The sequence below is a fragment of the Paractinoplanes brasiliensis genome, assembly GCF_004362215.1.
GTDB lineage: Bacteria > Actinomycetota > Actinomycetes > Mycobacteriales > Micromonosporaceae > Actinoplanes > Actinoplanes brasiliensis.
This window is the reverse complement of the sequence record NZ_SNWR01000002.1, coordinates 1,540,813-1,598,483: the sequence shown is the minus strand read 5'-3', so window position 1 is coordinate 1,598,483 and position 57,671 is coordinate 1,540,813. Positions and strand designations below refer to the sequence as shown.

Genomic DNA, 57,671 nt, shown 5'->3' with positions numbered 1-57,671 from the left:
GGCGACGACCTGCTCGTGCTGCAACACATCCAGGGCAAACCGATGCGGCTCACGCTCGGCCAGGTGCTCGACGTGAACCCGAACGGCACTCGCCTGCGCCACACCGCCAACACGGACGGCGGCTCATCGGGCTCACCCTGTTTCACACTCGCCATGGAACTGGCCGCCATCCACCAGGCAGGCGACCCCGGCCGATCGAAATGGCACGTGCCCGACCACAACCGAGCCGTCCCCGCCGCGGCGGTGTTCAGCAGGTGGCGATCGTCATGATCCGCGCGATCTCGGTCAGGGCAAGTTCGTCCGTCCGGCGTACGCGCGTGACCGTGTCCGCCGCGGACGCTGCCGGGTGCTGCCGGGTGCCGTGGGCGCGGCGGGTGGGGGGTGCCGCTGGGTGCGGCGGGTGCGGGTGTCCCCGGGTGCCGTGGGCGCGGCGGGTGGGGGTGCCGCCGCGTGTCCTTTCAGGAAGCGCGAGGCAGGTCGTACAGCTGAATGACGCGGTTGTCCATGCGCCGGGTGGTCAGCCGGGCTCGGCCCGGCGGCGAGCCGTTTCCGGACGGTTCGGGCCACCTGGACAGAAGCAGGGTGGGCGACGACATCTCGTCCAGCACCGACAGAACTGGATCGTGAATGATGGGGTTGGTGTCGGCCGGGCTACGGGTGATCGCCAGGTGCATTCCGATGTCATGACCGTGAGACACGAGCTCGCGCAGCGCCGCGAGCGGCCCAGTGTCACCCGTGACGAGTTCGTAGTCGTCGACCAGGACGAACATCTCCGGGCCGGCCCACCAGGAACGGCGGCGCAACTGCTCGGCGGTCACGTCGCGTCCCGGCAGGCGCTCCCGCATTTCCTGAGCGATGTGCGCGACCAGTTCGGCGGTCGCCTCGGCGGTCTCGGCAAAGCCGTAGAGATAGTCGGACGGCACAGCGCCGAGCAGGGAACGCCGGTAGTCGACGACGGCGATCCGAACATCGTCCGGTGCGAGCTGCCGGGTGATCGTCGTGGCCAGGGCACGCAGGAACGTGGACTTGCCACTGCCGTCGTCACCGCTCACCGTCACATGCGGGTCCGACCGGAAGTCCAGGCTCACCGGCTCCAGGGTGTCCTCGGCGACCCCGATCGGCAGCCGCAAGCCGGTGTCCGGTTCGCAGGCCTCGTACGGGATGTGGCGCGGCAGGGAGGGAACCTGCGGCGCCCGCTTCCCGCGCCAGTTCTTGGCGATCGACTCGATCAGCCGGGCCTCGTCCATGGTGGTCAGCTCCGGCCGTGCGGTCACCAGGTGACGCCCCCGGCTTGTCGTTCCCCCGGTCGTGATGCCGTGACCAGGACGAGGCATGACGGTGCTCGCCGCGTGACGGTCGATCGTGGACTGCGCCGGATCGTCCAACCGCAGTTCCAGCTTGACCTCGAACGTGTCCGCCAGGCCCGGCGAGATCACCGCCCAGCTTGTCGCGGTGACCATTACATGGATTCCGTGCGCGGAGCCGCGCCTCGCGAACTTCTTGACGGTCAGCTCGAGATCCGGGAAGTCGCTGCGAACGGTGTCCCAGCCGTCGACGAGGAGGTACACATCCGAGGGGTCCCCGGCTGCCGCCCCGAGCGAGCCGGACATCTGCTCGCGACGGCGGAGCAGGCTGTCGACCAGATCGATCACCCGCCGCACCGTTGCCGGCTCGGCCGATCCGGTCACGGCGCCGACGTGGGGCAGGACGCGCAGGGGTGACAGCAAGTCCCCGTCGAGACCGAGGCAATAGACCTGGGCTTCCTCCGGTGTCCGGGTCAGGGCGAGCCCGCAGACGAGCGCCCGCAGGGTGGTGGACTTGCCGGACCAGGCCTCACCCACTATCACGACGTTGTGCCCGGATCCTGAGCCCAGCCGCAGCCACAGCACGTCCTGTTGTTGCTCGAACGGCATGTCCACCAGCGCTATCGGCACGCCCCGGAACTCGTCCTGATCGGCGTCGGCGAACCGGAGACCGCGTACGGGATCGGCCACGACCGGGCCGCCCAGCTCGTCGAGCGCCGGCGACCCGTCGAGTGGAGGCAACCAGATCCGGCGCGCGGGCCAGCCGTAACCCCGGAGGCTGTCCACAACGGATTCGAGCATGCTGGGCCTGTCCCCGGAGACGTAAGCGGCCTTGAATCGCACCAGGGTGTCACCGGAGTACTTCAGGTAGCCGTGTCCGGGCGCCAAGGGCAGCTCGTACGCGTCGGGCACGCCGAGAACGACCCGTGACTCCGCCGCCGAGAACATTCGCAGGCCCAGCCGGTACGACAGGTGCGTCTCCAGGCCGCGCAGGCGGCCCTCCGCGACCCCCTGGCCGGCCAGCAGCAGGTGCACGCCCAGCGAACGGCCCAGCCGCAAGACCTGGAGGAGAAGATCGATGAAGCTCGGCACCGCCGCGAGCAACGCGCTGAACTCGTCCACGATGATCAGCAGCGTCGGGACCGGTTCGGCATCGGCGGGGCGGGCCTGCTCGTACTCGCGGACGGTGGCGAGGTCGCCGGACCGGCGCAGCAGATCCTGCCGGCGGACCAGCTCCCCGCTGATCGCGTCGGAGAGCCGTTCGATCATCCCCGGCTCGTCCCGCAGATCGGTGATGACGGCGGCCGTGTGCGGCAGGCTCTCGAACGGCGCGAACCCGGAACCCCCGTACGGGTCGACAAGCAGGAAGTTGACCTGGTCGGGCGGGTGCGTGACGGCCAGGGCGGTCACCAGCGTGCGCAGCAGTTCCGACTTGCCGCTGCCGGTGGCCCCGACGAGGAGGCCGTGCGGCCCCATCCCCTCCTGAGCCGGTCCCTTGAGGTCGAACAGCACCGGCTCGCCGTCGGCGGAGACCCCGATCGGCACGCGCAGGAAGTCCCGGCCCGACCTCCACCGGCTGACCAGGCGCAGGTCGTCACGCTCCGACGGGTCCAGGCCGAGCAGGTCGAGCAGCGTCGGCCCGCCGTCCACCACTTCGGCGGGGGCCGGCTCGGACGGGAAGAGGGCCCGCAGCGTCGCGACGATCTCCGCGGCCAGGGCGTTGCTGTGTGCCAGAAGGACGAGCGTTGGCAGGACCTCGTCCAGGTCGGCGCCGGGCAGCAGGGCCAGCTCGCCGAGCGCGCTCACTGTCTCGGGCCGGGTCGGCTGGGGGTGCAGGACCTGGCTACGCAGCAGCGCGAACTCCGAGGCGAGGGTTTCCGGCTGGGCGAGGCGTTCGCGCATGGCGACGAACCACTCCTGGCCGAGCGTTTCCTGCCCGGTCCGGCTCTGTTGCGCCCCGGCCAGCCAGTCGGCGGCGCGGGCCGGGTCGATCATGCTGAGGGCGGTCAGCCGCTGCGCGTATTCGAGTTCGCGCGGCTGCCACGGGTCGGCCGTGTTCGTGTACTGCTCCAGCAGCAGCGCCACCTTTTTCAGGCGGTCCAGCCCGTACGCGGCGTCGAGCCCGGCCAGCAACCGGCGGCGCAGCTGCGGGTCGACCTCGTACAGGCCGTCGCCCGTCTCGTGGAACAGTGGCGAGTGGAGCAGCGAAGCCTCCACCTCGTGGCTCAGCACGAGCGGCGGGTCGAGGAAGAAGTTGATCCGCAGCAGGTGCAGGAAGCCGGGGTCGAGCACGGCGGGAACGGCTGCGTGACAGGCCAGTTCCAGTGCGCCGCGGGGCAGCAGCGTCCGTGCCTGATAGAGCAGGCTGGTGGTCCAGGCGCTCACAGCGGCCGCTCCGTGGGATGGGGCCGGCCGCGCAGGGCGTCGACGGCCCGGTGCAGGCCCTCGGCGGTCAGCGGGGACATCGGCACGTGCCGGGCGACCTGTTCGGCGGTGGTGGAACCCCAGCGGGCCGCGGGCACCGGGTTGATCCAGGCGACCGGGCACGGCACCGCGCGCAACGCCTTGAGCATGGCCACCGTGCCGACCAGGCGGCCGGTCTGCAGGGTTCCGCGGGCGGCGCCGGCGTCGCTGATCACGGCGGCGGTGGCGCCGGGCGTGATGCCGGCGAGCACGGCCGGGAACGGGCGGGGCTGGGTCAGGTCGGGGTCGGCGTAGAGGCGGCCGGTGCCCATCGGCGCGATCAGGTCGAGCACGGGGTCGAGGCGCGGGTCGAACGGGTCGGTCAGGCCGCCGAGCACGGTCGTGTCGACCCGGTTGCTGGGCAGGTTGTGGAAGTACCACAGGTCGATCGATTCGAGGCGGCCGGCGTTGCGGATCTCGCGGACCAGGTGTTCCACGTACGGCTCGTACGGCGTCATCGAGCCGTGCCGGTCGACGAGCAGCAGCAGGCGGGCGGTGTTGCGCCGCGGCGGGACCAGCACCGGCCCCTCGAAGACCCCGGTACGCGCGTGCCGGTCGAGGGTGGCGTCCAGGTCGACCTCCGACGGCGTGCCGTAGCGGACCGGGCGGCGCAGCCGGCGCCACGTCTGCGCGATCTCGCGGGCGGTCAGCGGGAACTGGGCCGCCACGGCCAGCGACGCGTCGGTCTGCCCGGTGCTGGGGGGAAGCAGCGCCATGCCGGTCAGCGGCTGCACGCGCGGCACCTCGGGCGGCTGCGGAGCGGGTGGCGCCGGCGAATCGGGTGCGGGGTCTTCGCGCGGTGAGGGGACTCGGTGAGGCGTCTCCACAGAAGGCACGGACCCCGGCTCGGCGGGCGTGCCGGTGGCGTCCCATCGGGGGAGTTCGACGCCGGCCAGGACCGCGCGGACCGTCTCCTGCTCGCTGAGCGACTTGGCCCACAGGCTGATGCAGAGCTGCTCGAAATCGGCCGCCGACCCGACGCCGAACCCGGCCGCCACGGCCGACCGCAGCGTGCGGCAGTCGTCCACGCCGAGCGGCAGCCCTCGCCGCCGGAGCCGGGCGACCAGCTCGGCCACGAAGCCGGGCAGCTCGGCGCCGGTCATTGCCGCAGCAGCCGCTCGGCGGCCCGCACCTGATCGGAGCGCTGTTTGAGCAGCGCGTCCACGTAGGGCAGGGCGGCCACCTGGCCGGGCGGGGTGTGTACCGCCTGCAGGAAACCGGCCCAGTCGAGCAGCTCGCTCAGGCCGGGCCGCTTGACCAGGTCCATCTCGCGCAGACGGCCGACCACCGTGAGCACGGCGTCGCGCAGCTCGGGCTGGTCGACGCCGTGCAGGCCCAGGATCGTCTCCAGGTCGGCACGGTCGGACGGGAACTCGATGTAGTGGAAGACGCACCGCCGCAGGAAGGCGCCGGGCAGCGTCTTCTCCTCGTTGTTGGTGACCACGATGACGGGCCGCAGGTCGGGTCGGTCGCGGGGGACGGCGTACCCCCAGCCGGGCACCTCGTCGACGGTGAACGCCAGATCGTCCAGCTCACGCAGCAAATCGTTGGGGAAGTCCAGGTCGGCCTTGTCGATCTCGTCGATCAGCAGCACCGAGCGGCGGCCGTGGTGGGCGCGGGCGATGACCCGGCCCAGCGGCCCGAGCCGGATGTACTCGCGGACGTCGTCCTTGCGCGGCTCCAGGCGCAACTGGGCGTCGTGCAGGCGCCGGACCGCATCGTACGTGTAGAGCAGGTCTCTGCCCTTGCTCGTCGACTTGATGTGCGCCTGTTCGAGCGGAAGTCCCAGCGCGTACGCGACGGCGTGCGCGAGCCGGGTCTTGCCGACTCCCGGATCACCCTGCAGCAGCAGCGGGCGGCCGAGGCTGACCGCCAGGTTGATCGCGGCCTGCAGGGGCTCGGTGAAGCGGTACGGCTCCCGCTCGACCTCGCGCATCACGGGCTGCTCGGCTTCGACGGCCGCGCCGGGGTCCTCGATCGGCCGCGACGGCGGAAGTTCGAGGGCCGGGTCGAACCACAGCGAGGTGTCAACGCGGTGACGGGTCTGCACGGCTTCCCACTTCCTCCAGCTGCCGCCGGAACTGCGACGGCGATTGACGGACCTGGCGGATCGAGCTGTCCATCGCCTCGAACAGCATGCGCATGTCGAGGCCGGCGTCTGTCCGGCACTCGGCGGTGATCAGCGTGGTCCACGACTCGGCCAGCCGCGGGGGCCACTGCCGCTGCGACACGAGCTGCTGGGCCCACAGGATCAGGTCGGTCTCGTCGGCGGCCGCCGGTGGCAGCACCACGACCCCGTCCGGGTGCACCGGACCGACGAACAGCGTGACGAACCAGTACTCGTGGGCGCCGAAGTGCTGACCGATGCCCTCCCAGAACGCGGTGACGGCCTGCTCGGTCGCGCCCTCGGTGAGGATCGGGCAGACGACGTTGACCATGGCGAGGTCGGGCAGGTAGCGGCGGACCTGTTTGAGCCGCAGGTCGACCCCGCCGCGTTCGGGCCGCAGGTGCAGCCAGTCCTTGCGCTCGGTCTCGTACAGGTAGTACCGCAGCCACTCGCAGAGCTTGTTGACGACCAGCTGGTCGGCGCCGTGCAGGCCGAACCCCAGGACCCGGCGGGTGGCCTTGGTCCTGGCGTGGATGATCCCGCGCTTGAGCGGGTCGAGGTCGAAGAACGCGCTGTCGAGCATCTGATGGTCGGCGGGCGGCTCCGGTGCGGCCCAGCAGTCGGCGGCCCAGCTGCGCAGCGCGTCATTGCCGTCCCGATCGGCCAGCACCGCTGTGACCAGCGACTCGAGCCAGCCGCCGCCGGTGGCCGCCTCGAGCAGCCGGAACACGATCATCGGCAGCGGCGCGTTGACGTCGGCATGGTGCGACAGGCGCTTGTCGAGTTTGTACAGCAGCACCCGTTCGAGCGCGTCGCGGGAGCGGTAGGCGTCGACGATCGCCTCTTCCAGGCTCTGCAGCTGTGGACCGGTGAGCACCCGGGTCGAGCGGCCGCTGATCTTCTCCACCTCCGTGTGGCTGCCGGGCTCAGACGGGTCGCCCGCCAGTAGAGCACCGGGCAGACTGCCGCGGCAAGGTGGGCCGGGACGCCCGCGGCAACGGGCGCCCTGGAGATCTCAGAAGTCGTCGTCGAACGACACCGAGCCGGAGACGCCGACCTGGTACGCCGACACGCGCCGCTCGAAGAAGTTCGACAACTCCTGCACGTCCTGCAGCTCCATGAAGGCGAACGGGTTCCGGCTGCCGTACAGTGGCTCGATGCCCAGCGCGGCCAGCCGCCGGTCGGCCACGTGCTGCAGGTACTCGCGCATGTCGGCCAGGGACATGCCGGAGACACCCTGGGTGAGCAGGTCTTCGGCGAACTGCACCTCGCACTCGACCGCCTCGGCCAGCATGTCGCGCACCTGCTGCCGCATCTCGTCGTCGAACAGGTCGGGCTCCTCGGCCCGTACGGTGTCGACCACGTCGAACGCGAACGCCATGTGCATGCTCTCGTCGCGGAACACCCAGTTGGTGCCGGACGCCAGCCCGTGCAGCAGCCCCCGCGAGCGCAGGAAGTACACGTACGCGAAAGCGCCGTAGAAGAACAGGCCCTCGATGCACGCCGCGAAGCAGATCACGTTGAGCAGGAACGCGCGTCGATCGGCCTTCGACGAAAGCGACCGCAGTTCGTAGATCGAGTCGATCCACTTGAAGCAGAACTCGGCCTTGCGGGCGATCGACGGGATGTTCTCGACGGCCGCGAACGCCGCCGCGCGTTCGTCGAGGTCGGGCACGTACGTGTCGAGCAGGTTCAGATAGAACTGGACGTGCACGGCCTCCTCGAACAGCTGCCGCGACAGGTACAGCCTGCCCTCGGGCGAGTTGACGTGTTGATAGAGGTTGAGCACCAGATTGTTGGCCACGATCGTGTCACCGGTGGCGAAGAACGCGACCAGCCGCGACACCAGGTGCTGCTCGGCCGGCGACAGCTTGGACAGGTCGGCCAGGTCGGAGTGCAGGTCGACCTCCTCGACGGTCCAGGTGTTCTTGATGGCGTCCTTGAACCGGTCGAAGAACTGGGGGTACCGCATCGGCCGCAGCGTCAGGTCCATGCCGGGGTCGAGCAGCATTTGCCGTACGGGGGTGGTGGTCACTGACAGGCCTCACAGGACTCGGGGTTTTCCAGGGAGCAGGCGACGGCCTCGTCGGCGGCGACCGCGGGCACGACGGAGACGGTGGCCTGCTGGATGCGGGTGGCCGGGCGCGACCGAAGGTAGTACGACGTCTTCAGCCCGGCCTTCCACGCGTACAGGTACATCGACGAGAGCTTGCCGATGGTGGGCGCGCTCAGGAACAGGTTGAGCGACTGCGACTGGTCGATGTAGGGGGCCCGCGCCGCGGCCAGGTCGATCAGCGCGCGTTGCGGCAACTCCCACGCCGTGCGGAACAGCTCGCGCACCTCGTCGGGCAGTTCGGCGATCTGCTGCACGGACCCCTCGGCCCGCTTGATCTGCTCGCGGATCGCGGCCGTCCACAGACCGCGAGCCTTCAGTTCCCGTACGAGATAGGTGTTGATCTGCAGGAACTCGCCTGACATGGTTTCACGCTTGAACAGGTTGGACACCTGCGGCTCGATGCACTCGTAACAGCCGGCGATCGAGGCGATGGTGGCCGTGGGAGCGATCGCGACGAGCAGCGAGTTGCGCAGACCGGTCGCCGCGACACGGATCTTGAGCGCCGCCCACCGGTCGGACTGCTCGGGCGTGGCGCCCCACAACTCCGGGTGCAGCTGCCCCTGAGCCGCGCGTGTCTCGGCGTACGCGGGGTGGGGTCCGAAACGCTCGGCGAGACCGGCCGACGTCTCCAGCGCGGTCAGGAAGATCTCCTCCTGTACGCGGGTGGAGAGCTCACGCGCGGCGGGGGAGTCGAACGGCAGCCGCAGCGTGAAGAACGCGTCCTGCAGGCCCATCAGCCCCAGCCCGACCGGCCGCCAGCGCGGGTTCGACCTCTCGGCCTGCTCGGACGGGTAGTAGTTGATGTCGATGACCCGGTCGAGGAAGTGCACGGCCGTACGCACGGTCTCGCGCAACCGTGGCCAGTCGACGCCGTCGGCGGTGGTGTGCGCGCCCAGGTTGATCGAGCCGAGATTGCACACGGCGGTCTCGTCGTCGCTGTTCACCTCGAGGATCTCGGTGCACAGGTTGGACAGGTGAATGGTGTTGCCGGGCGCGCCGGTCTGGTTGGAGAGCGCGTTCGACCGGTCCTTGAACGTCATCCATCCGTTGCCGGTCTGGGCGAGCGTGCGCATCATCCGCCCGTACAGGTCCCGGGCCTTGACGGTTTTGACGGCCTTCTTCTCGGCGGCGCGATACGCGAGATCGAACTCCGTGCCGAACAGGTCGGGCAGCTCCGGCGCGTCGGACGGGTCGATCAGCGACCAGTCGCCGTCGGCCTCGACCCGGCGCATGAACTCGTCGGGGATCCAGTTGGCCAGGTTCAGGTTGTGGGTGCGGCGCGACTCCTCGCCGGTGTTGTCGCGCAGCTCCAGGAACTCCTCGACGTCCGGGTGCCACGGCTCGAGATACACGCAGGCCGCGCCCTTGCGACGACCGCCCTGGTTGACCGCGGCCACCCCCGCGTCGAGCGTCTTGAGGAACGGGACGATGCCGTTCGAGCGGCCGTTCGTGCCCCGGATCAACGCGCCCCGGCCCCGCACCCGCGACCAGGCGATGCCGATGCCGCCGGAGAACTTGGACAGCTTCGCGACCTGGTGATACCGCTCGTAGATGGAGTCCAGCTCGTCGCGCGGCGAGTCGACCAGGAAGCACGACGACATCTGCGTGTGCCGGGTGCCCGAGTTGAACAGCGTCGGCGAGCTGGGCAGATACGCCAGCGACGACATCAGCCGGTAGAACCCGATCGCCTCGGCCGGGGTGCGCGACAGGCCGCATGCCACGCGCAGCAGGAAGTACTGCGGCGTCTCGACCACGTCCCGCGACTGCGGGTGCCGCAGCAGGTAACGGTCGGCCACCGTACGCAGCCCGAAGTACTCGAAGCGCAGGTCCCCGCCGACGTCCACGGCGTCGTCGAGCTTGCGCGCGTGAGCCGCCACGAACTGCGCGGTCGTGTCCCCGATCAGGCCCAGCTGGTGCGCGTACCGGATGGACTGGCTGAAGCTCGCCACCTGCTGCAGGCGAACCTCCTTGTCCACGTACGCGGCCAGCAGCCGGGCGGCCAGCTTCGAGTACTGCGGCTCCTCACCGATCAGCTCGGCCGCCGTCTGGATCGACAGCTTGTCCAGTTCCTCGGTGGTGGCGCCGTCGTAGAGCCCGCTGATCGTCTTGGTCGCGACCCGCAGCGGGTCGACCTCGCCCAGGTCGGCGGCCCAGCGCTCGACCGCCTTGACGATCTTGTTGACGTCGACCGTTTCCAGGTCGCCGTTGCGTTTACGCACCTGCATGGGTGCCATGTCCCCCTCTTCCCAGCCCTCGTGGGGTCTCGGGACACGCAGGGGGACGCCGCCCAGGCGTAACAAGGCCCGGGCGTACGGCGTCAGCCGTCCCACGCGGCCTTCGACCACCGCACACCGAGGCCCGGCGTACGGTGCGCTGGCAGGTCTTCGGACTCGTGGGCGTCGAACACGCTCCTACTGGCCGTCGCTTCCCAGGCTCGTGGCGAGCCCAGTGCTTGTGTGACGGCGGTCGTTCCCACTCACCGCTGCGGGGCAGTCCCGGATTTTCACCGGCTTCCCTCTTGCCTCGACCGCCGCCTCACGCGGCGCTCGAACCAGCTGCGGGAGACACCATATATGGGCGGGGGTGTCGACACGCAACACCAGATGGTGTGCCAGGCGTGTCGCGCCCTCATGATCGTCTGTAAAGTCCGGGCATGACATGGCAGACCGCGCTCGGCGGCTTCGGCGCGGGTCTGCTGATCGCGCTGGTCACCACCCCGGTCGGCGTGTCCGGGGCGGTCTTCCTGCTGCCGGTGCAGCTCAGCGTGCTGCACGTGCCCAACCCGGCCGTCACCCCGACCAACCTGCTGTTCAACGTGGTTTCCGGGCCGGGCGCGCTGCTGCGGTACGGCCGCAACGGGCAGTTCGCTGGTCCGCTGGCCCGGCTGCTCCTGGCCGGCACCCTGCCCGGCGTGGTGATCGGCGCCTGCGTACGGGTGTTCCTGGTGCCGGGTCCCGGGGCCTTCCGCATCGTCGCCGGGGCGGTGCTGCTGCCGCTGGGACTGTGGCTGTGCGTACGAGCTCTGCGGCCCGGCCGCCCCGACCGTCCACCGCTGCGGTCCCGGACAATCGTCGGTCTCGGGGTGGCGGCCGGAACGGTCGGTGGGGTCTACGGCATCGGCGGCGGGTCGCTGCTCGGCCCGATCCTGGCCGGCCGGGGCACGCCGATGAGCCGCATCGCCCCCGCCGCCCTCGCCGCGACTTTTGTGACATCCATCGCGGGCGCCGCCACGTACGGGATTCTCGCCGTGACCACGACCGGGGACATCGCGCCGCAGTGGACACTCGGGCTGCTCAGCGGGGTGGGCGGCCTCATCGGCGGTTTCCTGGGCGCACGGCTGCAGCCGCGGCTGCCCGAGACCGCGCTGCGGCTGCTGCTCGGCGTGCTCGCGACCGGGATCGCCGTCTTCTACCTGACGTCGTAGGCGCAGCCTCCACCTGACGTCGTCATCCCGGCCTCCCCGTGTCGTAGGCCTACCCGATTCTCTGGCCGTAGACGTGGCCGACCTTGAGCACCAGCAACACGCGCCGGTCGTCGACCATGACCTGGCGGTACTCCTGCCAGTCGGGGTGCTCGCCGGCGGCCCGGCGGTAGTAGTCGACCAGGGCCTCGACCTCGGGGCCGTCCGGGTCGTCGCTCGGGCCGATCAGTTCGACCGTTCCCTCGGCGGTGGCCCACGACCGCCCGTCCGAACTGGTCACCTCGATGGCGGCACGGGGGTCACGGCGTACGTTGGTGGTCTTGGCCCGGCCCTCGACGACCGACACGTAGACGCGTTCGGCCTCACGGTCGTAGAACGGCGTGACGGGGGAGAGCTGGGGCATACCGGACGACTTGAGCGTGGCCAGCACACCGAGGCGGCTCTCGGCGAGCAGCGCCCGCGGATCGAATTCAGTCACCGGCCCATTCTGCCCCGCGCATCGCCAATTCTTGCCCATGCCTCTTGCCTGGCCGCGTCTCTGCTTGGCCGCGTCTCTGCTTGCCCGCGCCTCTGCTTGGCCGCGTCTCTGCTTGCCCGCGCCTCTGCAGGTCGTGGCTTTCGCTGGCCGCGCCTCTGCAGGTCGTGGCTTTCGCTGGCCGCGCCCCTGCTGGTCGTGGCTTTCGCTGGCCGCGCCCCTTCTTGTCCGCGCCGTTTCACGGCCTACGCCGCGTCCTGGCCGGGCCCCTCCTACTCGTGCCGCTTCCGATCGCGCGCGTGGCCGGTCATCGGGGACGTTGGCGCGGAAGCCGCACGTGCCGCTTTCTCTGGCCGCCTTTTGTCCCGCGTGTGGTTGGTGATCGGGGAGGTTGGCGTGGTCGCGGCGCGTGTCGTTTTTCTGGCCGTCTCTTGTCGTGGGTGTGGTTGGTGATCGGGGAGGTTGGCGTGGTTGCGGCATGTGTCGTTTTTCTGGCCCCCTTTTATCCCGCGCGTGGCCGGTCATTCCGGACGAGGACGCAGTCGCCGCACGTGCCGCCGCCGGGGACTCGGTAGTAGAGGCAGCAGTTGCGGCGCCTCAGGAACCATCGCGGCTGCCGGTCCACTGTCGCCATGCCGGCCAGCGGAGGCACGGCCAGCAGCTCCGACGCGAGAGCGGCGGCCCGCTCGTCGGCGATCATGCCGGCCGCGCCTCCCAGCGCCGAGGCCACATTGCCCCACAACACGTGCTGCGACAGCACGAACCGGCGCCGGAAGACCGTGACCAGCGGCGCGACGAGCCCCTGGATCGCGACCCGGTTGAGTTCTCGCGCCGAGCCATCGAGAGCTTCCATTTCCCCGTACGCGATGGGCAGTGGCCCGCTCCCGGCGGCGCGCCACCGCAGCCGGTCGGGCGCGGCCGCTGGGATCACACCGGTCAGCGCAGCGGTCGCGAGCAGCGGAGACACCAGCCGTGACGCGAACCCGAGGAACACCACGGAAGCCGCCACCCGCTCCTCGATCTGATCCGGACCCATTCCTGCCGAGCGCGCGATCACCCGCCGCCCGGCCGCGACCCGCTCGGCGGCAACCTCCGGTTGGAGCAGGTCGCTGAACGGCCGCCAATCGGGCTCGCCCGCGACCCGTTCGGGCAACCAGGCAAAGTAGGGCCCGAGCCGAGCCGCCGCCGCGAGCACTGTCCCGGCGTCGTCCACGAAACCCGGCATGCCGTCCACTCTACGGACGACCCCCGACAAAAACGGCCCCGGACCGCCGCGCGTGTGGGAGCAGCGCAGCGGCTCAGATCGCCCCGCCCGTCAGAGGAGTGCGATGGCCTCGGCCGGCCGCGTCCGACAAAGGGCGGGACGGCCTCGGGCGGTGGTGCCCGTCAGGACGGTGGGGCGGTCTGGGGCGGTGGTGCTTGTCAAGGGGGGTGGGGCGGTTTCGGGCGGTGGTGCCCGTTAAGAGAGTGGGACGGTTTCAGGCGGGCGGCGCCCGTCAAGAGGGTGGTGGGGCGGTGTGAGGCGGCCGCGCCCGTCAACAGGTGCGACGGCTCCCACGGCCGCGCAGGCGAGTGGGCTGTCGACCGGGTGCGGGCCAAGGCCCGGTGACCACTAGATTGGGGTCATGGCTGCTCAACCGGATCGCCGAGGGCTGGCTGCTCGCATGACCGAGGCGGCGCGGGCCTGGCTGGAACTGCTGAGCGCCGAGCAGCGAGCGATCGCCCTCGGGGCGCAGCCGTCGGACGACGCGACGGACGAGGAGCGGCGGCGCTGGTTCTACACGCCGACCGATCACGGTGGGCTGACGTTCCACCAGCAGCGTCCGGCTCAGCAGCAGGCGGCCATGCGGCTCGTGTCGACCGGGCTGTCCCGCGCGGGTTACGTCACGGTCGCGACGACGATCGGACTGGAGAACGTCCTCGACCATGCCGAGGGCTTCCCGGCCTCCTCCGGCAGGGAACGCCGCCGCGACCCGGGCCTCTACTACCTGCGTGTCTTCGGCGAGCCGGCCGGCGGCGGCACGTGGGGGTGGCGGTTCGGCGGGCACCACGTGTCGCTGAACAATCTGGTCGTCGACGGTGAGGTGGTCGCCACCACGCCGTGTTTCCTGGGCGCCGACCCGGCCTCGTCCGAGTTGCTCGGCGGGGCGGTCAACCGGCCGCTGGCCCGTGTCGAGGACCTGGCCCGTGAGCTCGTCGAATCGCTCGACAGCGAGCAGCGGCGCCGCGCGATCCTGTCCGTCGAGGCCCCCGCAGACGTGCTGACCGGCAACCGTTCCACGATCGGTGAGGACGACGACGCCGTACGGCGGAAAGGGGTTGCCGGTTCCGACCTGTCGGCCGGGCAACGTGACCTGCTGCGGGCGCTGCTGTCGACGTATTTCGACCGGGTTCCCGCGGCCGTCTCACCCTTTCCCGCGTACGAGGGAAACGCGCTGGACGCTGTGCATTTCGCCTGGGCTGGCGCGACCGGTCCCGGCGAGCCGCACTATTACCGGGTGCAGGGCCCGCGCCTGCTGATCGAGTGGGACAACACTCAACGCGGCGCCAACCACGCCCATTCGGTCTGGCGTGACCCGGGCAACGACTTCGGCCTCGACGTGCTCCGCGCCCACCGCCGCGCCCACCACCTCAGCGCCGCCGGCTGATCAGTTCCTCGAGCGGCTTACGGGGCCGGCTCGGCCGCCAGGTGAACCGGCGTCAACACCCCGGCCACCGCCACGTCGCCCGGCAACCCGGCCGCCGCCAGGGCAGCCAGGTCCTCGGGCAGGGCGGGGCTGTAGAAGCCGCTCACTTACGTCGGGGCTCCGGTGGAGCGGCTGGGGATTGATCCCGAGGTGGTGCCGGTCCGTATGGGGTAGGAGGCGTCGCCTTATAGTGCGCCGGACGATGGGGAGGTCTACTGGTGCGGAAGTCCGCTCTGCTGGCGGTCATGGTGTTCGCTGTGCTCGGCTGGCCCGCCCCGCCGGCCTACGCGCACGCCGTGCTCAGCGCCGCTGTGCCGCAGCAGGGCTCGGTGGTGGCGGTGGCGCCCGAGCAGGTGGTGCTGCGGTTCAGCGAGGCCGTGCAGATCGTGCCCGGCCGGTCCCAGGTGATCGGCCCGGACGGCAAGCGGATCAGCGAGGGCGACCCCGAGATCACCCCCGCGGGCCTGGTCATCAAGCTGCGGCCGGCCGAACGCCCGCTCGGCACCTACCTGGTCAGCTATCGCATCATCTCGGCCGACAGCCACCCGGTCTCGGGCGCGTACACCTATTCGGTCGGCGCCCCCTCCGAGAACGCCCCGACTGCCCCGGTCGAAGAGGTCGACCCGGCGGTGCAGACGGCCACGGCGGTCACCAAATGGTTCGGGTACGCCGGGCTCTCGCTCGCGCTGGGCCCGGTGCTGGTGCTGGCCCTGTGGTGGCCGCGGCGGCTCTCCCGCGCCGGGCCGGTGCGGCTGGCCCGGGCCGGTCTGGCGCTGGTCGGTCTGGCCACGCTCGCGGCCCTCTGGCTGCAGGCGCCCGCGTCCTCCGGCGCCGGCCTGTTCGACGTGTCCGCCCGCGAGCTCGGACAGGTCCTGACTAGCGACTTCGGCATCACACTGACGGTTCGCGCGGCCCTGCTGGCCGTCGCCGCCGCGCTGGTCGCCCGGGTGCGGCGCGGGGGCGGGTGGCGGTCGATCGTCGGCCCCGCCGTTTTGACCCTGGCCGTCCTGGTGACCTGGCCGCTGACCGGGCACCCGGCCGCCGGGCCGCAGGCGTGGCTGCTGGTCGTGGCCGACACGGCCCACCTCGCGGCGATGAGCGTCTGGCTCGGCGGGCTGGTCGCGCTCGCCGTGTTCCTGCTGCGCCGGGCAGACACCCGGGAGCTGCGCCTGATCCTGCCCGCCTGGTCGCGGTGGGCCGAACTCGCCGTGTACTGGCTGGTCGCGGCCGGCGTGATCCAGGCCTTGATCCAGATCGGCACGCTCGACGCGCTGTTCTCCTCCAACTACGGCCGGCTCGTGCTGGCCAAGGCCGCCCTGCTGGCGGTCGTGCTGGCCGTCGCGTTCGTGTCCCGGCGGCTCGTGCGGCGGGGGATCGCCGCGGCCACCCCGGTCCGGCTGCGGCGCCTGGTCGGCATCGAGCTCGGCATCACCGTGCTGGTGCTCGCGGCCAGCGCCGTGCTGGTGCAGACCACCACCGGCCGTACGGTGGATGTCGAGGCTGTTGCCGCGGAACGGTCGCGCGGTTTCGTCGAGACACTCAACAGCCCCCTGTACGCGGTGCAGTTCGAGATCTTCCCGGCCACCGTGGGCGAGTACAACACGCTGCACGCGTTCGCCTACACGCCCGAGGGCAAGCCGCTGAAGGTCCTCGAGTGGAAGGTGTCGGTGTCGATGCCGTCGCAGGGCATCGAGGCGATCCCGGCGCCCGTCGCCACCGTGATCGACAACCAGGGCCTGGGTTCCGTCACCTTTCCGATCCCCGGCGACTGGCAGCTCTCGATGACGTTGCGCGTGTCCGAGATCGATCAGGCCACGGTCACCACGACAGTGCCCGTGCGGTAACCCACCTGCTTCACGGGCCGACCGGCGAAGTCATCGGACCGTCACATTCCGGCAGGGCTGCCGCGACATCCGTCGGCGATCGTGGAGGGCCGACGGATGGGGTGACGACATGACCGCTGGCCTGCACGCGGCCACAGTCCGGCTGACCTGCGACGACTGCGCGATCACGGAGGTGGTCGAGCGCGACGGCGCGGCGGCCGGCACGGAATGGACCGTTTCCCCGTACGGGCGGGGTCGTCACCTCTGCCCGGAGTGCAGCCCGCCCGGCGAGCCCCCGGCCGACCTCTCGATCGCGATCACCTCACCCGCCGCCGTGGTGCGTGTGACCGGCCGTGTCGACCTGCGCGTCGTCCCGGCCCTGCGCAGCACGCTCGAGAACGCCGTGGAGCTGCACCCGTACGTCATCGTCGACCTCACCGCGGCCCGTGACCTCGGCACCGTCGGTGTCGGTGTGCTCCGGCGGGCCCGCACGGCCGCCCGGCGCCGTCGCGGTGACCTGCTGATCGCGGCCGCGCCGGGCCAGAAGCGCTGGAATCGTGAGTTCCGGACGTTCGCGACCGTGCCGCAGGCGATCACGGCCGTGGTGGGGCGGCCCTGATGCCGGCGCGGTGCACGCCCCGGCAACCGGTGTGGCTGGGCTGGCGCCTGTTCACCGGCCTCCCCGGGCTGGGCTTCTGCCCCGACGCCCGGGTGCGGCGGCCCCGTGGCCGCAAAACAGTGCGGCGGCGTTGAACCCGATCACGGTGAACGGCGCGTCTTACCTGGTGTGAAACGAAGCCTGGACGCGGTTGACGAGGGAGAACTCGTCCGCCGCGTCGCCCGCGGAGACCGTCGGGCGTTCGACGAGTTGTACCGGCGTACGGCGCCGTGGCTGGAGGTCCGGCTGCGCCGCCGTTGCGCCGACCCGGACGTGATCGCCGACGTGCTGCAGGAGACCTACCTGGCGGTGTGGCGGGCGGCCGGGAGCTTCACCGGCGACGAGGTCAAAGGCAGCGCGGTCGGCTGGCTGTGGACCATCGCCGCCCACCGGCTCGTCGACGCCTTCCGCCGCCGTGCCCGCCACGAACAGATGCCCAGCGTGACCACGGCTGAGACCGTCGCGCCGGCCGCCGAGGACGAGGTGATGGCCGGCCGGGTCGGGCAGGAGCTCGAGCGGGCGCTGTCCGAGCTGCCGCCCGAGGCCCGTGAGGTGCTACGGGCCACGGTGCTCGACGGCTTCTCGATCCGGGAGACGTCGCTGCTGCTCGGCGTCCCCGAGAACACCGTCAAGTCCCGGGTCCGCCGCGCCCGGATCGCCCTGCGGGAGGCCCTGTCGTGACCAGCCATCCCACTCTGCTCGAGATCTCCCGGTACGCCGAGGCCGACGCGACACTGGACGAGGCGTCCGTGTGGTCGATCGAGGTGCACCTGGAAACCTGTGCCGACTGCCGGGCCCGCCTGGCCGGCAGCACCACCGACCGGTCCCGCGACATGATCGCCCGGGTCGGCGCCGCGCTCGGCGAAGAGATCGCGACCGGCCCGGCGCCCGCGGGACGGCCGGTGCGCACTCCGCGGCGCTGGTTCGTGACGGCGCTGCTGCCCTGGGTCACGATGACGGTCGCGGTCATCGGAGCCGCGGCGGTGCTGACCCGGTTCCTGCCCCAGCTGCCGTCGGTCGTGCTGCTGCTGGCCCCGCTCGCGCCGCTGCCCGGGGTCGCGGCCGCGTGGAGCCGCCGCGCGGACCCGGCCTGGGAGCTGATCTCGAGCACGCCGGTCACCGGGCTCACCATGCTGTTACGACGTACGGCGGCGGTGTTGATCCTGGTCATCCCCGCGCTGGCGATCGCCGGCCGCTCCCAGGGCCTGGCGCTGGTGTTGCTGCCGTGTCTCGCCTTCACCGCGGCGACGCTGCTGCTGGGCTCCGCCGTGGGCGTGCAGCGCGCCGCGATCGGGCTGATGGCCGCGTGGACGCTCGCCGTGGTCGCGCCCAGCCTCGTGCGGGCCGACCTGCCGGTGCTGCTCGAACCGTCCAGCGCCCCGGCGTGGGCCCTGCTCACGGTCGTCCTGACCGCCCTGACCTTCCTGCGCGCCCCCAGCTTCCGGCGCCTGACCACCTTCTGAGGAGAACATCACGATGCGTGCGGTGACCACGGCCGAGACGGCCGCCACCACCCATCCCTGGGCGATCCATGCCGAGGGCCTGAAGGTCCGCGCCGGCCGCCACCTGGCCGTCGACGGCCTCGACCTGCGGCTCGGCGCCGGCGTGCACGGGCTGCTGGGACCGAACGGAGCCGGCAAGACGACGCTGATGCGGGCCCTGGCCACGGTCGTGAAGCCGGCCGGTGGTTCGCTGACCCTGCTCGGCCGGTCCGCCGACGGGCGTGCCGACCTGCGCCCGGTGCGGCGCGTACTGGGCTACCTGCCGCAGCACTTCGGGTTCTACCCGCGCTTCACCGTGCGCGAGTTCGTGGCGTACATGGCCTGGTTGAAGGAGATGCCGAAAGCGGGCATCGCGTCGGCCACCCAGCGCGCGATCGACCGGGTCGGGCTCGGCGCCAAGGCCGACGCCAAGCTCAAGACGCTCTCCGGCGGCATGCTGCGCCGGGCCGGCATCGCGCAGGCCATCGTCAACGACCCGCAGATGCTGCTGCTCGACGAGCCCACGGTCGGTCTCGACCCCGAGCAGCGCCTCGACTTCCGTGAGCTGCTGCGCGACCTCGGGACCGACGCGTGCGTGCTGGTCTCGACCCACCTGGTCGAGGACGTGGCCGCCGCCTGCACCGAGGTGGTGCTCGTCAACGAGGGCCGCCTGGTCTGGCAGGGCACTCCGGCCACGCTGGTCGCCCAGGGGGACGCGGGCCATGCGGGCGACAGCGCCGCCGAACGCGGCTACTCGGCGATCCTGCGCCGGCACCGGGCGGAGGCCGCCCGATGAACATCCTCGGAGTCGAACTCAGGCGCTCGGCCGCCCTCGGCGCCGCGCTGCTGGCCCTGACGGTCGGCGTGATCGCGCTCTACGCCGCCCCGGCCCGCTGGTCGCACGGCTGGCTGGCGCTGGCCATGACCACCCGCGAGTACACGATCCTGCTGTGGCCGCTCGCGCTGGCAGCCGGGGCGTGGCAGGGCCGCCGCGAGCATCGGGCCAACGTGGGGGAGCTGTTCGCCACCACGCCCCGCCCACGCCGTCAGCGCATGGTCCCGGTACTCGGCGCGATGGCCGTCGCCACCGGATTGGCGTACGTGCTGGTGGTCGCCGCCGGAGGCGCCTCGCTGCTGACCCGGTCCCACTACTTCTCGCCCGACTTCCTGGTCATCTCGGCCGTCGGGGTGCTGTCGCTGGTCGCCGCGGGCTGGCTCGGGCTGGGCCTCGGACGCCTGCTGCCCGCCCTGGTCACCGCGCCGGCGCTCGGCGTGGCCGGGGTGCTGCTGGTCTTCTTCTCCGCCGTCGCCAACCCGGACTGGCTGGCCGCGGTGCTGTCACCGATGTACGGCACCGGCCAGTTCACCCCCGACCAGACCATCGACGGCGGGGTCAGCGGCGCCGTGGCCATCTGGATGCTCGCGCTGGCCGCCACCGGCGCGGTGCTGCTGACGGCCACGAACTGGCGCTCGCGCGTGGCCGCGGCGCTGCCCGCAGTGCTCGGCCTCGGACTCGCCACGGCGGTCGTCCCGCGCGACCACGACCGTCTCACCTCGCCGATCGACCCGGTGGCCCGGGAACTGGTCTGCACCGACGACGCCCCGAAGGTCTGCGTCACCCGGGTCAACGCCGGCGTGCTCGACGAGCTGGCGCCGCTCGCCCGCGAAGGACTGGCCGTGCTGGCCGAGCTGCCCTCCCCGCCGACCGCGGTGCAGGAGGGTGTGACCGGGCTGCCCGCTCCCGGCCCCGGCGTGGTCAGGATTCCCGTACGCATCGACAAGAACGGCGGCCTGGCCCATCCCTCGGTCGTCGTGTACGAGGTCGTGAGCCGCCTCGGTGTCGAAGGCGACGCCCGCTGCCCCGGCGACCCCATGGTGCTTCGAGCCGCCGCGTACTGGCTGCTCGGCCGCGAACCGTTGTCCGACGTCGGCGTGGTGCCCGAGGTGATCTTCGAGGACGAGCCGCTCAACGCCCAGGCCGTACGGCTGTGGCAGGGTCTGGCCAAGTTGCCCCGCGAGGAGGCTTCCGCCCGTGTGGCCGCCGTGCAGAGGGCCGCGCTGAACTGCCAGGACACGACCGGCCTGCTCTCCCGGCCCGCCCGATGACGTACACGCTGCTCTATCTGCGGGCCCGCCGCGTGCCCCTGGCTCTGTCGGTGGCCGTGGGCGCCGCAGCCGCCATGTGGACCCTGTGGCTGCTGCTCTCGGACCAGCGGGACGCCGGCCTGACCGCGGTGGTCCTCACCGTCGTGCTGATGGTCGCGGTGCTGTCGGCAACCCTGTCGGCCCCCGACGAGAGCCTGGAACGCACGGCGTCGTTCCGCTGGCCGTGGCGCCGCGTCGCCCACCTGCTCGCCGTCCTCGCCGTGGTGCTGCTGGTCCTGCTGGCCACCCTGCACACCGGCGCGCGTTTCGGCCCGGCCGGCGTGGTCACCCGCGACGCGGCCGGTCTGCTGGGCCTGACCGCCCTCACCGCTACGGTGCTGGGCGCTGCCCGTTGCTGGTTCGTGGCCCTGGGCTGGACGGTGGTCGCGGCCGTCTTCCCTCAGTCCGGCACGTGGGGGACGCTGGCCACCTGGCAGGCCGCGCCGCCCGGCAGCCGGCCGGCGGCTCTGCTGGCCGCCGCCTTCGCGGTGACGGGCCTCCTCACGTACGCGGTCGCGGGCCCGGCCCGGCGTCTCGCCGACTGACCGGCTGTCCGGCGTTGATCAAGGGTGCCGTAACGTCGGAACAGGGGTTGGCAGCGTTGTGCCCCGACCCGTTGAATGTGGCTGGGACGACGAAGGGCGGGGCATGGCCGGGAACCTGACGTTGGGGGCTGACTTCCCCGCCGCGACCGCCGGGCAGTGGCGCCGCCTGGCCCTGGCCGCGCTGCGCAAATCGGGCGCGGCCACCGACGAGACCACCCCCGAGCAGGTTGAGGAGCTGCTGGCCACGGCGACCTACGGCGGTCCCTCGATAGCGGCGTTGCACACCACAGGCCCGGACTCCGGGGTGCCGGGCGTGCCGCCGTTCGTCCGGGGCACAAGGGCGGCGGCGGGCGCGTGGGACATCAGGCAGCGCTACGCCGACGCGGCGCCCAAGGAGGCCCGCGAGGCGGTTCTGACCGACCTGGAGAACGGCGCGACCTCGTTGTGGCTGGTGCTCGGCGACGGCACGCTGCCCCCGGACTCGCTGCCCGAAGCCCTCGACGGTGTGCACCTCGACCTGGCGGCCGTGGTGCTCGACGCGGGCGGCGACACCGGGCGCGCCGCCCGCGCCTGGTTCGAGCTGCTGGCCGCCCGGGGCGCCGACCCGAGCCGTGTCACCGGCAACCTGGGCGCCGACCCGTTGGGCCTGGGAGCCCGTACGGGGGAGGCGGCCGATCTGCGAGAGGCGGCCGAGCTGGCCGTTCGCTGCGCGGCGGAGACGCCCGGCGTGCGGGCCGTCACCGTCGACGCCACGGTCTACCACGACGCCGGCGGCTCCGAGGTGGAGGAACTGGCGGCGGCCACGGCGACGGGGGTGGCCTACCTGCGGGCGCTGACCGGCGCCGGGATGTCCGTGCCCGCCGCGCTCGGGCAGCTCGAGTTCCGGTACGCGGCCACGGCCGACCAGTTCGCCACGATCGCCAAGCTGCGCGCGGCCCGGCGCATCTGGGCCCGGGTGGCCGAGTTGTCCGGGGCCGCCCGGGCCGGGGGTCAGCGGCAGCACGCGGTCACGTCGGCGGCGATGATGACCGCCCGCGACCCGTGGGTGAACCTGTTGCGCACGACGATCGCCGCCTTCGCGGCCGGGGTGGGCGGGGCTCAGGCGGTGACCGTGCTGCCGTTCGACCACCAGCTCGGCCGCCCCGAGCTGATGGCCCGCCGGCTGGCCCGCAACACGCAGACACTGCTGGTCGAGGAGTCGCATGTGGCCCGGGTGGCCGACCCGGCCGGCGGTTCGTGGTACGTCGAGAAGTACACCGAGCAGCTGGCCGTCGCCGCCTGGGAGTGGTTCACCCGGATCGAGAAGGAGGGCGGGGCGGCCGCCGCGCTCGGCAGCGGGCTGATCGCCGACCGGCTGGCCGAGGTGTGGGCCGCCCGCGAGAGCAACCTGGCCCACCGGCGCGACCCGATCACCGGGGTCAGCGAGTTCCCCGACCTGGCCGAGCGGCGGCTCGAACGACGCCCCGCGGCCGAGCCGCCGGGTGGGGGACTGCCGCGGCGACGGTACGCCGAGGCGTACGAGCGGTTGCGGGACCGCGCCGACGCGCACCTGGCCGCCACCGGTGAGCGGCCCACGGTCCGCCTGGCGCTGTTCGGGCCGGCCGCCGCGCACGGGGCCCGGCTCACGTTCACGACCAACCTGTTCGCGGCGGGCGGCATCGCGGTCACGACCGAGGGTTCCTCCCCCGTGGTGGTGTTGTGCGGGCCCGACAAGGAGTACGCCGAGCACGCCGAGGCCGAGGCGGCGCGCCTGCGGGAGGCGGGCGCGACCAGGATCGTGCTGGCCGGGAAGGGCGAGTACGCGGGCGTGGACACGTACGTGCATGTGGGTGCCGACGCCGTGGCGGTGCTGACGACGACGCTGGACGACCTGGGGGTGGCGCGGTGATTCCCGACTTCTCGACGGCGCAGTTGACGACGCCGGGGGCCGAGCCCGGGGCGCGGGAGGCCTGGCGGAACGCCGTACGGGAGGAAACCGGGAGCACGCCCGAGGAGCTGACCTGGCACACCCCGGAGGGCATCGCCGTGCCGCCGCTCTACACCGCGGCCGACCTCGACGGGCTCGACTTCCTCGGCACCTACCCCGGCATCGCGCCCTACCTGCGTGGCCCCTATCCGACCATGTACGTCAACCAGCCGTGGACGATCCGGCAGTACGCGGGGTTCTCGACAGCCGAGGAGTCGAACGCCTTCTACCGCCGGAACCTGGCCGCCGGGCAGAAGGGCCTGTCGGTGGCGTTCGACCTGCCCACCCACCGCGGCTACGACTCCGACCACCCGCGCGTGACCGGTGACGTCGGCATGGCGGGTGTGGCCATCGACTCCATCTACGACATGCGGCAGCTGTTCGAGGGCATCCCGCTCGACCGGATGAGCGTTTCGATGACCATGAACGGCGCCGTGCTGCCGGTGCTGGCGCTCTACATCGTCGCGGCCGAGGAGCAGGGGGTCGCGCCCGAGAAGCTGTCCGGCACGATCCAGAACGACATCCTCAAGGAGTTCATGGTCCGCAACACCTACATCTATCCGCCGGCGCCGTCGATGCGGATCATCTCCGACATCTTCTCGTTCACGTCGCAGCGGATGCCGCGCTTCAACTCGATCAGCATCTCCGGCTACCACATCCAGGAGGCCGGGGCCACGGCCGACCTCGAGCTGGCCTACACGCTGGCCGACGGCGTGGAGTACCTGCGGGCCGGGCGGGCGGCGGGGCTGGACATCGACGCGTTCGCGCCGCGGTTGTCGTTCTTCTGGGCCGTCGGCATGAACTTCTTCATGGAGGTCGCCAAGCTGCGCGCCGGGCGGCTGCTCTGGGCCCAACTGGTGCGCGAGTTCGAGCCGAAGGACCCGCGGTCGCTGAGCCTGCGTGCGCACTGCCAGACCTCCGGCTGGTCGCTGACCGCGCAGGACGTGTTCAACAACGTCATGCGAACCTGTGTGGAAGCGATGGCCGCGACCCAGGGGCACACGCAGTCGCTGCATACCAACGCGCTCGACGAGGCGCTGGCGCTGCCCACCGACTTCTCGGCCCGGATCGCCCGCAACACGCAGCTGCTGCTCCAGCAGGAATCCGGCACCACCCGCGCGATCGACCCGTGGGCGGCAGTGCCTACGTCGAGCGGCTGACCCACGACCTGGCCGCCCGCGCCTGGGAACGGATCGCCGAGGTCGAGGCGGCCGGGGGCATGGCCAAGGCGATCGACGAGGGCATCCCCAAGATGCGGATCGAGGAGGCCGCGGCCCGTACGCAGGCCCGCATCGACTCGGGCCGCCAGCCGGTGATCGGCGTGAACAAGTACCGCCCGCAGACCGACGAGCCGATCGACGTCCTCAAGGTCGACAACGCCGCCGTACGGGCCGAGCAGGTCGACAAGCTGCGCCGGCTGCGCGCCGAGCGGGACGAGAACGCGTGCGTCTCGGCTCTGGACGCGCTGACCCGGGCGGCGGCCCAACCCGGCGGGGGCAACCTGCTGGCGCTGGCCGTCGACGCCGCGCGGGCCAGGGCGACCGTGGGCGAGATCTCGGCGGCGCTCGAGAAGGTGTTCGGCCGGCACACGGCCCGGATCCGTACCATCTCCGGTGTGTATCGGCAGGAAGCGGGCCGGGTGGCCGACATCGAGCGGGCCCGGGAAGCGGCCGCCGGGTTCGCCGAGCAGGAGGGCCGCCAGCCGCGCATCCTGGTCGCCAAGATGGGGCAGGACGGTCACGACCGTGGGCAGAAGGTCGTCGCCACCGCGTTCGCCGACCTCGGCTTCGACGTCGACGTGGGCCCGCTGTTCGCCACCCCGGCCGAGGTGGCGCGGCAGGCGGTCGAGGCCGACGTGCACATCGTCGGCGTCAACTCGCTGGCCGCCGGGCACCTCACGCTGGTGCCCGCGCTGCGCGACGAGCTGGCCGCCCAGGGCCGCCCCGACATCATGATCATCGTGGGTGGGGTGATCCCGCCGCAGGACTACGACGCGCTGCGAGCCGCGGGCGCCTCGGCGATCTTCGCGCCGGGCACGGTGCTCGCCCAGGCCGCGATCGAGCTGCTCGCCGAGCTGACCCGGCGCCGCGGTGACTGACCTTGCCGCCATGGCCGACGGGGTGCGAGCCCGGACACCCGCGTGGGTCGCGCGCGCCATCACACTCGTCGAGTCGACCCGCCGCGATCATCAAGAGCTCGCCCAGCAGCTGCTGACAACCCTTTCCCCGTACGCGGGGAAGTCGCACCGCCTCGGCATCAGCGGGGTGCCCGGAGCGGGCAAGTCGACGTTCATCGACGCGCTCGGCAGCACCCTCACCTCGGCCGGGCACCGGGTGGCCGTGCTCGCCGTCGACCCGTCCTCGTCGCGCAGCCGCGGCAGCATCCTCGGCGACAAGACCCGCATGGCCCGCCTGGCGGCCGACCCGGACGCGTACGTGCGGCCCTCCCCGACGGCGGGCACCCTGGGCGGCGTCGCCAAGGCCACCCGAGAGGCGATCGTCGTCGTCGAGGCGGCCGGTTACGACGTGGTGATCGTCGAGACCGTCGGGGTCGGACAGTCCGAGACCGCGGTGGCCGACATGGTCGACACGTTCCTCCTGCTGGCCCTGGCCCGCACCGGCGATCAGCTGCAGGGCATCAAGAAGGGCATCCTCGAGCTGGCCGACGTGATCGCCATCAACAAGGCCGACGGCCCGCACGCCGACGACGCGAAACGGGCCGCGCGCGAGCTCTCCGGAGCGTTGCGCCTTCTCCGTACGGGCGACGACTGGACCACGCCGGTGCTGACCTGCAGCGCCCTGGAGGGCACGGGTGTCGACGAGGTGTGGGCGCAGGTGACCGCGCACCGGGCGAAGACCGACGTGGCCGAGCGCCGCCGTCACCAGCAGCTCGACTGGATGTGGGCGATGGCCCGCGAGGGCGTGCTGAGCCGTTTCACCACCGACCCCGCCGTCCGGTCAACCGCCGATTCCGTACGGGGTCAGGTTCTCGACGGCACTCTCACACCGGCCCAGGCCGCCCAGCGCTTGCTCGCCGCGTACGGGAAAGAGTAGGTTGGCCGGCACTGTGACCCCGCCCGAGGAGGTGAGACCCGTGACCGTTGATTCGCCGTGGGTGCTCCCCGTCCCGTCACGGCCGGGCGACTGACGCAGGTGTCGCCGGGAGCGCCTCAGACTCCCGAAAGGCACCACCCATGTTCGACGTGATCATTGCCGGCTGCGGTCCGACCGGCGCCATGCTCGCCGCCGAGCTGCGGCTGCACGACGTACGCGTGCTCGTCCTCGAACGCGATGCCGCGCCGTCGCCGGAGGTCCGCATCGTCGGCTTCCACATCCGCAGCCTCGAGCTGATGGCCATGCGGGGACTGCTCGACCGCCTGCTTCCCCACGGCCGGCAGCGACCGTCCGGCGGCTTCTTCGCCGCGATTCCTCAGCCCGCGCCCCAGGACCTCGACACCTCGCTGCCCTACATCCTGGGCATCCCGCAGCCGGTCGCCGTCCGCCTGCTGACCGAACACGCGATCGGCCTGGGCGCCGAGGTCCGGCGGGGGAGTGCGGTGACCGGCCTCGAACAGGACGACGACGGGGTGACCGTCTCGCTGTCCGACGCTCGGCAGGTGCGTGCCCGCTACGTTGTCGGCTGCGACGGCGCCCGCAGCACCGTCCGCAAGCTGCTCGGCGTCGGTTTCCCCGGCGAACCCGCCCGCAACCAGTGGATCATGGGCGAGGTGGAGCTGGACGGGCCACCAGCCGCCGTGGCCGACCCGCGCTGCCACTTCAGACCGGCCGGGGCCGGGGCCTATCAGGTCGTGGTGCCGACGGCCGGGCTCAGCGACCGGCCGCCCACCCTCGACGACCTGCGACGGGAACTTCGTACGGTCGCCGGCAGCGACTTGGGCGCACGGTCACCGCGCTGGCTGTCCCGTTTCGGCGACGCCACCCGGCTGGCCGAGCGCTACCGGACCGGCCGGGTGCTGCTGGCCGGCGACGCGGCCCACATGCACCCGCCGCTGGGCGGGCAGGGCCTCAACCTGGGCGTGCAGGACGCCGTCAACCTGGGCTGGAAGCTGGCCGCGCAGGTTCGGGGCTGGGCTTCGGAAGGGCTGCTCGACACGTACGAGGCCGAGCGCCGCCCGGTCGCCGCCGACGTGCTCGACAACACGGGGGCCCAGATGGAGCTGCAGGCCCCCACCCCGGGCGCGCGAGCCGTTCGCCGGCTGCTCACCGAGCTCATGGGGATCGCCGAGGTCAACCGCCGCCTGATCGGGAAGATCGCCGGGATCGACCTGCGGTACGACTTCGGTCCCGGCCCCGATCTGCTGGGCCGTCGCCTGCGCGACCTCGACCTCTCGCCGGGCACCCTCTACTCCCACCTGGGCGGCGGCCGCGGCCTGCTGCTCGACCGCACGGGAAAGCTGACCGCGGCCGGCTGGTCGGGTCGGGTCGACTACTTGGCGGACCCTGCCGCACCCGTGGACTTTCCCGCCGTCCTGTTACGCCCCGACGGTCACGTGGCCTGGCTCGGCGACGACCAGGCGGACCTCGACCGGCGCCTGCTCCGCTGGTTCGGCGCCCCGGCCACCTGATCCGGCGCTGGGGCCGCCGGCAGGGTGCACACCCACGCGCCCGCGGACGCACGGGTCGTTCCCCTGGGCTGCCGGCGGACGCTCTGACCGTCGCTCGTAGTCACGGGCGGTTCGCCGGCAGCGATTGATCCACGAGAATGTTCGCTCGACTACCCGCAGGCGGAACCTCCTGACCCGCCTGCCGGGCCGAGTCGACCCGGGGTGCCGGGCGCCCGATCGGTCCCGGACGAGATGCCACGGGATCACCCGGCGACGAGGGGGGAACCCGGTCTTGCCAGCGCGCTACACAAGCGTATAGTTCGCTATTGGTATGAGTAGCAGGCCATACAGACGTATATGGAGGTGTTGGCGATGGCGCGCCCCGCGGGAGATCCGGCGTTCGAGGACCTGACAGCTCGGGCACGGATCAGAGACGCGGCGATCCGCCTGTTCGCGGACGGCGGCTTCGGCAACACGACCGTTCGCGACATCGCCCGGGAGGCCGGCGTGTCGCCCGGCCTGCTGCGGCATCATTTCGGATCCAAGGAGGCGCTGCGTGAGGTGTGTGACGCCTACGCGCTGGACCGGCTGATAAGGATCAAGGAAGAGCTGATCTTCGAGGACAAGTTCACCAGCCCGACCTTCCTGCCGTCGGTCCACCCCACCGTCCTGCAGCTGTACAAGTACCTCACTCGCGCCCTGCTCGACGGCTCGACAGCCGCCGCCGCTCTGTTCGACCAGATGGTCGCCCAGACCGAGCAGTGGGTGGAGAAGATGTCGCCCGGCGTCACCGACGACCGGCGGGCCTTCGCCGCGGTGCTCGTCGGCATGCAGTCCGGCCTCTTCGCGATGCACGAGCACGTGTCACGAGCGCTCGGCATCGACATGTTGACCACCGAGGGACACCTCCGCATGTCCGGCGCCCTGGTCGACTTCTACCTCAACCCACTGCTCGACCCTGAACTCACCCAGAAGGTTCGGGACATGAAGGACTCGTTGCGAGCAGCGAACCCACCGGCCACCGCGGCGACCGAACCGCGGCCGAAGGAGCATGAATCATGACCGAGGCGATCCGAACAGACGCACTGGTCAAGACGTTCGGGCGCACCCGCGCCCTGGATGGGCTCGACCTGACCGTGCAGACCGGGGAAGTGCACGGCTACCTCGGCCCCAACGGCGCTGGGAAGTCCACCACCATCCGGGTCCTGCTCGGCCAGCTGCGCGCCGACTCCGGCTCCGCGCAGCTGCTCGGCGGCGACCCGTGGCGCGACACGGCGACGCTGCACCGCCGGCTTGCCTACGTGCCCGGTGACGTCACGCTGTGGCCCAACCTCACCGGCGGCGAGGTCATCGACCTGCTCGGCCGGCTCCGCGGCGGGCTGAACAAGCAGCGCCGAGCCGAGCTGCTCGAGCGCTTCGACCTCGACCCCCGCAAGAAGAGCCGCACCTACTCCAAGGGCAACCGGCAGAAGGTCGCACTGGTCGCCGCGCTCGCGTCGGACGTCGAGCTGCTCGTGCTCGACGAGCCCACCTCCGGCCTCGACCCGCTCATGGAAGAGGTCTTCCGCCAGGTCGTCCGCGAACAGCTGCGGCAGGACGGCAAGACGGTCCTGCTGTCCAGCCACATCCTCGCCGAGGTCGAGGCGCTCTGCGACCGGGTCACCATCATCCGTGACGGGCGGGTCGTCGAGACCGGCACGCTCGCCGAGATGCGGCACCTGACCCGTACGTCGATCGAGGTCAGCCTGGCCGGCCCGGCGGCCGGCCTGGAGAACCTGCCCGGCGTTCACGACCTGCAGCACCGCAACGGCACGGTGCGCTTCGACGTCGACACCACCGAGCTCGACGTGGTGCTGCGCGAGCTCACCGCGGTCGGGGTCCGCACCCTGACCAGCCAGCCGCCGACCCTGGAGGAGCTGTTCCTGCGCCACTACGACCGTGGCGGGCAGCCGGCGGGGGCCACGCGATGAATGCGCTGACCGGCACACGTGCCCTGATCGGGCTGGCCCTACGGCTCGATCGCGTGCGGCTGACCGTGTGGGTCCTCGGACTCGCCGTGATGCCGATGGCGACCGCGGCGAACTACTTCAAGCTCTATCCGAAACAGTCCGATCTCGACGCGGTGAGCGGCGTCCTCGCCAATCCCTCGCTGGTCGCGGTGAGCGGCCCGCTTTTCGCCAACAACATCGGTGCTCTCACCGCGTGGAAGATCGGCGTCACCGAGTTTGTCCTCGTGGCGCTGATGAGCCTGCTCACCGTCGTGCGGCACACCCGCACCGAGGAGGAGACCGGCCGCCTCGAGCTGATCGGCTCCACCGTGGTGGGCCGCTACGCGCCGCTCACCGCCGCGCTGGCTGTGGCGGGCCTCGCCGACATCGTCATCGGCGTGCTGGCCGCCCTCGGTCTGATGTCGACCGGGCTGGCGACCGCCGGAGCGATGGCTTTCGGCTTCGCGACCACCCTCGTCGGCCTCCTGTTTGCCGCCTTGGCAGCCACCACGGCCCAGCTCACCCAGGGTGCGCGGGCGGCCATCGGCATCGCCGGAGCCGTGCTCGGCGGCGCCTACCTGTTGCGCGCCGTCGGCGACACCGGGCCGACCGAGCTGACGTGGGTGTCGCCCCTCGGCTGGGCGCTGCACCTGCGCCCCTACGCCGGTGAACGATGGTGGATCGCGGTCCTGTTCGCCGCCTTCGCGGTTCTCTTCACGACGGTGGCCTACGCCCTCGTCGCCCGCCGGGACGTCGGTGCCGGTCTGCTGGCCGAACGGCTCGGCCCGGCCGAGGCGGTTCCGTCGCTGAGCAACCCGTTCGCGCTCGCCTGGCGGCTGCATCGGGGCCTGCTCCTCGGCTGGCTCGTCGCGACGGCGCTGACCGGGGCGGTCCTGGGCGGTGCAGCCGCCGGCATCGGCGACCTCGAGTCGCCGAACCAGGAGATGACTGACGTCCTGACCCGGATGGGCGGCAGCAAGGGCATCGCGGACGCGTTCCTGACCGCGATCTTCGGGATCATCGGCCTGGTGACCGCCGCCTACACAGTCCAGTCGGCGTTGCGTTTGCGCCAGGAGGAGAGCAGCGGCCGGGTCGAGGCGTTGCTGGCCACCCCGGTCGGGCGGCTGCGGTGGGCGGCCAGTCACCTGGTGTTCACCCTGGTCGGGACCACCCTGTTGCTGGCGGCCGCGGGCGTCGCAGGCGGTCTCTCCTACGGCGCGCAGGTCCACGACGTCGGCGGTGAGTTCGGCCGGGTGCTCGGTGCCGCGCTGGTGCAGGCGCCGGCCGCCTGGGTGCTGGCCGGGTTGGGGGTGGCGCTGATCGGTCTGGCGCCGCGGCTCAGCGCGCTGAGCTGGGCCGCGCTCATCGTGTCGGCCCTGCTCTTCATGCTGGGCGCCCTGTTCGGCCTGAGCCAGTGGGTGATCGATGCGAACCCGTTCGCGCACGTGCCCAAGCTGCCCGGCAGCGACTTCGCCATGACCCCGATGCTGTGGCTCGCCGGCATCGCCGTGGCCCTCGGCGCGGCCGGCCTCGCGGGGCTGCGCCGCAGGGACATACCGGTGGCGTAGCCGCCGGTCGGCGCGACGCCGGGGAAAGGCGAGGACGGCCGGCACTCCCGGCTGACCGAGCACGTTGTTCAACGGGCTCTCAGGGGGCGACGCAGACCCGGTTGCGGCCGCTCTGTTTGGCCTCGTAGAGCGCGTGATCGGCCCGGGTCAGCAGCAACTGCAGGTCCAGGGCGTCGCCGCTGCCGCTCGCCAGGCCGACGCTGATCGTGACCGGCAGCAGGCCCGCGGCGGTCTGCACCGGCTCACCCGACACGACCCGATGCAGCCGCGCCGCCACCTCGGCCGCGGCGTGCGTGTCCTGCGGGACGACCAGCGCGAACTCCTCGCCGCCGTACCGCCCGAGCACGTCCCCGGCGCCGAGCGCCTGGCGCAGCCGGTCGGCCACCACGCGGATCACCTCGTCGCCGACCGGATGCCCGTACGTGTCGTTGATGCTCTTGAAATGATCGATGTCGACCATCACCGCGGCGATCGGCGTGCGGTGCATGCGGGCCAGCCGGACCTCGCGGTCGGCCTCGGTGAAGAAGTGACCGCGGTTGTAGAGGCCGGTCAGCCCGTCGATCGTCGCCAGCCGCCGCACCTGGCTGAACAGGCGGGCATTCTCGTACGCGGTCATGCCCTGGCCGGCGATCGTGGCCGCTATCTGCGCCTGCGCCTCGGTGATGGGCTCGTCGCGGGCCGAACCGACGAGCAGGATGCCGAACGGCTCGCCGCGGACCGCCACCGGGATCGCCCACCAGCTGCGCGGCTTCCCGAGCAGCGCGTCGACCGACTCGGCGCCGTGGGCCGTCGTGCGGGTGCGCGGCCCGGTCAGCCCGAGCAGGTCGGACGGCACCGAGAACCGCTCGCCCACCGGCGCCCCGTTGCCGTGCGACGCCGCCACCACCAGCCCGTCAACCTCCGTCCGGGTCAGCAGCACCGCCGAGCTGCCCCCGACCGTACGGGTCAGGCTGCTGAGCAGGCGCCGCATCACCTCGTCGGGGTCGAGCGACGAACTCTGGTCGGCCATCGCCGCGCGCAGGGTCTCGGCCACGTCGCGCTGCCGGCTGGCCGTCTGCACCGCCACCTCGAGCTGGGCCGCCCGGGCGGTCTCGAGCGACACCGCGATGTGGTTGGTGATCGCCTTCAGGATCGCCACGTCGTCGTCGGTGAACACGCCCTTGGCGACCCGGCTGTCCAGGTAGACCACGCCGCGCAGCTGCCCGTCGAACTTCAGCGGCGCGATCATGATGCTGCGCAGCCCGTGCGCCTGCATGCTGTGCGAGCCGAGCGCGACACCCTCCTCGGTGCCGGTCACCACCAGCGGCTCACCCGATTCCCGCACCCGCTCGACCAGCGTGGCGCTGTACCCGGTGAGGTGCCGGATGTCGTGGCTGGCGCCGTCGCGGCCGACATGCGGGACGAGCTGGTTGAGGTCGCGGTCGAGCAGGAACAGGAAGGCCCGCTCGGCGCCGAGGAAGCGCAGGGTCTCGTCGAGGGCCACCCGAGCCAGCTCACGCGGCTCGAGCAGGGTCGCCGAGGCCATGCTGACCTGCTGCAGCGCCTCCAGCCGGCGGCGGTAGAGGACGGCCGCCCCGCCCTCGGCGGCGTGCCGTCCACCCGTGGTGACCAGCGGCGCCGGGCTGGGCAGCTCGGGGCGGGCCTCGGGGAACTCCTCGTCCACCCACCGCACCCGCTGCGGCCACTGCTGGTCGGCGGCGATCGTGCGGGCCATGGACGCTTGCAGCGCGGCCGGTCCGGGCTGGTTGAGCGCGAGCAGCGCACGGGCGCGGACCCGGGCCGCCTCGTACGTGATCAGCGGCGCGTCCATCGGCAGCAGCGAGGCCTCGACGCCGGCCAGCGTGCGCACGGCGTCCTCAGGCCGCCCGTCCAGCACCTCGAAGTCGGCCGTGGCGACCAGGTGGTACCCGCGCAGCAGCTTGTTGGCCGCCGTCTCGCCGAGCCGGTCGACGGCCGCCTTCGCCGCGGCCAGCAACTCCGGACCGCCCCCGGCCCGGCGGCAGCGGGTCAGCCGGCCCAGCGCCTCGAACGTGAAGAACACCCGCTGCTGCGGGACGATCGACCCCGGCTTGAGCCCGAGCCCGGCGAACTCGGCGGCCAGCCGGTCGAACGGCTCGCCCAGCTGCTCGTGCTCGACCAGCGTGATCATCCGGGCCCCGTACAGGTTGATCAGCTGCATCGGGTTGTCCGGGTTGGCCCGCAGGAACCGGCGCAGCGCCTCGATGTGCGCGTTCGCCTCGTCGTTCCGCCCCCGCTGCGCCGCGATCACGGCCTCGACGGCCCAGATCCCGGCCCCCTCGGCCTGGGCGCCGGGGCCTATCCGGGCCTTGGCGCGCTGCAGCCAGGCCTCGGCGTCGGCGGTGCGGCCGCGCTGGAAGTACTGCATGCAGACGCCGCCGACCGCGGTCAGGTAGTCGCCCAGCTCCAGCCAGCGCTCGTGTTCGATCAGGATCCGGCCCCACAGCTGCGAGTCGTCGTCGCGCCCGCTCAGGTGGCTGCCCGCCCCACGCTTCCACTCGACGTAGCCGACCAGCTCCGGGTCGCCGAGCTCGGCGGCCACGGCGGCCGAACGGTCGAAGAGCCGGGTCGCCAGCGCGTGCTTGCCGGCCACGTCGGCGATCACCCCGAGGCCGGCCATGTGCTGGGCGTACTCGCGGCCCGGACCGAGCCGGTTGATCGGGTAGAGCGCCCGCAGGCTCATCATCGCCCGCATCAGCCGCCGCATCCGCATGGACAGCGCGAACGTGCCCAGGTCGTACAGGACGGCCTGCAGCCGGTAACGCTCCCGGGCGCGGTCGCGGGCGGTGCCGAAACCGATGCGGGTACGCCCGACGACCAGCCCCAGCAGCACCGAGGCCAGGGTGGTCAGGATCAGCCCGGCCCGGCCCCGGGGCAGCGGCCGGCCCAGTTCGGACAGCCCGCGGCGGACGGCGTCGTAGGCCCGGTCGGGGTTCCACGAGGCGTTGTGCACCTGGGCCACCTGCGCCTGGATCTCGGCCCGGCGCACCTTGTCCGGCTCGACGCGCAACGCGTGGTCGAGGTGCCGCAGCGCCTCGGCGAACCGGCCGGTGCGCGCGCAGCTGGTGCCGAGCGCGACGAAGAAACCGGGCAGCGGGGTCAGTCCGGCGGTCTCGGCGGCACGGGCGGCGACCTCGAGGAACCCCCGGGCCTCGGCCGGGGCGTGTTCGGCCAGGGCCAGGCGGCCGGCGTTGAACCCGCTCAGGTGCACCCTGTCCGGCCGGCGGTGCAGCTCGCCCAGCGCGTAGTGCCGGGCGGTCAGGTAGACGTAGCGGCGGTCGTCGAACGTGGACGCGTCCAGCGTCTCGGCGATCCGCTGATGCAGCCGGCGGGTGGCCGCCTCGTCCAGCCCGACCAGCAACGCCTCACGGATCCGGTCGTGCAGGAACCGGTAACCCCCGGTGCCGGCCGCGGTGACCAGCCGGCGCGACTCCGCCTCGGCCAGCAGGGCGCCCGCGTGCCGCCCCTCGATGCCGCAGACCGCCGCAACCAGCTCGGTCGGGAACCACCGGCCCGCCGTCGCCCCGGCCACCAGCAGGCGGCGGCTCTCCTCGCCCAGCCCGTCGATGCGCTGCAGCACCAGGTCGACGGCGTCCCCGGAAAGTTCCAGGCGGTCGAGCCCGGCCAGGTCGAGAGTCCACTCGCCCCACGCCGGGGTGATCAGCCCGGCGTCGAAGACGGCCCGCACGTACTCGCCGACGATGAACGGGTTGCCGCCGGCGCGTTCAGCCAGTTCGAGAACCTGGTGGCGGGGCAGGCGCACGCCGCCCAGGTGCTCCTCGACGAGCTGCAGCACGGCGTCGGTGTCGAGCGGCCGCAGCGGGAGCCGGGTGTCGAGGGTGGCGTCCATGTCGGCGCCGAACCGGTCGAGCGCGGCCGCGCTGTCCGGGTCGTCCCGGCTGGTCGCGATCACGAGCAGCGGGGTGCCGGTGAGCCGGTTGGTCACCTGCTGCAGCACCCGGCGGGTCGGGCCGTCGAGCCACTGCACGTCGTCGAGGTGCAGCACCGCCCCCTGGAACTCGTCGGCCAGCCCGACCAGGAAAGCCGCGACCGCGTTGACGAACTGCTCCTGCCGGTGGGTCTCGCCGATCCGCTGCACCCGCATCAGGTCGGCCAGCAGCGGCGACAGGGTGTGCAGCAGGGGACCGCCCCGGCCGGCGGCACGGCGTAACCGGGCGACGGCGTGTTCCCGCTCGGCGGCGGGCAGGCGTTCCACCGTACGGAGGTGACGCTCCACCGCACCACGCAGCGGCGCCAGGGGGATCGGGTCGTCGGGCACGCACTTGCCGTAGAGCACCAGGTCGCCGTCCGAGGCCACGGCGTTCGTCAGCTCGCGCACCAGCCGGGTCTTGCCCGCGCCGGCCGGGCCCTCCACCAGGGCCGCCCCGCCCGCGCCGTCCCGTGCCCGCAACCAGCGGTTGGCCAGCGCGATCACCTCCTGATCACGGCCGACGAGCAGGGTCGGACCCATCGGCCGGACCCCGCGCCTGTCCGTGCCCGGCTCGAACCGCTCGCCGGGCCGCTCGGCCAGCCGCTGCAGGTCGGTCAGCAGGGCGTCACCGCTCTGGTAGCGGTCGTCGGGGTCCTTGGCCATGAGCGTGGCGATGATCCCGGCCAGGCTCGGCGACAACCCGGGACGCAGCGCCCGGGCGTCGGGGACGGGGGCGGTGGCGTGCAGCCGGATCAGCTCGCCGACGTCGTCCGACCGGTACGGCACCCGGCCGGTCACGCATTCGTGGAGCAGCACCCCCAGCGCGTACAGGTCGGAGCGGCCGTCGACCGGGCGCTTGAACATGCCGGTCTGCTCGGGCGCGCTGTAGGTGACTGTGCCCGTCACCCCGTCGTCGTGCGTGCCGTACCGCCCGGCCAGTCCGAAGTCGATCAACCGGGCCGTGCCCGTCCGGTCGACGATCACGTTGTCCGGCTTCACGTCGCGGTGCACCAGGCCGACCCGGTGCGCGGCCGCGAGGGGGCCGACCAGGTCGACGGCCAGGCGTACGACGTCGTCCTCGTCGAGCGGGCCGCGCTGCAGCACCTGGGTCAGCGGGGCGCCGTCGATGTACTCGAGCACCAGATAGGCCCCGGCGTCGGAGCGGCCCACCTCGAAGATCCGCGGCAGCAGGGGATGCCCGACACAGCCGAGCAGGGCCGCCTCACGCCGGATCGCGGTCAGCGCCCGGCCCGAGTCGGCGGCCGCGAGCACCTTGAGCGCATAGTCCTCCCCACGGCGCCGGACACGGTAGACCACCGTCTCGGCCCCCCGGCCGAGCTGCGCGACCACTTCGAGATCGGCGATTGATCCCGGTGTGGTCCCAAAGATGGCGGTCAACGTTTCCTTCCCGTTCTCGGGGGCTCCCCGGACGGTACGCCCCGGCCCAGGTGGGACACCACCTCCGCCCCCATTCGATCCTTGGTACGGCCCACCGCCCCGCCCGGTTCGATAAGCCCGCCGCCGGGTCCGGTACGCCGCCCACGCGTCGGTCGCCATTCACCGTGCCCGCGCCGTGCGGTCGCGGCATCCCACGCCGGGCGAAACCTCCACGCCGGCTCGGTTTGCTCTCGCCGCGGTGAGAGCCGGCGGGCGGACGTCGGCGGGCCGGCGGTGGTGGGCCCGCCACACTCGGCCCGGCGGGGCGGGGTCAGCGGCGTAAGGCGTCGGCCGGTTCGCTGCGGGCGGCGCCCCGGACCACCCGGGCCGTACCGCCCGGGATCATGGCACCGAGCAGCGTGTCGGCTCTGCGCTCGACGTCGTCGACGATGCCGATCACCGCGAACGGGGTGCCGCCGACCGCGGGTTGATTGTCGACCCAGGTCACACCGAGACGACCGGCCGCGCCCGAGCCGAGCCGAGCACCAGAGTCGGGCGTCTTTGGGAGGCCCGCTTGAACCGAACCGTCGCGGGCGGCGTGTGGACAGGGCCAGGGCTGGAGACCGACCGAAGGCTGTGCCAGATGTGCTGCTGTTTTGAACCCGGTGGACGCGCCGCCCGTACCCCGGAGCATGTGGGATGACGGACGGTTACTGGCAGCGCTGGCGGCGCTGCCGGCTGAGGCCTTCATCGATGGCCAGGCCGACGATGATCTGCGATGGCGGCGCACGGCGCGGCATCTGCTGCGCGAACTCGGCGCGGAACAGGTGCTGCCCGCGCTGCCCCCGGGGCACGTCGCCCCGGTCCTCCAGCTTCGGCCACACCCGGTCGACTGATCCGGTCGGCCGTCCACTCCGAGACAGGGCGGTGACCAGATGAACACGCATAGTCTGCCCGAGCAGCTCGCGACCGTCGACGAGCTGCGCGACCAGGCGCGAAGCGACGAGCGCGACGTCGCGGTGACGGCCCGAGCTTCCCTCGTGCGCCTGATCACCGCCGACAATCCCGAGGTGTCAGCGGCCGCGCGGCAGGCCGTGCGCGAGACCTCGATCTCCCTGGTCCCGCCGAGGATCGACTTCGGTCCCGTGTCACCGGGCACGCCCCGGCTCTCCGCGGCGATCAAGATCGAGGGCGCCCCGATCGCCCTGACCTCCACGATCAAGGTCACCGGCGCGGGCCTTCGAGCGCGCATCGCCGGAGGACTCCTGCAGGTGCAGTGGCTGCCGGGCGACGGCCCGCTGACGGGCATGGTCTCGCTCGACGGCCCCGCCGGGGCGGCCGACCTGCCGGTCACGGGCCACATCACCGCCGCCCGGACCACCTTCGATCCTCTCGAAGCGGAATGGCCACCAGCCACCGCCGTGCCGTCCGAAACGGCCTGGCCCTCGGGTGCCGCCGTGCCGTCGGAAACGGCATGGCCGTCGGGTGCGGCCGTGCCGTCGGAAACGGCCTGGCCCTCGGGTGCCGCCGTGCCGTCGGAGACGGCCCTGCCGCCCGAGGCTGCCCTGCCGCTCGATGCCGCCTCACCCGCCGAAGCTGTCCAGCCGGCCGCGACCGGCACGTCTCCGGCCGACGACGTGGCGGACCCGGCCCCAACTGCGACATCTCCGACCCCGGTCGAGCCGCTTGAGGGTGAACAGGCTCCGACGCCGGACGGGTTCACGCCCGACCCCTGGGGAACGGACGCGCTGGCCGGGTGGCCCGGTGAGCCGGAGCGGCCCGACACGACCCCGCCCTCTGCCGAGCAGAGTGACGTGTGGCCGGCCGAGACGACACCGCTGGCGACCCACCCTGTCACGACCGACGAGCGGGACGACGACGAGCCGTATCGCTGGGAACCGCTGGAGACCGAGCCGGCCTCCCGTGGCGGATGGGCGGCTGTCGACCGTGCGCCTGCCGTCGCGTCGCCGTCGAGAACCCGCCGCCGGGGTAAAGGGCTGATCATCGCCGGGGCGACCGCGCTGGTGCTGCTCGCCGGCACGGGACTCGCCGCCGCCGTGACACTGCGCGACGACCAGTCCCCGCCCACGAAACAGGAGCAAGTGGCCCAGCCGCCCGCCGACGAGCAGGGCCGGACCGGCGGCAACGGCGCCGACCAGGGCAGCGGCGCCGACGAGGGTGACGAGACCGGAAACGGCAACGCCGGTCAGGGGAACGCCGAGCAGCAGGGCAACGGCCAGGCAGTTCCGGCGAGCCTGGACAAGCCGACCGTCGCCGGCACGATCGAGGTGGGGGACGAGCCCGAGGGTGTGGCCGTCTCGCCCGACAGCAAGACGCTGTACGTAGCCAACCAGAACTCGCGGATCCTCTCCGTGGCCGACCTGCAGTCCGGGCAGGTCAGGAACGTCACGCTGCGCAACACCCCGCGATTCGTCACCGTGTCGCAGGACGGCAAGCGCGTCTTCGTCTCCATGTACGAGGACGACCTCAGCGGCAGCGGGGTAGCCGTCGTCGACGCCCAGAAGCTGACCGTCCTGCAGAACCTGAGGACCGGAGTCCAGCCGTACGCGCTGGCGGTGGCCCCCGACGGACGGCTGTGGGTGCCCATCCACGGCGGTCGCAACGTCGAGATCTACGAGTCCGAGGAGCTGACCGGCCGCGTTTTCGTCCCCGAGAACCCGCACGCCGTCTCGTTCGGCACCGACGGGCAGCGCGCGTTCACCCCGGACCACGAGTCGAGCACGGTTTCGGTCATCGACACCCGCAACGACAAGCGGCTGAAGTCGATCCCGGTCAGCGCCGCCCCGCACAGCCTGGCCGTGTCACCCGACGGCCGCACGGTCGTGGTCGCCTGCTTCCAGGCCAACGCCGTCGACCTGATCGACACCGAGACGCTGGAACGCCGTGGCCCGTTCAAGGTCGGCCGGAAACCGCAGGCCGCCGCGTTCGCCGTCGACTCCGGGCACGCGTACGCGGTCAACGAGGCAAGCAATTCGGTCTCCGTCATCGACCCCGCCAGCGGCAAGGTCACCGCCACCGTCCCGGTCGGCCGGAGCCCGCGCACGATGGCCGTCGCCCCCAACGGCAAGTTCGCGTATGTCTCCAACGGCGGCGACGACACCGTGACGATTCTGCGGGTGAGCTAATGTCGCCGGCATGCATCGACGGGGATTGCTGAAGCTCGCCGCTGGACTGCCGCTCGCGGCCGCCGGACTCAGTGCCGCACCGGCCGCGGCGGCCACCGCCCCACTGCCTCCGCCGCGCGGGCGGGTCGCCGGGCTGCTCGTGCGCGAGGATCATCTGGTCCGTCCGGCCAACCGGAGCCGGCTGCGCGGGCTGGTGCTGCGGCTGCCCTGGAGCGTCGCCCAGCCCACGCCCGGCGCGGCCATCAGCGAAGCGGCCGAGGAACTGCTGGACGGCGCGGAAGCGGCCGCCGATTTCCCGTTCCTCAAGCTGCGCCTGCTCGCCGGCATCGATTCGCCCGAGTGGGCCAAGGAGATCGGCGACGGCCCGCTTCCCTGGGTCGATCCGGACGACGTCACCGCGGCACACACCGTGCCGCACTGGTGGGATGCCGGCTTCCTCGCCGCGTACGAGGATCTGCTGACGAAACTGGCCCCTGTCCTGGCTGGACGTCCGCGCTGGGCCGAGGTGACGGTCTCGGCCACCTGCACGGTGTTCGCCGAGCCGTGCATCAAGCAGTTCGGGGTCGCGGCCAACCGGAGCACGGCCATCTGCGCCGGCTACACCGACGGCGCCGACCAGGACGCCTTGGAAGAAGCGATGGCCGCTCACCATCGGAGGCTGACGCCGCTGGGCATCACGTCGTCGGTGGCGTACAACCCGTGGCAGACACTCGACGCCGGCGGCGCGCTGAAGACTGATCCGAACACGACCATCGCCCTGATGAACCACCAGAGGACCACCATGGAGACGTACGGGGTGTGGGCCAACAACTCCCTGAGCGTGCGCGAGGAGAACGGCGAGCTGGTGCAGACCCGGCCCGAGTACGAGTCGATGTACCAGCACATGATCACCGCCGCCGGGCAAGGACATCCCGTGCAGTTCCAGACCGCGACGCTCGCAAAGATCGAAGACGCGGGCGGTACGGTGTACGACACCGCGTCCTGGGCGGCCCGCAACGGCGCCGTCTCGGTCGAGCTGCCGCGCGGCTGGGAGCAGGCGCCCGACAAGGTGATCAACCAGGACCGCGCCGACGAGCTGAACGCCCGGTTCGCCGACAATGCGGCGGACACCCTCTGAGCGCCGATGATCCGGTCAACCCGTTCGTCTGTTCGCACCTCGATGAGGAAGCCGCACGCCGGTACCCGCACCAGCAGGCCACGGCCACGTTGCCGGAGGCGCTGGGTGGGTGGGCTGCCCTCGGGTTCGGCCGGACAGCCCGTGCCCGTGGCCTGTCAGGACGCTGTGACCGGGACCTTGACGACGGCGTCGAACAGGTAGCCGAGGGTGTTGTGGCGGGCTACTTCCGGCTGCGCATTTCCCCGTACGTCGGTAGCCCGCGCCTGCAACACGTGGGTGCCGGCGGTCGGGCGCCAGTCGACTTCCCAGCGCTGCCAGGCGTTGTCGATGGACGGGCCGACGGGGCGGGCTCGCCGCCAGCGGGTGCCGCCGTCGGTGCTGACGTCGACGTGTTCGATGCGGCCGGCGGCGGACCAGGAGCGGCCGGTCAGGCGCACGGTGCGGCCGGCCGGGAACGTGGCGCCGGGGTCGAGTTCGAACGCGCTCTTGATGGACTGCCTGTCGAACGGCTGGCCGTCGGCCGGGAATCCGGGGCCGAAGAGCCGGTAGAACTGGGTGTTCCAGGGCGAGAACAGGGGCTCGTCGGAGACCTCGATGCTGCCGACCCACTTGATCGACGAGATGCCGATCCAGGAGGGCACGACCAGGCGTACGGGATGGCCGTGGTCGGTGGGCAGCGGGGAGCCGTTCATCTCGTACGCGAGCAGCACGTCGTCGAGGGCCTTGCGTACCGGCATCGGACGCCGGACGGGTCCGAGGTCGACGCCGCCGCTCACGAAGTTGGCATCGAGCCCGGTGGCCTGCACGTCGACGGCCCGCGGCGAGAGCCCGGCCCGGCGCAGCACGGTGGACAGTCTGACGCCTCGCCAGCGGGCTACACCGACGGCGCCCAGGCCCCACGCCGTACCGGAAACGGTTTGGCCCTGTTGTGACGTGAAGTAGCCGCGGGCGTTGCCGGCGCACTCGATCGCGACCGAGTGGGTCACGGAGGGCAGGCCCTTGAGGTCGCGCAGTGTGAACTCGGCCGGGCCGCCGCGCAGGCCCGCCCCGAACACGTTCAGCCGCCACGACCTGCTGTCGACGGCCGGGGTGCTGGTGTGGTTGCGGACGAAGAACCGGTCGATCGGCACGTGGTAGCCGACGTCCTTGAGCGACGACCACAGCGTCTCGGCGTTCGTGCCGAACTGCTTGAACAGCTCGGGCGGCAGCGGTTTGACGATGGGGGCGCCGGCGGCGACGGCCGGGGCAGCGTCGGCCAGAGCCCCTGCCGCGCCGACCGCCGCGGTCAGTTTCAGCAGGTCACGCCGGGAGAAACCGCGAGCGCGGCCGGACCGCCACTGGCTCAGCCGGAGCTCGTCGTATGCGCGTTCATCCATGACGCTGACTCTATAGAACCTATAGGAGATGAGGGTAGGGTGCGCGGCTCAGGTTCCTGGTCGCGTTCCGCCCGGGACTGCTCTCGCCGACGCCTGCAGCGCGGATGGCGTCCACGTCCGGCGGCCTTCCGGCGGGCGCCTGCCGCTCAATGCGGTCACCGATGGCGAGTCGCACGAGCCGCGCCGGTTCGGTGACTTCCTGGCCGGCCCGCCGCCATCAACATCTCAAGGCGGCGGCGACCTCCCCGGCCGCCGCTGACTCTCAGGCCGGGGTGGCGACCTTCTCCGGCTGGGTCGCTGCCGGGCGGCCCGGCCACCAGAACCGGTCGCCGCACATCGTGGCCAGGGCGGGCACCAGCACCGTACGGACGAGCAGCGTGTCCAGCAGGACGCCGATGCCCACGATCACGCCGATCTGGGTCAGCGTGATCACCGGCAGCACCCCGAGCACGGCGAACACGGCCGCCAGCAGGATGCCCGCGCTGGTGATGACGCCGCCGGTCACGGCCAGGGCGTGCACCATCCCGTCGCGGGTTCCGCGCTCCGGTGTCTCCTCCCGGGCCCGGGTGACCAGGAAGATGTTGTAGTCGACGCCGAGCGCGACCAGGAACAGGAACGACAGCAGCGGTACGCCGGTGTCGAGCGCCGGGTAGTCGAAGACGTGCCGGAACAGCCAGCTCCCGGCTCCCAGCGCCGCTGCGAAACTCGCGATCACCGTCACGAGCAGCAGGACCGGCGCGACCAGGGCCCGCAGCAGGCCGATCAGAACGAGCAGCACCACGATCAGCACGGCCGGGACGATGACGGTGAGGTCCCGGCGAGCGGCGTCCCGGTCGTCCAGGCCGGCCGCCACGCTTCCGCCGACGAGCGCGTCCTCGCTGTGCACCCGCTCCCGCAGAGCCCGTACGGTGTCGTACGCCTCGGGTGTGTCGGGGGCGGCTGTCAGCACGGCGCTGATGCTCGCCAGGTCACCGGCCTGCTCGCCGATGCGGGCGCCGGCGACCCCGGGCGTCTTGGTGACGATGCCCAGCACCTCTTCGGCGCGGGCCGGGGTGGTCATGACCGTGGCCGGGTCGGTGGCGCCGGCCGGGAAGTAGTTGCTGACCGTCTCGAGGCCGTCGACCGCCTCGGCCTCGACGCGGAACTGGTCGGCCTGCGACAGGCCCAGGCTGGTGCCGATCAGGCCGCTGCCGAGCACGCCGAGAATCGCCACGGCGGCGACGGTGACCACGGCCGGGCGGCGCGAGACCCCCCGTCCGATCCGCGCCCAGAGGCCCTTGCCGGCCTCGACACCGGCCTTGCCGACGCGCGGGACGAACGGCCAGAACAGCCCGCGGCCGCAGACCAGCAGCGCGGGCGGCAGGACGAACAGCGCGAAGACGGCCGCGATGGCGATCCCGGCCGCCCCGGCCACCCCGAGCGCGAGGTTCCTGCCCAGGCCGGCCAGCAGCAGGGTGAGCAGGCTCAGCACGACCGTGCCGGAGCTGGCCACGACGGCCGGGCCCGCGCCCTTGAGCGCCTTGCGCATCGCCTCGAACCGGTCCTCGTACCGGTGCAGCTCCTCCCGGTAGCGCGAGATGATCAGCAGCGCGTAGTTGGTGCCGGCCCCGAAGACGAGCACCGTGATGATGCCGTTGGTGGACGCGTCGATGGCCAGGTCGGTGTGCCGCGACAGGATCGCCACGACCGAGCCGCTGAGCCGGTCGGCCAGGCCGACCACCGCGAGCGGGACCAGCCAGAGGATCGGGCTGCGGTACGTCACGAGCAGCAGCAACGCCACCACGACGACGGTGACGAGCAGCAGGCGGGTGTTGGCGCCGGAGAAGCTGTCGGCCAGGTCGGCGGTGAAGCCCGCGCCGCCGGTGACCTGCGCGGTGATGCCGTCGGGGGTCTGCGCGCGAACCTGCTGACGCAGTTCCGTCACGGCGTCGACGATCTGTTCGGCCGAGTAGCCGGCGGGGTAGGGCTTGGAGACGATCGCCGCGTCCTTGCCGGGAGCGACGATCGGCCGGCCGAACGACTGGATCTTCTCCAGCTCCGCCGGGGTGAGCGGCGTGCCGTCGTCCTTGGCGAAGACGATCAGCGCGGGGTTGACCTGGCCGGACGGAAGCTGCCGCTCGAGCTCGGCGACCCGTGTCGACTCGGCGTTACCGGGTAGTGAAGCGGTCGGGTCGTTGGTGGTTTCGAGCGGGCCCGCGAAGGCCAGCACGCCACCACCGATCAGGACCGCTATGACAAGCGTGAGCCAGGCGCGACGCATGGTGCCTCCACGATGAAGAATCTCGACAATCGAGATTCTTACCCACCGGGCGTTCGTCTGCAACACTGACGCTGTGAAGGAACGGGACGATCTCCGCGCCGACGTGGTGGACCTGCTTCGGCTCTACAGCATCGAGGCGCAGCACGTGGCTCACTCGTTCGCGAATCAGGAGGGGCTGCACTTCACCGACCTGCAGGCCCTGATCGCGGTGATGCACGCCGAGCGGCGCGGCGACCCGCTCACGCCGGGCCGGCTGGGCGAAACACTCGGGCTGTCCTCGGGCGCCACGACAGCGGTGATCGACCGCCTCGAACGGGCCGGGCATTTACGCCGTACGCGGGAAAGCGCCGACCGGCGAGTCGTGCACCTGCGGTACGGCGAGCCCGGGATGGAGCTCGCCGCCGCGTTCTTCGGTCCGCTCGGCCGCCGCAGCCAGAAGGTCATGGACGAGTTCAGCCGCGGCGACCTGGAAACGGTCAGGCGCTTCCTGAGCGGAATGCTCGGTGCGATCACGGAGCACCACCAGGAGCTCCGCACCCGAACTCCACCCCGCCGTACCTGAGGTGGGCCGAGGTCACGGCCGATCGTTGAGCCCGTGACCGCCGTACGGGCTCAGACGGTGACGTCGATGAGGGCCGACCGATGCGTGTTGATCACGCGGCGGCTGTCCTGCACGGCGGCGCGGTCGGCCGCGATGGTCCGCTGATCGGCGCCGGATACGAAGTCCGTTCGCAGTCGCTGCACATCCGTGTGCAGGTGGACGAGGCTGATGTGCGACATCCAGTGGGTCGGCCCGATCGTCATGATCTGTCCCTCCGCTTCCGGGGAATGGGGTTGCTCCTCGTTGGCAACCACACGATCGGCACCGGCGCCGCCGCGGTTGAGGATTTCCGGCAACCCGAACGCACCCGCGGCGAACCGCTGCCCGCGCCCCACGCGGCCGATCACCACGGCGTGCAGAGCGAAAACCTCCTCGACCGTGCCGGTGACCTGCTCTCGAACGGTCAAGCCGGCCAGGCCGCGACCCTCCTGGCACCCGTCGTGGGCGCCGAACCCGGCAACGGCGTCGCATGGCTGCTGATGGCCCGCGCCCGGATGGCCCTGGGCGCGCACGCCGAGGCGCTCGAGGCCGCCCGTACGGCCTTGAACCTGCACCCGCACGGCATCGAGGAGCTGTTCTGGGTGAGCGCCGCCTACACCGCGCTCGGCCGGCACGATCTCGCCGTCACCGCTGCGGCCGCCGCCTCGGACGAGGAACCTGGCCACCCCCGCCTCGCCGAACGCCACGGCCGTGCCCTGCTGGCCGCCGCACGCACCACCGAAGCCGTCCTCGTGCTCGAGGCCGCCGCCGAGATCGCCCACTACGACGCCGACGTGCAGGTCACGTACGGGATGGCCTTGTTCGCCGTGGGCCGTCCGCTCAGCGCTCGTGAGGCGTACACCCGTGCTCTGCGCCTCTCGCCCGGGCACCCGCGCGCGCTGGCCGAGCTGCGCCGCCTGAGCGCGGCCGAACGGCACATCCGCGACGCCGATTCCCTCGTACGCGTCGCCGACGAGTTCGCCGAGTCGCTGCGAATCCCCGCCGGTGGTCTTCGCGGCGCCTCCGATCCGCCGGTTCTGCAACATGTCGCGCGGGTCGCCTTCGGCGTCTGCCTGGCGGCGTTGCTGCTGCTCGCCGTGCTGATCCGAGTGGCCGGTGTGGACGTGCCGGCGCAGCTGCTGATCGGCACCTTCACCATCACCGGCGCAACGGCGTTCCTGACCGCCTACACCCAGCTGCGCCGCTGAGGCATCGTCCAGGAACCGACGATGCCTCTCCCGGTCAGGCGGTGTGGGCCGGGGGCTGCTGAGCGGAGCGCGGGTAGTAGTTGTCGAAGGCCTCCGACTCGATCTGCCATGCGAACGACTTGGTGAACTTGCCGTCGGCGATTTCGTAGAGGTAGAGGCGCGGGACGATCAGTTCAGGCTTGCCCGGTCGTGCATGCCTTTCCTGGACGAGAAGCACCACGACGGCGTCGCCCGCGAGGAGGATCGCAGGCGGGCCGACGAACGAGACATTGCCACCGCTGAGCTCCTGTAGTCGCTTCATCGCCTGCAGGGACTCCTCGGGGCTGCGGGACTCTCCAGCCAGCTCCGAGTTGCCGGCCATGTAATGCGTCTTGTTCGGCGCGTAGAAGGCGGACATGCGCGCCAGTCCCTCTGCGCCTCCCTCCCCGTAGGCGGCGTAGTAGTCGGTCAGGAGCTTGATCGGCAAGGCGGACACGATTGTGGTTCCCGCCTTCGATCCCCGTCGCGCCACGCCCACCTTGGATCCTGCCCTCGCCGAGGCGATCTCCCTCGTGGCTCCCGGCACTCGGGTGATGTCGATCTGCACCGGCGCCTTCGTCCTCGCCGCCGCCGGGCTCCTCGACGGCAGGCCCGCCACCACGCACTGGCTCCTGGCGGATCAGTTCAGCCGCTGGTTTCCCCGGGTGCGTCTCGACCCCAGCGTTCTCTTCGTCGATGACGGAGACGTGCTGACCTCTGCCGGCACTGCCGCCGGGATCGACCTCTGTCTGCATGTGCTGCGCTCGGATCACGGGAGTTCGCTGGCAAACCAGGTCGCCCGCAGGTGCGTGACCCCGGCGTGGCGCAACGGGGGCCAGGCTCAGTACATCGAGCGCCCCGTGCCAACGCAGCCAGACATGTCCACCTCAGCCACCAGGCAGTGGGCGCTGGAAAACCTGGACCGCCCGCTGACACTGGCGGACCTGGCCACGTACGCCCAAATGAGCCGACGCACCTTCACGCGGCGATTCCACGAGGAGACCGGCGACAGTCCTGGGCGGTGGCTCACGCGTCAGCGCGTCGTACGTGCCCGCGAACTCCTGGAAGAGACCGATCTGGGCATCGATCAGGTAGCCGCCCGGGCGGGATTTGCCACTGCCACTTCACTGCGCCAGCACCTGCACGCCGCCGTTGGCGTCGCCCCCCTGGCGTACCGTCGAACCTTCCGCGCGGCCGAAGCTTGATCGTCGGGCTGCGCCGGCAGCTCCGGAAGCCTCTCTCACGGCGCGTCGTCCGTCAGTCGTTGTCGTCGCGGAGTTTGCGGAGCAGGCGGGTCAGTTCGGCGCGGTCGGCGGCGGAGAGGGTCGCGAAGAACTGTTCGCCGGCCTCGCGGCGGGCGGCATGGATGTCGCGGCTGACCCGCTCTCCCTCGTCGGTCAGCGTGACCAGCACGGCGCGCCGGTCGGCCGGGTCGGGGCGGCGTACGGCCAGGCCGAGGCGTTGCAGGTCGTCGACCACCTCGGTGGCCGAGCGGGGGGCGATGCGCAGACGTTCGGCCAGCGCGCCGGGGCGCATGTCGCCGTAGCGGGAGAGCACGCTGACCGCCCGGCCCAGCGACGGGGAGAGCTCCCACGGCTGCAGTGCCTCGCGGGTGCGGCGGCGCAGGCGGCGGGACACGGAGAAGAACTCGTCGGCCAGGCCGTCGTCGTCGACCGAGTGCACCGGAATACCGTACCAGGGACTTCTGTTGTTCCCTCATGTTGAGGTAACCTCAGCATTGTCATCGTGTACGGGAAAGAAGGTCCGCACTTGGGAAGCAAGAAACCCACCGCCGCCGAGATCGCGCAGGCGAGGAACGTCTCGCTGCGCCGCATCGGCGCCCTGTTCACCGACCACCGCCGCCCGCTGAGCGTTGTGGTCCTCACCATCGTGGCCTCGTCGATCGTCGGCATGGCCAGTCCGTTCCTGCTGCGCGAGGTGATCGACACCGCGCTGCCCGAACGGAACGTCCAGCTCCTGGTCTGGCTGGTGATCGGCATGGTCGCCGTCGCCGCCGTGACCTCCGCGCTCGGCGTCGTGCAGACGTGGATCTCGACCACGATCGGCCAGCGCGTCATGCACAGACTGCGCACCGACGTCTTCCGTCACCTGCAACGCCAGTCGATCGCGTTCTTCACCCGCACCCGCACCGGCGAGGTGCAGTCGCGCATCACCAACGACATCGGCGGCATGGAATCGGTCGTCACCTCCACCGCCACCTCGATCGCCTCGAACCTCACCACCGTCGTCGCCACCGCGGTCGCCATGGCCGCGCTGTCCTGGCAGTTGTCACTGGTGTCGCTGCTCGTGCTGCCGCCGTCGATCTGGCTCACCCGCCGGGTGGCGAGCATGCGCCGGGCCATCACCGCACAACGCCAGCGCGAACTGGCCGACCTCAACGTCATCATCGAGGAGGGCCTGTCGATCGGCGGCGTGCAGCTGACCAAGACCATGGGCACCGGCCCGGCCCAGGTCGAGCGCTTCACCGCCTCGTCGAGCCGGCTCATCGACCTCGAGCTGCGCTCCGAACTGGCCGGCCGCTGGCGGATGGCGTCGATGAGCATCGTGTTCGCCGCCATCCCCGCGGTCATCTACCTCGCCGCCGGCCTGCCGATCACGTCCGGGTCGATGAGCATCGGCACGCTCGTCGCGTTCACCGCCCTGCAGTCCGGGCTGTTCCGGCCGCTGATGTCGCTGCTCAACGTCGGTGTCACGGTCACCACCTCGCTGGCGCTGTTCGCGCGCATCTTCGAATACCTCGACCTGCCGATCGACGTCGACGAGCCGGCCCGCCCGGTGCCCCTGAAGGCTCCGCGCGGCCACTTGCGGTTCGAGGACGTCACATTCTCGTACGCGGGAAGCAACGCCGCCGCCGTGGCCGGGGTGACCCTGGACGTGCCCGCCGGGTCGTCGCTCGCTCTCGTCGGTGAGACCGGCTCGGGCAAGAGCACGATCGCCGCGCTGATCGCCCGGCTCTACGACCCCACCGCCGGGCGCGTCACGATCGACGGCGTCGACCTGCGCGACCTGTCGCTGGAGACGTTGTCGTCGATCGTCGGCGTCGTCTCGCAGGAGACATACCTGCTGCACACGAGCGTGCGCGAGAACCTGCGGCACGCCAAGCCGGAAGCCACCGACGCCGAGATCGAAGCGGCCGCCCGCGCCGCGCAGATCCACGACGTGATCGCCGCCCTGCCCGACGGCTACGACACCACGGTCGGCTCCCGCGGCCACCGCTTCTCCGGCGGCGAGAAGCAGCGCATCGCCATCGCCCGCACCCTGCTGCGTGACCCGCGGATCCTCATACTGGACGAGGCGACCAGCGCGCTCGACAACGAGACGGAACGGGCTGTGCAGCGGGCCTTCGACGAGCTGGCGCGCGGCCGCACGACGGTCACCATCGCCCACCGGCTGTCCACGGTCCGCAACGCCGACCAGATCGCGGTGGTCGACCACGGCCGCATCCTCGAGAACGGCACCCACGATTCCCTGGTCGACGTGGGTGGCCGGTACGCCGCCCTGGCCGCCTGACCCTTACAACATGCCATTCGCGTACGCCGTGAGGGCGCGACCGTAGTGCGGGGCGTGCGCGGCCAGGGCGCGGACGGCCAAGGCGGTTGCGCGTTTCTCGTCGCCGGCGTCCACGAGGGCGAGCGCGAGAAAGGCCAACCGCTCATCCTCGTACGCCCCGAGACCGCCGGCCTCGGTGAGCAGGGTGACCGCCTCGGCGGCGCGGCCCAGGTTACGCAGCGTGCTGGCCAGCTGGATCACGGCTTGGGGCCGGAGGTCGTCCTGCAGGCCCGCCGCCAGCGCCGCCCGGTACAGCGGCTCGGCCTCCGCCTCCCGGCCGGCGAAGTCGCGCGCGGAGGCCCGTTCGAACAGCCCCGCCGCATCCTCGCCCGCCAAGCCGTCCATCGTGGCGACCACCTCGTCAGGGGAGAGCGAACCGGCCGTGCCCCAGAAGGCGGCGATCGGCGACTCCCGGTCGGGGCTGCGACGTTCCAGCAGCACAACGTCGCGCCAACGGTCGCCGTGCTTGCCCAGCCGGGAGCGGATTCCCACCGTACGGAAGCCGCAAGCGCGATGAAGCGCGAGGCTGGCCGTGTTCTCGGGGAAGACGCCGGACTGGATCGTCCAGATGCCGGCGCGCTCGGTCGAGTCGATCAGTGCCTCGAGCAGCGCACGCCCGACGCCCCGGCCCTGAGCGGCGGGGGAGACGTAGACCGAATGCTCGACGACGCCCGCGTAGACCGGACGGGCCGAGACCGGTGTGACGGCGACCCAGCCCAGCACCTCGTCCCGCTCGCCGGTCGCCACGAATCGGTGCTCGTCCAGACGGCCGGCGTCGAACGCCTCCCACGTCGGCGCGGTGATCTCGAAGCTGGCGTTCCCGCCGTCGAGCCCGGCCTGATAGAGGGCGAGCACCGCCTCGGCGTCGGCCGGCGCCATCGGGCGGATCGTCACGTCAGTCATGCAGTCTCCCGGCGGGGCGTAGGTCTCGCGAGTCAGCGTCAGCAGTTCCGGGCAGGGCGGCCGGCGGTGTGTCCGTCCACCACGCCGGCCGGACGGGGATCGGCGGGGCATCCCGTACGGCACGGTAGGCCACGGCTGGCTGAGGGTTTCTGACGGGCGGTCGCCTCCAGCGTTTCCGCCCTGCTTGCCTGCAGATCGCCGTCAAGCTCTGCCTGGCTGGGCGGTCCGTGCGCTGTTGACCTGCTCATCCTGCGTCGCGTGCCCGCAGGGTTCCCCGGGCGGTCGGCCGGTTGTCCGGGAGATGCCGGCCGCGCGAGTGAAACTTCCTGAGAACGTGCTCAGGACCGGCCCAGCGGGGCCATCCTCCCCTTGATGGCCCCGACCGGGTCCTCTCTTCCGATGTCAGCGCCACAGGCCTACGAGAAACCTGCAGTGAGACCTGTTAACGCTAACAGATCACGACGGCCGAAAACCAGGCATTCGAGGAAATTGCCGAGCCGGGCATCGATCCGCCTCCATCGGTGGCGCCGGTGTGCCGTTGATCGCAGAATCGTCTTCCTCGGCTCCCACGGGCGAGGTCGACCATGCGGTCGTGCCAAGGGCTCGGAATCCGGTTGCTGCTGTGGACGTGAGTACCCACTTGCATCGCTGTGCAGATCGGGCACGTTCGTGCGGGAATCGAGGGAGAGCTCCCGCGTCGGCCCTGCTGCCCGGCCCCGAGCTGCTGCGGCCCGGCGGGCGCCGGGCGGCGCTTGTTTCTGGGGCGCGGCGAAGCGCGCCCGGGCTTCAGCGCGGGCGCGGTGTGGCGGCCGTCGGCTTCCGCGGTTTGAGTCGAGTCAGCGGGTGGGTGGGGGAGCCACGCTGTCGCGGGTGATCAGGGTGGGGGCTATCGTGCGGCGGGCGCTGGAGCCGGGGGTGCCGGATTCGATCTGTTCCAGCAGCAGTTCGACGCCGGCCGTGGCGACGGCGTCGAAGTCGGGGCGCACAGTGGTCAGGGGCGGTGTGTAGTAGGCCGCCTGCGGCACGTCGTCGAAACCGACGATGCTGATCTCTTCGGGGACACGGCGGCCGTGTTCGCCCAGCGCTCGCAGCAGGCCCAGGGCGATGTGGTCGTTCGCCGTGAAGACGGCTGTCACCTCGGGCAGGCGGGCCAGCAGCTTGCCGTTGCGGTAGCCGGATTCGGCGCTCCAGTCGCCGGTCAGCTGGGGCGGCTGTTCGGCGCCGGCTGCCTTGAGGGCTTCCTGCCAGCCCCGCACCCGGCCCGCGGCGTCGAACCAGTCGGCCGGGCCGGAGATGTGCCAGACCGTCGGGTGGCCCGCGGCCAGCAGGTGTTCCGTCGCGGCACGGGCGCCCGCGACCTGGTCGACTGTCACGAGGGTGCTCGCGCGTTCCGGGTCGCCGTCGATCGTGACCAGCGGGACGTCCTCGGGGAGACGGGCCAGGGCCGGGCCGGCGCTGACCACGGGGGCGATCACCACCAGGCCGGCCACGCGCTGGTCGAGGTGGCGTTCCACGGCGTCGGCGATCGAGCGCTCGTTGAGGCTGCGCACGCTGCCCACGTTGACCGCGAAACCGCTTTCCTGCGCGGCCTGCTCGAACGCCGTGAGCATCGACGACGGCCCGTACAGCGCGGTGTTGGGCGCGACCACGCCGATCACCTTCGACGTGCCGGTGACCAGGGCCCGAGCCGTACGGTTGGGCCGGTAGCCGAGCTCGGCGATCGCCGCCCTGACCTTCAGGCGGGTCTGCTCGCTGACGTTCTTGTGCTCGTTGAGTACCCGGGACACGGTCTGGTGCGACACCCCCGCGAGCCGGGCGACGTCCATCATGCCCGGCGGCCGTCCGCGCTTCACGCTCACCCGTACCCCGCATCCACTGGTTGCGGGCAGGATATCCCTTCACTTCAGCCCTCCGTGACGTGCGGGTGCTCCACGCCACCGGAATCCTGTCGTCGTTCACCGTGGGAGCGTTCCCGGCAAGGGACGCGGGAGTACGGCCGGATCGACAGGCCGCTCGCTGTGAACGATAACAGCGAAGACGACGCGCGGCGTCAGGCGGGCGCCTGGGTGGCCTCGCCGACCAGGTCGCGGATGCTGTTCAGGACGTCGCGCAGACTCGGCGCCAGGAACGCCGAGTTCAGGGTCCACGTCAACCGGCCGTGCGCCGAGCTCACCCGGAGGTCGAAGTTGTCCACCGTGGCCCGGTGGATGTCGCGGTAGGCGATGCCCTGTCCCCGCCAGGGCTGAACCCTCGTCGTGGTGAACACGATGCGTTCCCGCCGGGGCATGATGGCCCACTGCCACACCAGCAGGCAGGTCTCGCCCCGCAGCAGCAGGCCGTCCCCGGCCACGTCCCGCAGCACCGCGGGGTCGATCGGATAACGCCACACCTCGCCGCGGAGCTGTACGTCGTGGAGGTAGTCGGCGACGGCGACGGCCACCGGGTCGCCGGCCTCCTCGGCCGGCAGCCACAGCGGGCCGAGAAGGACGCGACGGCGGCCGTCGTCGATGCCCGCGAGCTGCAGGCGTGAGCTGACCGCGGCGGCATCGGCGGGGGAGGCCGCCGAACGGTACCGATCGGCGAGCTCGAGAGCCAGCGCCGGCCGGCTGCCTCGATGCATCTCTGTCAGCAGGGCAACGACGAGGTCGACGCTGCCTTCCGCGAGCGGGCCCAGGATCCGGGACAGCTTCTGGGCGCCGGCCTCTCGCGAGACCGCGTTCAACACCGCGACAATCTCCGGCGCCGGGCGTGCGATCAGGTACCTGGCGAGCGCCTGGTCGTCGACGGCGCGCACCACGGCGTTGATCACCTCCGGCGGCAGGGCGGTCAGGGCCCAGCCGGACGAGTCGCTCGTCTCGAGCTGTTCCACCACGAGACCGACCAGCGGGCCGTTCAGGGCCGGCGCGTCCTTGAGGGCGGTGATCAGGGCGGCCCGATCGACGTCGGCGAGGCCGGCGAACGCGTCGGCGTCGACACGTTCCCTCAGCAGCTGGGCGGCCGAGTGGACCTCGCCCCGGCGCGCCAGCTCGGCGGCCAGGCTCAGCAACTCGGCCGGCGGCCGGGCAGCCCACTCCTGCTCGACCAGGCCGGCGAGACCGTCATCGACCGACCGTACCCGGAGATAGAAAGTGATCATCGACGTCGGCGGGACGCTGGGGATTCCGGTCAGCATCCGCCGCAGCAGCCCGGCCCGGTAGGGCGGGGGGAACCAGGCGGCGAGACGCGCCAGGTCTTCGCCGGCGCGGCCGGCGGCGGCCCATTCGACCAGGCGGAAGACGTCGCGTAACCGGTCCCTGTCGAGAAGGTCCTTGAGGAGTTCGAGGAACTCGTCGATCGACGCGGGGGCGGCCGCCGCGATGTAGATCTCGACCGGGTCGCTGCCGTGGCCGCCGAGCAGGTCCGCCAGGCTGAGCAGGCTCGTCCGGTCCAGGCCCGCGCCGAGCGTGGCGATCAGCCCGGATCGCAGCTCGGCCAGGGCCGGGTCGGCGGCCAGTGCGACCAGGAGCCGGGCCCGCGCCGGGGCCGTCTCGTCCTCCTCCGCGGCCCGGATCACCAGCTCCGCCGCGGCGCGTGTGAGCCCTTGGGCCACCAGCCCGGCGGCGACGATGGCGATCTGCTCGGGGGCGCGCCGGGCGACCTCGGGCAGAGCGGTCGCGTACAGGCGGGCCGCGTCCGGGTCGCGGCCCGCCTCGCGCAGCGCATCGGCGACCTCGGCGGCGTCAGCCCCGCGGAGCCGGATCACCGCCTCGGCGACGACGGCGTCGGCGGCGTCCTTCATCCCGCGGCGGGACAGGCCGGCCACCAGGTCGATGACCTGATGCGGGCGCCCGCCGGCGGCGACGGCGACCGCGTAGCTCAGCAGCGCGGCGCTGCGGGCGGCGTCCGCCCCGGCCAGCGCAGCCGCGAGCTCGACCGTGCGCTGCGGGGATCCGGCGGCGATCCGCCGCAGGAAGAGGTCGACCGTGCTGTCGGCCTCGACGGTCAGCAGCAGATCGAGGATGCCCTGGATCTCGGGCAGCGGGCGGGTGGCGGCGCCGTCGAGCACCGCCGCCGCCTCCCGGCTGTTCAGCCGCAGGACGAGCCCGGCCACCTCCTGATCGGGTTTCACCGCCCCGGCCGTACGGAGCAGTTCGTCCGCGGTGTCGCCGCGTCGCCGGGCCTCGGCGATCAGAGCGGCGTTGGACGCCGGTAGGTCGACCGGAGCCACCGGCGCCACCCGCGAGGGAGCTACGGCCGGTTCTCGTCGCCGCCGGCTGCGGTTGCGGCTCAGCACGATGGTGGCGCCCTCGTTGCGGGTGCCCTGCTCGGGACGTGGCCGGCCCTTGGCCTCGAGCTCGCCGCGGACCTGCCAGAAGATCTGGTCCACGCTGATCAGTTCCGGGGAGCCCTCGATGCCGTTCTCCAGCACCTTGATCAGCTCACCGGTGAACGCCGTGTAGGGCTCGCCGGGCGGTGCCACCGCGATCTTGGTCTCGGCCGCCGCCGCCATCAGGTAGGTGCCGTCGACGGCGGCGTGCCGCTTCAGGTCGTCGGCGTCGCTGCCACCCGCTCCCATGCCGCCCGCGATGGCTCGGGCGCTGTAACAGCAGTCGAGAATGATGACCTTGGCCGAGCGGCGGTTGGCGCCGCGCACCTGGACCCGTACGTCGTCGAAGCGGATCGCCGTGTACGGCCTCTTCGCGTCGGTCGCGGACAGGGCGAGCAGCAGGTTGTCGTTGCCGTCCAGCAGGCCGTGCCCGGCGTAGTACACCAGCAGCGTGTCGTGGGCCTCGACGGCGGCCCGCCGGATCTCGTCCAGGGCAGTGCCGGGGGAGTCCGGGTCGGACACGACCACCACGTTGGCCTCGGGCAGCCCCCAGACCTCGGGATCCCTGAGGAGCGCGGCGAGCCTGGTGAGGTTGGCCGACACCGCGGGCAGGTCGTCCATGCTCTGATAGTGAGCCGCTCCGATCAGGACAGCTCGGGATCGTGCCGGGTTCGGCAGGTTCACGACTCCTCACCGGACAGGGCCGCGATCACCCGCTCGATCTCCTGGTCGGTCGGGTCGTCGATGCTCAGCTCGACGTCGCCGCGGCGGAACGTGAACCGGGGTTCCCGCTCGTGGTGCTTGGCGTTGCGCCAGGCGGCGAACGAGACCAGCAGCGAGGCGATGGCCGTCGCGTTGCTGAGGATCACGTCGACGACATCCAGGGGGCCCTGGGCTCCGGGCCTGCTGCCGGACGAACGGCGCGCGATGTCGAAACTGTCGTCCTCCAGCCAGCGCGCGAGACTGTCGAGGCTGGCGTCGTCCGAGGACGTGATGCTGACCGGCATGTGGTGATCCCTCCCGCGTCCCAAGCTAAGCCGCCGGGCGCGCGGAAGCGAATCAGGCTTTCGGGTAGTCGCTATCGCACGGGACGGGGGCCGCTGCTCGCCCGGACCACCAACTGTGGAGCGACGAGAACGTGGTCGGGCGGGGCCGTCTCGGCCACGGGGGAGTGGGTCATGTGTTCCAGCAGCAGGGCCAGGCTGCGCCGGCCCAGTTCGCCGAAGTCCTGGTGGACGGTGGTCAGCGGGGGGACGAGGAACCCCGAGTCGGGCATGTCGTCGAAGCCGACCACGCTCACGTCGGCCGGCACGCGCTTGCCGGCCTCGTGCAGTGCTCGCAGCACGCCCAGCGCTATCCGGTCGTTGGCGCAGAACACGGCCGTGACGGCGGGGTCGCGGGCCAGCGCCCGGCCCTGCGCGTAACCCGACTCGGCGTCCCACCAGCCGTGTTCCACCGGGGGCACCACGGCGCCGGCGGCGTACAGGGTCCGGCGCCAGCCTTCGATGCGTTCGGCTGATTCGGGCCAGTCGGGCGGGCCGGCCGCGTGGTGCACCGTGACGTGCCCAAGGTCGAGCAGGTGCTGGGTGGCCAGGCGGGCGCCCAGTGCGTTGTCGATCGAGACAGTGGGGGCCGCGTCCGACTCGCCGGCGCCCCCGACCGCCACGCACTGCAAGGACGGCGGCGCCTGGGCCAGGGCATGGTTCACCGACTGCTTGGGGGCGATGGCGATGACCCCGTCGACCGAGTGCTGGGTCAGCCGGTCGACCGCCTCGAGCACCTGGCGGCGGTCCAGATCCCGGACGGAGGCGATGCTCACCATGTATCCGGCGTCGCGGGCCGCGCTCTCGATGCCGTACAGCATGGACGCGGGGCCGAACAGGGTGGTCTCGAAGCCGATGATGCCCAGCGTGTCCGACTGCCTCGTGACCAGGGTGCGGGCGGCGAGGTTGCGGCGGTAGTTGAGCGACCGCATCGCGTCGAGCACGCGGGCCCGGGTCTCCTCGCGCACGTTGGGGTGGTTGTTCAGCACGCGGGAGACGGTCTGGTGCGACACGCCGGCCAGCTTGGCGACGTCCCGCATGACGCTGAGGCGGGGCCGGTCCACCCCGTCGGTGGCGGGCTTTCTCGATGGCAAAGACGACCTCCGATGTGAGCGCGCACAGTGTAAGGCGAGGGTGGCCCGTGTCCATCGATCCCACCAAGGTCTTCCTGCACCAAGTGGGAAGCGGCAATCTGTCGGTAACAAACCGGCAGCGAGGCCTTGACTCGCGTGTTGAGAACGGTAACACTTCCGGAACGCGGGTCCTGAGAGTGAGCTCACAGCGACTCGCCGCGACGAACAAGGCGAGCACGGCTAGCACCACCAGCACCACTGAGACTCTGAGCCGGCCCCCCGAGGCGCCGCGACTCACCCTGTGAACGTTAACATGAAGCACCCCCGAATTGTGGAGGATTCCAGTGCTCAGAAGACTTTCGATCGCGGTGGCCGGCGGGCTCCTGCTCGCATCGACACTGGCCGGCTGCGGCGGTGACGACGCCGGTTCCGGC

At 71.9% G+C, this 57,671-nt stretch carries 46 protein-coding genes, 3 pseudogenes and 1 riboswitch (2 of these 50 only partly in view); of the genes and pseudogenes, 27 read left to right on the top strand and 22 right to left on the bottom strand.

Annotated elements, in window-relative coordinates:
- On the top strand, positions 1–270 hold the final stretch of the coding sequence (locus C8E87_RS39245) for an effector-associated domain EAD1-containing protein (RefSeq protein ID WP_133878417.1). 750 nt of this gene lie to the left of the window's left edge; the window shows 270 of its 1,020 coding nt (coding positions 751–1,020); the start codon falls outside the window, past its left edge; it ends in the stop codon at positions 268–270.
- Between the two features lie 188 nt (positions 271–458).
- Here C8E87_RS39245 and eccCb read toward each other — a convergent pair whose 3' ends face one another.
- The 6 genes from eccCb to C8E87_RS39220 all read right to left on the bottom strand — a co-directional run bounded on the left by eccCb (position 459) and on the right by C8E87_RS39220 (position 10,224).
- The gene (gene eccCb / locus C8E87_RS39240) at positions 459–3,689 is read right to left on the bottom strand and encodes a type VII secretion protein EccCb (protein WP_166661430.1); all 3,231 of its coding nucleotides are present in this window, start codon (positions 3,687–3,689) and stop codon (positions 459–461) included.
- Positions 3,686–4,870, bottom strand: coding sequence for a hypothetical protein (locus C8E87_RS44065; protein WP_166661429.1), 1,185 nt, complete (start codon positions 4,868–4,870; stop codon positions 3,686–3,688). Before C8E87_RS44065 ends, eccCb begins: the two co-directional genes overlap by 4 nt.
- A complete protein-coding gene (locus C8E87_RS39235) occupies positions 4,867–5,817 on the bottom strand; it encodes an AAA family ATPase (RefSeq protein ID WP_239080066.1) in 951 nt (316 codons plus the stop codon). Before C8E87_RS39235 ends, C8E87_RS44065 begins: the two co-directional genes overlap by 4 nt.
- Positions 5,795–6,781 (bottom strand): effector-associated domain EAD1-containing protein, encoded by a 987-nt coding sequence (locus C8E87_RS39230; protein WP_133878415.1) that lies wholly within the window; start codon positions 6,779–6,781, stop codon positions 5,795–5,797. The genes C8E87_RS39235 and C8E87_RS39230 overlap by 23 nt, the downstream gene beginning before the upstream one ends.
- A 108-nt stretch (positions 6,782–6,889) precedes the next feature.
- Positions 6,890–7,885 (bottom strand): ribonucleotide-diphosphate reductase subunit beta, encoded by a 996-nt coding sequence (locus tag C8E87_RS39225; protein ID WP_133879230.1) that lies wholly within the window; start codon positions 7,883–7,885, stop codon positions 6,890–6,892.
- Positions 7,886–7,905: 20 nt separating this feature from the next.
- Complete coding sequence (locus C8E87_RS39220) at positions 7,906–10,224, bottom strand: ribonucleoside-diphosphate reductase subunit alpha (RefSeq protein ID WP_239080067.1); 2,319 nt, start codon at positions 10,222–10,224, stop codon at positions 7,906–7,908.
- Between the two features lie 124 nt (positions 10,225–10,348).
- Positions 10,349–10,561, bottom strand: a riboswitch (cobalamin riboswitch).
- An 82-nt stretch (positions 10,562–10,643) separates the two neighbouring features.
- Here C8E87_RS39220 and C8E87_RS39215 point away from each other — a divergent pair.
- Positions 10,644–11,414 carry a sulfite exporter TauE/SafE family protein gene (locus C8E87_RS39215; RefSeq protein WP_133878414.1) on the top strand — a complete coding sequence of 257 codons (771 nt, stop codon included), beginning with the start codon at positions 10,644–10,646 and terminating at the stop codon, positions 11,412–11,414.
- Positions 11,415–11,463: 49 nt separating this feature from the next.
- Here the strand turns inward: C8E87_RS39215 and C8E87_RS39210 are convergent, their stop codons facing one another.
- Positions 11,464–11,928 carry a PPOX class F420-dependent oxidoreductase gene (locus tag C8E87_RS39210; protein WP_133878413.1) on the bottom strand — a complete coding sequence of 155 codons (465 nt, stop codon included), beginning with the start codon at positions 11,926–11,928 and terminating at the stop codon, positions 11,464–11,466.
- Positions 11,929–12,388: 460 nt separating this feature from the next.
- Positions 12,389–13,111, bottom strand: a complete 723-nt coding sequence (locus C8E87_RS39205) for a (2Fe-2S)-binding protein (RefSeq protein WP_133878412.1) — start codon at positions 13,109–13,111, stop codon at positions 12,389–12,391.
- A 400-nt stretch (positions 13,112–13,511) separates the two neighbouring features.
- Between C8E87_RS39205 and C8E87_RS39200 the strand changes: the two genes are divergently transcribed.
- The gene (locus tag C8E87_RS39200; protein WP_203720544.1) at positions 13,512–14,534 is read left to right on the top strand and encodes a DUF3500 domain-containing protein; all 1,023 of its coding nucleotides are present in this window, start codon (positions 13,512–13,514) and stop codon (positions 14,532–14,534) included.
- Between the two features lie 17 nt (positions 14,535–14,551).
- Here the strand turns inward: C8E87_RS39200 and C8E87_RS46560 are convergent, their stop codons facing one another.
- On the bottom strand, positions 14,552–14,680 hold the full coding sequence (locus tag C8E87_RS46560) for a hypothetical protein (RefSeq protein ID WP_275409023.1): 129 nt from the start codon (positions 14,678–14,680) through the stop codon (positions 14,552–14,554).
- A gap of 138 nt (positions 14,681–14,818) precedes the next feature.
- Here C8E87_RS46560 and C8E87_RS39195 point away from each other — a divergent pair, with 138 nt between their 5' ends.
- From C8E87_RS39195 to C8E87_RS39130, 15 genes and pseudogenes are all read left to right on the top strand, one after another.
- Positions 14,819–16,417: a copper resistance CopC/CopD family protein gene (locus C8E87_RS39195; protein ID WP_133879228.1), complete on the top strand. Its 1,599-nt coding sequence runs from the start codon at positions 14,819–14,821 to the stop codon at positions 16,415–16,417.
- Between the two features lie 109 nt (positions 16,418–16,526).
- Complete coding sequence (locus tag C8E87_RS39190) at positions 16,527–17,015, top strand: STAS domain-containing protein (protein ID WP_133878411.1); 489 nt, start codon at positions 16,527–16,529, stop codon at positions 17,013–17,015.
- Between the two features lie 168 nt (positions 17,016–17,183).
- The gene (locus C8E87_RS39185) at positions 17,184–17,735 is read left to right on the top strand and encodes an RNA polymerase sigma factor (protein WP_133878410.1); all 552 of its coding nucleotides are present in this window, start codon (positions 17,184–17,186) and stop codon (positions 17,733–17,735) included.
- Positions 17,732–18,517 (top strand): zf-HC2 domain-containing protein, encoded by a 786-nt coding sequence (locus C8E87_RS39180; protein WP_133878409.1) that lies wholly within the window; start codon positions 17,732–17,734, stop codon positions 18,515–18,517. The genes C8E87_RS39185 and C8E87_RS39180 overlap by 4 nt, the downstream gene beginning before the upstream one ends.
- 13 nt (positions 18,518–18,530) lie before the next feature.
- Positions 18,531–19,331, top strand: a complete 801-nt coding sequence (locus C8E87_RS39175) for an ABC transporter ATP-binding protein (RefSeq protein ID WP_133878408.1) — start codon at positions 18,531–18,533, stop codon at positions 19,329–19,331.
- Entirely contained in the window at positions 19,328–20,641 is a 1,314-nt protein-coding gene (locus C8E87_RS39170; protein WP_133878407.1) for a hypothetical protein, read from the top strand. The genes C8E87_RS39175 and C8E87_RS39170 overlap by 4 nt, the downstream gene beginning before the upstream one ends.
- The gene (locus C8E87_RS39165; protein ID WP_133878406.1) at positions 20,638–21,225 is read left to right on the top strand and encodes a hypothetical protein; all 588 of its coding nucleotides are present in this window, start codon (positions 20,638–20,640) and stop codon (positions 21,223–21,225) included. Before C8E87_RS39170 ends, C8E87_RS39165 begins: the two co-directional genes overlap by 4 nt.
- A 103-nt stretch (positions 21,226–21,328) precedes the next feature.
- Positions 21,329–23,113: a methylmalonyl-CoA mutase family protein gene (locus C8E87_RS39160; protein WP_133878405.1), complete on the top strand. Its 1,785-nt coding sequence runs from the start codon at positions 21,329–21,331 to the stop codon at positions 23,111–23,113.
- A 107-nt stretch (positions 23,114–23,220) separates the two neighbouring features.
- Positions 23,221–24,779, top strand: a pseudogene (gene scpA / locus C8E87_RS46730) (methylmalonyl-CoA mutase); the annotation flags it as partial.
- A gap of 135 nt (positions 24,780–24,914) precedes the next feature.
- The gene (locus tag C8E87_RS47045; protein ID WP_438866671.1) at positions 24,915–25,289 is read left to right on the top strand and encodes a cobalamin-dependent protein; all 375 of its coding nucleotides are present in this window, start codon (positions 24,915–24,917) and stop codon (positions 25,287–25,289) included.
- A gap of 10 nt (positions 25,290–25,299) precedes the next feature.
- Positions 25,300–26,244 (top strand): methylmalonyl Co-A mutase-associated GTPase MeaB, encoded by a 945-nt coding sequence (gene meaB / locus C8E87_RS39150; protein ID WP_133878404.1) that lies wholly within the window; start codon positions 25,300–25,302, stop codon positions 26,242–26,244.
- A 140-nt stretch (positions 26,245–26,384) separates the two neighbouring features.
- Positions 26,385–27,776, top strand: coding sequence for an FAD-dependent monooxygenase (locus C8E87_RS39145; protein WP_133878403.1), 1,392 nt, complete (start codon positions 26,385–26,387; stop codon positions 27,774–27,776).
- A gap of 351 nt (positions 27,777–28,127) precedes the next feature.
- Positions 28,128–28,817 carry a TetR/AcrR family transcriptional regulator gene (locus C8E87_RS39140; RefSeq protein ID WP_133878402.1) on the top strand — a complete coding sequence of 230 codons (690 nt, stop codon included), beginning with the start codon at positions 28,128–28,130 and terminating at the stop codon, positions 28,815–28,817.
- Positions 28,814–29,725 (top strand): ABC transporter ATP-binding protein, encoded by a 912-nt coding sequence (locus C8E87_RS39135; RefSeq protein ID WP_133878401.1) that lies wholly within the window; start codon positions 28,814–28,816, stop codon positions 29,723–29,725. Before C8E87_RS39140 ends, C8E87_RS39135 begins: the two co-directional genes overlap by 4 nt.
- Entirely contained in the window at positions 29,722–31,311 is a 1,590-nt protein-coding gene (locus C8E87_RS39130; RefSeq protein ID WP_133878400.1) for an ABC transporter permease, read from the top strand. The genes C8E87_RS39135 and C8E87_RS39130 overlap by 4 nt, the downstream gene beginning before the upstream one ends.
- A 79-nt stretch (positions 31,312–31,390) precedes the next feature.
- Here the strand turns inward: C8E87_RS39130 and C8E87_RS39125 are convergent, their stop codons facing one another.
- Together C8E87_RS39125 and C8E87_RS44060 are read right to left on the bottom strand one after the other, a co-directional pair.
- Positions 31,391–36,658, bottom strand: coding sequence for a diguanylate cyclase (locus C8E87_RS39125; protein WP_166661428.1), 5,268 nt, complete (start codon positions 36,656–36,658; stop codon positions 31,391–31,393).
- 310 nt (positions 36,659–36,968) lie between these two features.
- Positions 36,969–37,145 (bottom strand): hypothetical protein, encoded by a 177-nt coding sequence (locus C8E87_RS44060; RefSeq protein WP_166661427.1) that lies wholly within the window; start codon positions 37,143–37,145, stop codon positions 36,969–36,971.
- Between the two features lie 148 nt (positions 37,146–37,293).
- Between C8E87_RS44060 and C8E87_RS39120 the strand changes: the two genes are divergently transcribed.
- From C8E87_RS39120 to C8E87_RS39110, 3 genes are read left to right on the top strand one after another with little or no spacing between them, the layout of a single operon-like run.
- Positions 37,294–37,533: a hypothetical protein gene (locus C8E87_RS39120; RefSeq protein ID WP_133878398.1), complete on the top strand. Its 240-nt coding sequence runs from the start codon at positions 37,294–37,296 to the stop codon at positions 37,531–37,533.
- A gap of 39 nt (positions 37,534–37,572) precedes the next feature.
- Positions 37,573–39,783, top strand: coding sequence for a beta-propeller fold lactonase family protein (locus C8E87_RS39115; protein WP_133878397.1), 2,211 nt, complete (start codon positions 37,573–37,575; stop codon positions 39,781–39,783).
- A gap of 10 nt (positions 39,784–39,793) precedes the next feature.
- Positions 39,794–40,900: a hypothetical protein gene (locus tag C8E87_RS39110; protein ID WP_133878396.1), complete on the top strand. Its 1,107-nt coding sequence runs from the start codon at positions 39,794–39,796 to the stop codon at positions 40,898–40,900.
- A 155-nt stretch (positions 40,901–41,055) separates the two neighbouring features.
- Here the strand turns inward: C8E87_RS39110 and C8E87_RS39105 are convergent, their stop codons facing one another.
- Positions 41,056–42,276 carry a sulfite oxidase gene (locus C8E87_RS39105; RefSeq protein ID WP_133878395.1) on the bottom strand — a complete coding sequence of 407 codons (1,221 nt, stop codon included), beginning with the start codon at positions 42,274–42,276 and terminating at the stop codon, positions 41,056–41,058.
- A 44-nt stretch (positions 42,277–42,320) separates the two neighbouring features.
- On the opposite strand from C8E87_RS39105, the pseudogene C8E87_RS46095 reads away from it, so the two are divergent.
- Positions 42,321–42,478 (top strand): annotated as a pseudogene (locus C8E87_RS46095) (LLM class flavin-dependent oxidoreductase); the annotation flags it as partial.
- A 60-nt stretch (positions 42,479–42,538) separates the two neighbouring features.
- On the opposite strand, the gene C8E87_RS39095 reads toward C8E87_RS46095, so the two are convergent.
- Positions 42,539–44,536 carry an MMPL family transporter gene (locus C8E87_RS39095; RefSeq protein WP_133878394.1) on the bottom strand — a complete coding sequence of 666 codons (1,998 nt, stop codon included), beginning with the start codon at positions 44,534–44,536 and terminating at the stop codon, positions 42,539–42,541.
- Positions 44,537–44,609: 73 nt separating this feature from the next.
- Between C8E87_RS39095 and C8E87_RS39090 the strand changes: the two genes are divergently transcribed.
- The gene (locus C8E87_RS39090; RefSeq protein ID WP_133878393.1) at positions 44,610–45,098 is read left to right on the top strand and encodes a MarR family winged helix-turn-helix transcriptional regulator; all 489 of its coding nucleotides are present in this window, start codon (positions 44,610–44,612) and stop codon (positions 45,096–45,098) included.
- A 50-nt stretch (positions 45,099–45,148) separates the two neighbouring features.
- Here the strand turns inward: C8E87_RS39090 and C8E87_RS44055 are convergent, their stop codons facing one another.
- Positions 45,149–45,487, bottom strand: coding sequence for a hypothetical protein (locus C8E87_RS44055; RefSeq protein WP_166661426.1), 339 nt, complete (start codon positions 45,485–45,487; stop codon positions 45,149–45,151).
- A gap of 3 nt (positions 45,488–45,490) precedes the next feature.
- Between C8E87_RS44055 and C8E87_RS39085 the strand changes: the two genes are divergently transcribed.
- Positions 45,491–46,324: a tetratricopeptide repeat protein gene (locus C8E87_RS39085; protein ID WP_166661425.1), complete on the top strand. Its 834-nt coding sequence runs from the start codon at positions 45,491–45,493 to the stop codon at positions 46,322–46,324.
- 34 nt (positions 46,325–46,358) lie between these two features.
- On the opposite strand, the gene C8E87_RS39080 is transcribed toward C8E87_RS39085, so the two are convergent.
- A complete protein-coding gene (locus C8E87_RS39080; RefSeq protein ID WP_133878391.1) occupies positions 46,359–46,790 on the bottom strand; it encodes a nuclear transport factor 2-like protein in 432 nt (143 codons plus the stop codon).
- Between C8E87_RS39080 and C8E87_RS39075 the strand changes: the two genes are divergently transcribed.
- Complete coding sequence (locus C8E87_RS39075) at positions 46,780–47,547, top strand: GlxA family transcriptional regulator (RefSeq protein ID WP_133878390.1); 768 nt, start codon at positions 46,780–46,782, stop codon at positions 47,545–47,547. The genes C8E87_RS39080 and C8E87_RS39075 overlap by 11 nt on opposite strands.
- A gap of 52 nt (positions 47,548–47,599) precedes the next feature.
- Here the strand turns inward: C8E87_RS39075 and C8E87_RS39070 are convergent, their stop codons facing one another.
- Positions 47,600–48,025, bottom strand: coding sequence for a MarR family winged helix-turn-helix transcriptional regulator (locus C8E87_RS39070; protein WP_133878389.1), 426 nt, complete (start codon positions 48,023–48,025; stop codon positions 47,600–47,602).
- Between the two features lie 87 nt (positions 48,026–48,112).
- On the opposite strand from C8E87_RS39070, the gene C8E87_RS39065 reads away from it, so the two are divergent.
- Complete coding sequence (locus C8E87_RS39065; RefSeq protein WP_166661424.1) at positions 48,113–49,873, top strand: ABC transporter ATP-binding protein; 1,761 nt, start codon at positions 48,113–48,115, stop codon at positions 49,871–49,873.
- Positions 49,874–49,876: 3 nt separating this feature from the next.
- Here C8E87_RS39065 and C8E87_RS44785 read toward each other — a convergent pair whose 3' ends face one another.
- From C8E87_RS44785 to C8E87_RS39040, 6 genes and pseudogenes are all read right to left on the bottom strand, one after another.
- Positions 49,877–50,257, bottom strand: a complete 381-nt coding sequence (locus C8E87_RS44785) for a tetratricopeptide repeat protein (protein ID WP_203720552.1) — start codon at positions 50,255–50,257, stop codon at positions 49,877–49,879.
- Positions 50,258–50,329: 72 nt separating this feature from the next.
- Positions 50,330–50,815, bottom strand: a pseudogene (locus C8E87_RS44780) (GNAT family N-acetyltransferase); the annotation flags it as partial.
- Positions 50,816–51,651: 836 nt separating this feature from the next.
- Complete coding sequence (locus tag C8E87_RS39055) at positions 51,652–52,644, bottom strand: LacI family DNA-binding transcriptional regulator (protein ID WP_133879227.1); 993 nt, start codon at positions 52,642–52,644, stop codon at positions 51,652–51,654.
- A 221-nt stretch (positions 52,645–52,865) separates the two neighbouring features.
- The gene (locus C8E87_RS46555) at positions 52,866–55,805 is read right to left on the bottom strand and encodes a caspase, EACC1-associated type (RefSeq protein WP_275409025.1); all 2,940 of its coding nucleotides are present in this window, start codon (positions 55,803–55,805) and stop codon (positions 52,866–52,868) included.
- A complete protein-coding gene (locus C8E87_RS39045) occupies positions 55,802–56,128 on the bottom strand; it encodes an effector-associated constant component EACC1 (RefSeq protein ID WP_133878385.1) in 327 nt (108 codons plus the stop codon). Before C8E87_RS39045 ends, C8E87_RS46555 begins: the two co-directional genes overlap by 4 nt.
- A gap of 71 nt (positions 56,129–56,199) precedes the next feature.
- Positions 56,200–57,204: a LacI family DNA-binding transcriptional regulator gene (locus tag C8E87_RS39040; RefSeq protein WP_133879226.1), complete on the bottom strand. Its 1,005-nt coding sequence runs from the start codon at positions 57,202–57,204 to the stop codon at positions 56,200–56,202.
- A gap of 377 nt (positions 57,205–57,581) precedes the next feature.
- Here C8E87_RS39040 and C8E87_RS39035 point away from each other — a divergent pair, with 377 nt between their 5' ends.
- Positions 57,582–57,671, top strand: partial view of an ABC transporter substrate-binding protein gene (locus tag C8E87_RS39035; protein WP_133878384.1) — the 5' end (the start) only. 900 nt of this gene lie beyond the right edge of the window; the window shows 90 of its 990 coding nt (coding positions 1–90); its start codon is at positions 57,582–57,584; the stop codon falls past the right edge of the window.

What these genes read in the sequence shown, in the direction of transcription:
- C8E87_RS39200 (WP_203720544.1), top strand. Translation starts at nt 13,512, where the DNA reads ATGGCTGCTCAACCGGATCGCCGAGGGCTGGCTGCTCGCATGACCGAG.
- C8E87_RS39095 (WP_133878394.1), bottom strand. Translation starts at nt 44,536, where the DNA reads ATGCGTCGCGCCTGGCTCACGCTTGTCATAGCGGTCCTGATCGGTGGT.
- C8E87_RS39110 (WP_133878396.1), top strand. Translation starts at nt 39,794, where the DNA reads ATGCATCGACGGGGATTGCTGAAGCTCGCCGCTGGACTGCCGCTCGCG.
- C8E87_RS39210 (WP_133878413.1), bottom strand. Translation starts at nt 11,928, where the DNA reads ATGGGCAAGAATTGGCGATGCGCGGGGCAGAATGGGCCGGTGACTGAA.
- C8E87_RS39175 (WP_133878408.1), top strand. Translation starts at nt 18,531, where the DNA reads ATGCGTGCGGTGACCACGGCCGAGACGGCCGCCACCACCCATCCCTGG.
- C8E87_RS39205 (WP_133878412.1), bottom strand. Translation starts at nt 13,111, where the DNA reads ATGCCGGGTTTCGTGGACGACGCCGGGACAGTGCTCGCGGCGGCGGCT.
- meaB (WP_133878404.1), top strand. Translation starts at nt 25,300, where the DNA reads ATGGCCGACGGGGTGCGAGCCCGGACACCCGCGTGGGTCGCGCGCGCC.
- C8E87_RS39215 (WP_133878414.1), top strand. Translation starts at nt 10,644, where the DNA reads ATGACATGGCAGACCGCGCTCGGCGGCTTCGGCGCGGGTCTGCTGATC.
- C8E87_RS39105 (WP_133878395.1), bottom strand. Translation starts at nt 42,276, where the DNA reads ATGGATGAACGCGCATACGACGAGCTCCGGCTGAGCCAGTGGCGGTCC.
- C8E87_RS39140 (WP_133878402.1), top strand. Translation starts at nt 28,128, where the DNA reads ATGGCGCGCCCCGCGGGAGATCCGGCGTTCGAGGACCTGACAGCTCGG.
- C8E87_RS39160 (WP_133878405.1), top strand. Translation starts at nt 21,329, where the DNA reads ATGGCCGGGAACCTGACGTTGGGGGCTGACTTCCCCGCCGCGACCGCC.
- C8E87_RS39145 (WP_133878403.1), top strand. Translation starts at nt 26,385, where the DNA reads ATGTTCGACGTGATCATTGCCGGCTGCGGTCCGACCGGCGCCATGCTC.
- C8E87_RS39165 (WP_133878406.1), top strand. Translation starts at nt 20,638, where the DNA reads ATGACGTACACGCTGCTCTATCTGCGGGCCCGCCGCGTGCCCCTGGCT.
- C8E87_RS47045 (WP_438866671.1), top strand. Translation starts at nt 24,915, where the DNA reads ATGGGGCAGGACGGTCACGACCGTGGGCAGAAGGTCGTCGCCACCGCG.
- C8E87_RS39130 (WP_133878400.1), top strand. Translation starts at nt 29,722, where the DNA reads ATGAATGCGCTGACCGGCACACGTGCCCTGATCGGGCTGGCCCTACGG.
- C8E87_RS39040 (WP_133879226.1), bottom strand. Translation starts at nt 57,204, where the DNA reads ATGCGGGACGTCGCCAAGCTGGCCGGCGTGTCGCACCAGACCGTCTCC.
- C8E87_RS39195 (WP_133879228.1), top strand. Translation starts at nt 14,819, where the DNA reads ATGGTGTTCGCTGTGCTCGGCTGGCCCGCCCCGCCGGCCTACGCGCAC.
- C8E87_RS39135 (WP_133878401.1), top strand. Translation starts at nt 28,814, where the DNA reads ATGACCGAGGCGATCCGAACAGACGCACTGGTCAAGACGTTCGGGCGC.
- C8E87_RS39045 (WP_133878385.1), bottom strand. Translation starts at nt 56,128, where the DNA reads ATGCCGGTCAGCATCACGTCCTCGGACGACGCCAGCCTCGACAGTCTC.
- C8E87_RS39220 (WP_239080067.1), bottom strand. Translation starts at nt 10,224, where the DNA reads ATGGCACCCATGCAGGTGCGTAAACGCAACGGCGACCTGGAAACGGTC.
- C8E87_RS39115 (WP_133878397.1), top strand. Translation starts at nt 37,573, where the DNA reads ATGAACACGCATAGTCTGCCCGAGCAGCTCGCGACCGTCGACGAGCTG.
- C8E87_RS39190 (WP_133878411.1), top strand. Translation starts at nt 16,527, where the DNA reads ATGACCGCTGGCCTGCACGCGGCCACAGTCCGGCTGACCTGCGACGAC.
- C8E87_RS44065 (WP_166661429.1), bottom strand. Translation starts at nt 4,870, where the DNA reads ATGACCGGCGCCGAGCTGCCCGGCTTCGTGGCCGAGCTGGTCGCCCGG.
- C8E87_RS44785 (WP_203720552.1), bottom strand. Translation starts at nt 50,257, where the DNA reads ATGGACGGCTTGGCGGGCGAGGATGCGGCGGGGCTGTTCGAACGGGCC.
- C8E87_RS39225 (WP_133879230.1), bottom strand. Translation starts at nt 7,885, where the DNA reads ATGCTGCTCGACCCCGGCATGGACCTGACGCTGCGGCCGATGCGGTAC.
- C8E87_RS39055 (WP_133879227.1), bottom strand. Translation starts at nt 52,644, where the DNA reads ATGATGGACGTCGCCCGGCTCGCGGGGGTGTCGCACCAGACCGTGTCC.
- C8E87_RS39170 (WP_133878407.1), top strand. Translation starts at nt 19,328, where the DNA reads ATGAACATCCTCGGAGTCGAACTCAGGCGCTCGGCCGCCCTCGGCGCC.